47 protein-coding genes, 1 tRNA gene and 1 riboswitch (2 of these 49 only partly in view) are annotated in these 57,671 nt (G+C 46.2%); of the genes, 37 read left to right on the top strand and 11 right to left on the bottom strand.

What is annotated here, in order from left to right; genetic code table 11:
• Positions 1-796: the 3' portion of a glycosyltransferase family 4 protein gene (locus tag F0220_RS10455; protein WP_091017490.1), read on the top strand. Its footprint begins 335 nt before the window's first position; only the last 796 of its 1,131 coding nucleotides appear in the window; its start codon lies off the left edge, out of view; its stop codon occupies positions 794-796.
• A 129-nt stretch (positions 797-925) separates the two neighbouring features.
• On the opposite strand, the gene F0220_RS10460 is transcribed toward F0220_RS10455, so the two are convergent.
• Positions 926-1,981 (bottom strand): YkvI family membrane protein, encoded by a 1,056-nt coding sequence (locus F0220_RS10460; protein ID WP_091017489.1) that lies wholly within the window; start codon positions 1,979-1,981, stop codon positions 926-928.
• A gap of 204 nt (positions 1,982-2,185) precedes the next feature.
• Between F0220_RS10460 and F0220_RS10465 the strand changes: the two genes are divergently transcribed.
• The 4 genes from F0220_RS10465 (at position 2,186) to F0220_RS10480 (ending at position 4,005) form a co-directional block, all read left to right on the top strand.
• Positions 2,186-2,767 (top strand): xanthine phosphoribosyltransferase, encoded by a 582-nt coding sequence (locus tag F0220_RS10465; RefSeq protein ID WP_036609617.1) that lies wholly within the window; start codon positions 2,186-2,188, stop codon positions 2,765-2,767.
• A gap of 97 nt (positions 2,768-2,864) precedes the next feature.
• Positions 2,865-3,194, top strand: a complete 330-nt coding sequence (locus F0220_RS10470; RefSeq protein ID WP_105598130.1) for a hypothetical protein — start codon at positions 2,865-2,867, stop codon at positions 3,192-3,194.
• Positions 3,195-3,313: 119 nt separating this feature from the next.
• Positions 3,314-3,532 carry a hypothetical protein gene (locus tag F0220_RS10475; protein ID WP_091017488.1) on the top strand — a complete coding sequence of 73 codons (219 nt, stop codon included), beginning with the start codon at positions 3,314-3,316 and terminating at the stop codon, positions 3,530-3,532.
• Between the two features lie 143 nt (positions 3,533-3,675).
• The gene (locus tag F0220_RS10480; protein WP_091017487.1) at positions 3,676-4,005 is read left to right on the top strand and encodes a carboxymuconolactone decarboxylase family protein; all 330 of its coding nucleotides are present in this window, start codon (positions 3,676-3,678) and stop codon (positions 4,003-4,005) included.
• Positions 4,006-4,080: 75 nt separating this feature from the next.
• Here the strand turns inward: F0220_RS10480 and F0220_RS10485 are convergent, their stop codons facing one another.
• The gene (locus F0220_RS10485) at positions 4,081-4,545 is read right to left on the bottom strand and encodes a C40 family peptidase (protein WP_105598131.1); all 465 of its coding nucleotides are present in this window, start codon (positions 4,543-4,545) and stop codon (positions 4,081-4,083) included.
• 5 nt (positions 4,546-4,550) lie between these two features.
• Positions 4,551-4,682, bottom strand: a riboswitch (cyclic di-AMP (ydaO/yuaA leader).
• A 419-nt stretch (positions 4,683-5,101) separates the two neighbouring features.
• Here F0220_RS10485 and pelA point away from each other — a divergent pair.
• Together pelA and F0220_RS10495 are read left to right on the top strand one after the other, a co-directional pair.
• A complete protein-coding gene (gene pelA, locus F0220_RS10490; protein ID WP_036609609.1) occupies positions 5,102-6,064 on the top strand; it encodes a pectate lyase in 963 nt (320 codons plus the stop codon).
• 173 nt (positions 6,065-6,237) lie between these two features.
• A tRNA-Leu gene (locus F0220_RS10495) sits at positions 6,238-6,321 on the top strand.
• 138 nt (positions 6,322-6,459) lie between these two features.
• On the opposite strand, the gene F0220_RS10500 is transcribed toward F0220_RS10495, so the two are convergent.
• Positions 6,460-8,154 carry a glucuronoarabinoxylan endo-1,4-beta-xylanase XynC gene (locus F0220_RS10500; protein WP_374954373.1) on the bottom strand — a complete coding sequence of 565 codons (1,695 nt, stop codon included), beginning with the start codon at positions 8,152-8,154 and terminating at the stop codon, positions 6,460-6,462.
• Between the two features lie 454 nt (positions 8,155-8,608).
• On the opposite strand from F0220_RS10500, the gene F0220_RS10505 reads away from it, so the two are divergent.
• Positions 8,609-9,403 (top strand): divergent polysaccharide deacetylase family protein, encoded by a 795-nt coding sequence (locus tag F0220_RS10505; RefSeq protein ID WP_374954386.1) that lies wholly within the window; start codon positions 8,609-8,611, stop codon positions 9,401-9,403.
• Here F0220_RS10505 and F0220_RS10510 read toward each other — a convergent pair.
• Positions 9,378-10,121, bottom strand: a complete 744-nt coding sequence (locus F0220_RS10510; RefSeq protein WP_105598134.1) for an N-acetylmuramoyl-L-alanine amidase family protein — start codon at positions 10,119-10,121, stop codon at positions 9,378-9,380. The genes F0220_RS10505 and F0220_RS10510 overlap by 26 nt on opposite strands.
• Positions 10,122-10,315: 194 nt before the next feature.
• Between F0220_RS10510 and F0220_RS10515 the strand changes: the two genes are divergently transcribed.
• Positions 10,316-10,534: a YqzE family protein gene (locus F0220_RS10515; RefSeq protein WP_105598135.1), complete on the top strand. Its 219-nt coding sequence runs from the start codon at positions 10,316-10,318 to the stop codon at positions 10,532-10,534.
• 134 nt (positions 10,535-10,668) lie between these two features.
• Here F0220_RS10515 and F0220_RS10520 read toward each other — a convergent pair whose 3' ends face one another.
• The 3 genes from F0220_RS10520 to F0220_RS10530 all read right to left on the bottom strand — a co-directional run bounded on the left by F0220_RS10520 (position 10,669) and on the right by F0220_RS10530 (position 14,801).
• A complete protein-coding gene (locus tag F0220_RS10520; protein WP_149846495.1) occupies positions 10,669-11,619 on the bottom strand; it encodes a hypothetical protein in 951 nt (316 codons plus the stop codon).
• 221 nt (positions 11,620-11,840) lie between these two features.
• Positions 11,841-13,034: a YqhG family protein gene (locus F0220_RS10525; protein ID WP_223199909.1), complete on the bottom strand. Its 1,194-nt coding sequence runs from the start codon at positions 13,032-13,034 to the stop codon at positions 11,841-11,843.
• Between the two features lie 3 nt (positions 13,035-13,037).
• Positions 13,038-14,801, bottom strand: coding sequence for a DEAD/DEAH box helicase (locus F0220_RS10530; RefSeq protein WP_149846496.1), 1,764 nt, complete (start codon positions 14,799-14,801; stop codon positions 13,038-13,040).
• A 525-nt stretch (positions 14,802-15,326) separates the two neighbouring features.
• On the opposite strand from F0220_RS10530, the gene F0220_RS10535 reads away from it, so the two are divergent.
• Positions 15,327-17,975: an adenosylcobalamin-dependent ribonucleoside-diphosphate reductase gene (locus F0220_RS10535; protein ID WP_149846497.1), complete on the top strand. Its 2,649-nt coding sequence runs from the start codon at positions 15,327-15,329 to the stop codon at positions 17,973-17,975.
• Between the two features lie 80 nt (positions 17,976-18,055).
• On the opposite strand, the gene catA is transcribed toward F0220_RS10535, so the two are convergent.
• Positions 18,056-18,703, bottom strand: coding sequence for a type A chloramphenicol O-acetyltransferase (gene catA, locus F0220_RS10540; protein ID WP_149846498.1), 648 nt, complete (start codon positions 18,701-18,703; stop codon positions 18,056-18,058).
• Between the two features lie 231 nt (positions 18,704-18,934).
• On the opposite strand from catA, the gene F0220_RS10545 reads away from it, so the two are divergent.
• The 9 genes from F0220_RS10545 to F0220_RS32465 all read left to right on the top strand — a co-directional run bounded on the left by F0220_RS10545 (position 18,935) and on the right by F0220_RS32465 (position 32,047).
• Positions 18,935-19,495: a flavin reductase family protein gene (locus tag F0220_RS10545; RefSeq protein WP_149846499.1), complete on the top strand. Its 561-nt coding sequence runs from the start codon at positions 18,935-18,937 to the stop codon at positions 19,493-19,495.
• 574 nt (positions 19,496-20,069) lie between these two features.
• Positions 20,070-22,163, top strand: a complete 2,094-nt coding sequence (locus tag F0220_RS10550; protein WP_149846500.1) for an acyltransferase family protein — start codon at positions 20,070-20,072, stop codon at positions 22,161-22,163.
• Between the two features lie 257 nt (positions 22,164-22,420).
• On the top strand, positions 22,421-23,734 hold the full coding sequence (locus F0220_RS10555; protein WP_091017469.1) for an extracellular solute-binding protein: 1,314 nt from the start codon (positions 22,421-22,423) through the stop codon (positions 23,732-23,734).
• Between the two features lie 101 nt (positions 23,735-23,835).
• Complete coding sequence (locus F0220_RS10560) at positions 23,836-24,717, top strand: carbohydrate ABC transporter permease (protein ID WP_091017467.1); 882 nt, start codon at positions 23,836-23,838, stop codon at positions 24,715-24,717.
• A 36-nt stretch (positions 24,718-24,753) separates the two neighbouring features.
• Positions 24,754-25,608: a carbohydrate ABC transporter permease gene (locus F0220_RS10565; protein ID WP_165790059.1), complete on the top strand. Its 855-nt coding sequence runs from the start codon at positions 24,754-24,756 to the stop codon at positions 25,606-25,608.
• 30 nt (positions 25,609-25,638) lie between these two features.
• Positions 25,639-27,420, top strand: a complete 1,782-nt coding sequence (locus F0220_RS10570) for a cache domain-containing sensor histidine kinase (protein ID WP_149846501.1) — start codon at positions 25,639-25,641, stop codon at positions 27,418-27,420.
• Entirely contained in the window at positions 27,417-29,003 is a 1,587-nt protein-coding gene (locus F0220_RS10575; protein WP_149846502.1) for a helix-turn-helix domain-containing protein, read from the top strand. Before F0220_RS10570 ends, F0220_RS10575 begins: the two co-directional genes overlap by 4 nt.
• Before the next feature lie 91 nt (positions 29,004-29,094).
• Positions 29,095-31,671, top strand: coding sequence for a beta-mannosidase (locus tag F0220_RS10580; RefSeq protein WP_149846503.1), 2,577 nt, complete (start codon positions 29,095-29,097; stop codon positions 31,669-31,671).
• A gap of 208 nt (positions 31,672-31,879) precedes the next feature.
• On the top strand, positions 31,880-32,047 hold the full coding sequence (locus F0220_RS32465) for a hypothetical protein (protein ID WP_181155339.1): 168 nt from the start codon (positions 31,880-31,882) through the stop codon (positions 32,045-32,047).
• A gap of 96 nt (positions 32,048-32,143) precedes the next feature.
• Here the strand turns inward: F0220_RS32465 and F0220_RS10585 are convergent, their stop codons facing one another.
• Positions 32,144-33,259 carry an FAD-dependent monooxygenase gene (locus F0220_RS10585; protein ID WP_149846504.1) on the bottom strand — a complete coding sequence of 372 codons (1,116 nt, stop codon included), beginning with the start codon at positions 33,257-33,259 and terminating at the stop codon, positions 32,144-32,146.
• A 271-nt stretch (positions 33,260-33,530) separates the two neighbouring features.
• Here F0220_RS10585 and F0220_RS10590 point away from each other — a divergent pair, with 271 nt between their 5' ends.
• On the top strand, positions 33,531-34,013 hold the full coding sequence (locus F0220_RS10590) for a MarR family winged helix-turn-helix transcriptional regulator (protein WP_036609579.1): 483 nt from the start codon (positions 33,531-33,533) through the stop codon (positions 34,011-34,013).
• A 96-nt stretch (positions 34,014-34,109) separates the two neighbouring features.
• On the opposite strand, the gene F0220_RS10595 is transcribed toward F0220_RS10590, so the two are convergent.
• A complete protein-coding gene (locus F0220_RS10595) occupies positions 34,110-34,409 on the bottom strand; it encodes a hypothetical protein (protein WP_091017455.1) in 300 nt (99 codons plus the stop codon).
• 213 nt (positions 34,410-34,622) lie between these two features.
• Between F0220_RS10595 and F0220_RS10600 the strand changes: the two genes are divergently transcribed.
• From F0220_RS10600 to F0220_RS10620, 5 genes are all read left to right on the top strand, one after another.
• Positions 34,623-36,647 (top strand): Na+/H+ antiporter, encoded by a 2,025-nt coding sequence (locus F0220_RS10600; protein ID WP_149846505.1) that lies wholly within the window; start codon positions 34,623-34,625, stop codon positions 36,645-36,647.
• A gap of 108 nt (positions 36,648-36,755) precedes the next feature.
• Positions 36,756-37,694, top strand: a complete 939-nt coding sequence (locus F0220_RS10605; RefSeq protein ID WP_149846506.1) for an aldo/keto reductase — start codon at positions 36,756-36,758, stop codon at positions 37,692-37,694.
• 66 nt (positions 37,695-37,760) lie between these two features.
• Positions 37,761-38,549: a polysaccharide deacetylase family protein gene (locus F0220_RS10610; protein ID WP_105598146.1), complete on the top strand. Its 789-nt coding sequence runs from the start codon at positions 37,761-37,763 to the stop codon at positions 38,547-38,549.
• A 214-nt stretch (positions 38,550-38,763) separates the two neighbouring features.
• Positions 38,764-38,970 carry a YwbE family protein gene (locus F0220_RS10615; protein ID WP_026081155.1) on the top strand — a complete coding sequence of 69 codons (207 nt, stop codon included), beginning with the start codon at positions 38,764-38,766 and terminating at the stop codon, positions 38,968-38,970.
• Between the two features lie 20 nt (positions 38,971-38,990).
• Complete coding sequence (locus F0220_RS10620; protein WP_188310538.1) at positions 38,991-39,572, top strand: DUF4269 domain-containing protein; 582 nt, start codon at positions 38,991-38,993, stop codon at positions 39,570-39,572.
• A 21-nt stretch (positions 39,573-39,593) separates the two neighbouring features.
• Here F0220_RS10620 and F0220_RS10625 read toward each other — a convergent pair whose 3' ends face one another.
• Positions 39,594-41,036 (bottom strand): hypothetical protein, encoded by a 1,443-nt coding sequence (locus tag F0220_RS10625; RefSeq protein WP_149846508.1) that lies wholly within the window; start codon positions 41,034-41,036, stop codon positions 39,594-39,596.
• 342 nt (positions 41,037-41,378) lie between these two features.
• Here F0220_RS10625 and F0220_RS10630 point away from each other — a divergent pair, with 342 nt between their 5' ends.
• From F0220_RS10630 to F0220_RS10685, 12 genes are all read left to right on the top strand, one after another.
• Positions 41,379-43,178 (top strand): sensor histidine kinase, encoded by a 1,800-nt coding sequence (locus F0220_RS10630; RefSeq protein ID WP_105598148.1) that lies wholly within the window; start codon positions 41,379-41,381, stop codon positions 43,176-43,178.
• Positions 43,153-44,766, top strand: coding sequence for a response regulator transcription factor (locus F0220_RS10635; protein ID WP_188310540.1), 1,614 nt, complete (start codon positions 43,153-43,155; stop codon positions 44,764-44,766). The genes F0220_RS10630 and F0220_RS10635 overlap by 26 nt, the downstream gene beginning before the upstream one ends.
• 184 nt (positions 44,767-44,950) lie before the next feature.
• Complete coding sequence (locus F0220_RS10640) at positions 44,951-45,937, top strand: ABC transporter permease (protein WP_076208980.1); 987 nt, start codon at positions 44,951-44,953, stop codon at positions 45,935-45,937.
• A gap of 17 nt (positions 45,938-45,954) precedes the next feature.
• Complete coding sequence (locus tag F0220_RS10645; protein ID WP_017689303.1) at positions 45,955-46,863, top strand: carbohydrate ABC transporter permease; 909 nt, start codon at positions 45,955-45,957, stop codon at positions 46,861-46,863.
• A gap of 133 nt (positions 46,864-46,996) precedes the next feature.
• Positions 46,997-48,529, top strand: a complete 1,533-nt coding sequence (locus tag F0220_RS10650; RefSeq protein WP_149846510.1) for an ABC transporter substrate-binding protein — start codon at positions 46,997-46,999, stop codon at positions 48,527-48,529.
• A gap of 181 nt (positions 48,530-48,710) precedes the next feature.
• Positions 48,711-49,409: a hypothetical protein gene (locus tag F0220_RS10655; RefSeq protein WP_149846511.1), complete on the top strand. Its 699-nt coding sequence runs from the start codon at positions 48,711-48,713 to the stop codon at positions 49,407-49,409.
• A gap of 298 nt (positions 49,410-49,707) precedes the next feature.
• The gene (locus tag F0220_RS10660) at positions 49,708-51,462 is read left to right on the top strand and encodes a sensor histidine kinase (protein ID WP_091017437.1); all 1,755 of its coding nucleotides are present in this window, start codon (positions 49,708-49,710) and stop codon (positions 51,460-51,462) included.
• A gap of 73 nt (positions 51,463-51,535) precedes the next feature.
• Complete coding sequence (locus F0220_RS10665; protein ID WP_091017435.1) at positions 51,536-53,164, top strand: response regulator; 1,629 nt, start codon at positions 51,536-51,538, stop codon at positions 53,162-53,164.
• Between the two features lie 123 nt (positions 53,165-53,287).
• Positions 53,288-54,973 (top strand): type 2 periplasmic-binding domain-containing protein, encoded by a 1,686-nt coding sequence (locus F0220_RS10670; protein WP_091017433.1) that lies wholly within the window; start codon positions 53,288-53,290, stop codon positions 54,971-54,973.
• A gap of 189 nt (positions 54,974-55,162) precedes the next feature.
• Positions 55,163-56,053 carry an ABC transporter permease gene (locus tag F0220_RS10675; RefSeq protein WP_074094500.1) on the top strand — a complete coding sequence of 297 codons (891 nt, stop codon included), beginning with the start codon at positions 55,163-55,165 and terminating at the stop codon, positions 56,051-56,053.
• Positions 56,054-56,082: 29 nt separating this feature from the next.
• On the top strand, positions 56,083-56,961 hold the full coding sequence (locus F0220_RS10680; protein WP_091017431.1) for a carbohydrate ABC transporter permease: 879 nt from the start codon (positions 56,083-56,085) through the stop codon (positions 56,959-56,961).
• A gap of 32 nt (positions 56,962-56,993) precedes the next feature.
• A protein-coding gene (locus F0220_RS10685) for a glycoside hydrolase family 53 protein (protein ID WP_105598153.1) crosses the window boundary here: on the top strand, positions 56,994-57,671 show its 5' portion. Its footprint extends 408 nt past the window's final position; the window shows 678 of its 1,086 coding nt (coding positions 1-678); the start codon lies at positions 56,994-56,996; its stop codon lies off the right edge, out of view.

Below are 57,671 nucleotides of genomic sequence, written 5' to 3' on the forward strand. Positions count from 1 at the left end.
CCTCATTCAGACGATTCACTCCAGTTATGAACGAGAATTAATACTTAATGGACGCATTGAAACGGATGGACCGGAGCATCGATTCCTGCTTGCGATATATGGTGAGCTGGAACACCAGGCAGAGCGTCTCTTAACGGTGTCGGATTCGTTCCGTCGTTATCTGGCGCCCTACGTGAAGGAACCTGATGTCATCGGTGTGATTCCCAATGGATTTGATGAGAAGCGGTTTAAGCCGATTCCTCATGATAATGCGATACCACAACTGGTCACGGTATGTCGGCTTGTTCCGGCGAAAGGGTTGGATATTCTTTTCAAAGCCTGTGCGGAACTGAAGGGCCGAGGTCATGATTATGTGTTACATATTATTGGAGATGGACCGATTCGTCCTGATCTGGAAGAATTGGCACAGCGATTGGGGATCTATAATGAGACCATCTTTTATGGTTACACACTGCACCCTGAGGAATTCATGCCATTCTTTGATATTTTTGTACTTCCTTCACGGGCAGAAGCATTTGGTTCCGTCTTCGCTGAAGCGGCGCTGAGTTGTCTTGCCCTTGTGGGTACGGATGTAGGTGGTATACCGGAACAGATCGAGAACGGTAGCAATGGGTTGCTTGTACCGGCAGAAGATCCTTCTGCATTGGCTGAAGCGCTTGAAAAGGTGATGCTGGACCCGGCTTATCGTTATGAACTTGCCCGTTCAGCGTGTGAAAAAGCCAAAACACATTACTCGCTCGGCAGATCGGTCAATGAGTTGAAGAAGATGTATTTACAGTTTCCCAGCAAGGCCTAAAAGAGAGAGCAAAAAGTGCGAGCCGCTGTGCTAAACAGCGGCTTTTTTTTCATGCAAAAGGAAGGCGCATGAGTGATGAATTATGGTATGAAGCAAACGGATGCTCATATTCATGAAGTACATCACCATTTATATATTTTTGCGTCCACGGAAGGCACCCCAGCGGTTTAATACCAATTTGGCTGCCCAGAACAGTGCCAAACTTCCGAAGATAGGATAAAGGATGGATAGTAGAGAACTGAATCCAAACTGACTGAGTGAGTAACACAGCAGCATAATGGTTAATGTAATGAAACGGGGATGAATGCGTATATGTTGTCTGAGTTGCAAGGTCATGCCGTAGATATCGGCAACAAATGTACTGAATATTTCCATGAAAATAAGGGATACATATACAGATTGTACTGCCCATCCAAGTTGAAAGGCAATGCTGCCCATCGGAATTTCGAATTGGATGATGCCGGGCATCTGTGCTGACATGGCAAAATGAGCTGCCATCAGCATGAAACCTACGCCAATTCCACCCAATACTCCGCCCCACTTCAGCACATTCCGACTGCGAATCTGGTTGCCAACGGGCACAAGAACAGCTTGAGCTAACGCCAGATTGAACGAACTATACAACAATGGAGACAGCCATACTTGAATAGGGTTTGAGTCTGTCGTCAATGTGATGAATCGGGAAGCTCCTGGATGATGGATGGTACTAGTGATCATGAGCAGAGATAACAGCAGCATCATGGGCACGACGATGCTATTCATTTGAAGGATAGCCTGGATGCCCCGACCGAGAAGCAGATATGTCCCTACAAGTGTGACGATCAGACCGGTCTGATAATGCAAACCTAGATGTTCGACAAAGACGGAACCTGCTCCGGCAAGCATGACGCTGTTCACGCCAATGAGAATGAGAAGGGTCACCCAGGTGATCCATTTGCCCGCCTTGGGCCCGAATAAATGTTTGTTCAGGTCCTCATAAGAGCGGGACCCGGTATCGTGAGCGATCAGCATCATTTTGGTACCTAACCAGACAAAGAGCATGGTGGATAAGCCTATGGTGACGGTGGCCCATTTGCCATACTGGGTAAAAAACTGCAAAATTTCCTGCCCTGTAGCGAAGCCGGCTCCGACAACCGTTCCGATGTATGTAAATGCGATCTGCAGCACCCGAAATGCCTGTTTCATGTGTTTCCCCTCTCAGGCCCCTGTATAGTTTGGACATGCGGGTACCATGGTACAAGGTATGCTTGACCCACGAAAGTCATGACAATCGATAATGTGCTTTGGCTTGAATTGTGTCTCAATGACAGCCCCCAGGCAATTTCGCTTGAACTTATAGATAGATATATGATACTTTTACCTCATAGGATAGGCTTGGGAGGTCAAATCATGGAATTATTGAAACAACGAATTTTACAAGAGGGTGTTGTTATCTCGGATCAAGTATTAAAGCTGGATGGTTTGTTGAACCACCAGATTGATCCTGCATTAACGATGGAGATGGGACGTGAGTTTGCTGCCCGTTTTCGTGAAAGTGGAGTAACTCGGGTAATCACGGTAGAATCCTCAGGGATTCCGGTTGCGTTTGCCGCAGCCTATGAACTTGGGGTGCCCCTTGTATTCGCCCGTCGTAAAAAAACACTTCTAGCTGATCCTGATGCTTACTGTGAACGTGTACCGTCCTTTACCAAAGGAATTGTAACTGACATTATGGTATCCCGCGAGTTCATTCATGAGAATGACCGCATTTTGTTCATTGATGATATTATTGCCAATGGAGATGCGGCTCGTGGCGTCATCAAAATTATTGAGCGTTCTGGCGCGGAACTCGTCGGATTCGGCGTTGTGGTCGAGAAAAGTTTCCAGGCAGGGGCACGCACGATTCGTGAACAGGGTATTCCGGTGGAAGCCTTGGTACGCATTCGTTCCCTGAACGATGGAACAGTACAATTTGACGATAACGAAATGTGACATTTTAAAGGAATAGGGCCTATTTTTTGAACTATGCCTTTGCATGACCGCCGATTTCATTTATAATGGGGTTATGTTAGGGAGAGGAGGCAACACCATGGGGAACCAACCGGCAACAGAACAATTTTTTAATGATAAGCTGGCGGAATCGAAAGTTCATTTTGAACGTGCCCTAGATTGTAAACATACGGAATTCGATGACCTTTATCCCTATATGATTGAACATCCTCAATTTTTCTGGTACAAACGCTATGTTGCCTGGTCAGAATTACTGACGATTGTAGGCTTGTGCGAAGAGTTGTCCTTCTCTTGGAAAGAACAATTTACATCGCATCAAGTGGAGTACCTTGAAGAACGTGTGATGTCCGCCAAAGTGCTTGATTTTTGGTTCGAGAAGAACGACAGCAAAGAGCACGCACAGCGGTAACTTTCAGTCGGGACATAATTTCGAATGACATGACAGTCTAATACAGTCACGTGAGACCTAAATGACATTTCATTTAGGTCTCTTTTTGTAAATAAATTTGGAAAATAGGAGCCATGCGAATGATTAGTGATACAGAATTGGACGCCCTGCGTCTGTCAGGTGAGAAAGTTAGAGTAGTACGGGACGAGCTGGAATCGAACGATGTAACCGGGATTGTTGTTGCCTGGGATGGCGAGCAGGTACTTATCCGACGTCAGAATCGACGTGTAGTTAAGCTGGATCGCAGTTACAAATATCAGCTGTTCAGCGAGCCGCGCCAGAGTCCACTTAGTGAGTAATAGCTTATGATTATGGCAGAGCCATGAGCGTTTAAATGTTTGGAATTACCATGATATCTTGGCATAATTGGCTCACTCGGGAGAGAAGATAGGTACAGTGAGGAAGATCTGTAACTATAAGCCGAGAGGGTGTGCTACAAGCCATGACATTGATGAATGATAAAGTTCATGCCTACAAGGATCAGATTGGAGCATTAAGCGATGTACTGCCAGGTGTGGTGAAGTCGTATCATGAGTTTACCGGAGAATGTTTCCAACCTGGCGTGATTGATGCCAAGACAAAACAGCTAATTGCGCTTGGGATTGGATTATTCGCCAACAATGAGGTATGTACCTTCTACCATGTAGAAGAAGCCCGTGCCAAGGGAGCAACAGATCAGGAGATTATGGAGACCGTTGCGGTGGCCGGAGCTGTTGGAGGAGGACATGCCCTCTCTCAGGGTGCGATGCGAGTGCAGAAGGCGCTGAATTAGTAAGCGATGCAACATACATTTTTCTAAGTACAAAAAAGGCATCCGGTTAATAACCGATGCCTTTTTGTATGTGAATTACATTTTACCTAACATTTTATCATACATAAACTGTCCAGTTACCCGACGTGCTGTTACGTAACGATCATTGAAGTATGGATTCGATAACTTCGTGACGCTTACACCTTTACTGCTGGAGGCATGAGCGAATTGTCCGCCGCCGATATATACACCTGTATGTGAAATACCTTTGCCTGTTGTATTAAAGAACACCAGATCACCTGTCCGAACATTGCTCTTGGATACTGGCGTACCTGCTTTGGCTTGTTGCTGAGAAGTACGTGGCAATTCAATGCTGTATTTGTTGAAAAGATATCTCATAAAACCAGAACAGTCGAAGCCGGCTACAGTCGTGCCACCCCATTTGTAAGGAATACCTGTCATGTTGTTCACTACGGAGTTGATACTGCTTGCCTCTGTGCTTGTTGCCCCGGATGTAAATAATACAGCTGCTCCAAAAATGGAGATAATCAGTTTTTTCAAAATCAATGTTCTCCCTTCGATGCCTACGGAGTTAGCTAAGGGTTCGGTAGAAGGTTCCCTATATTTCCTATGTATAAGAATAATTCACCCAAATTGGTTCCCCCGTTTTCAAACATGAAACTCGGCAATGAATAATTAAGTTTTTGTAACTATTTGAAACTATATTGCATAAATGCGTAATTGTCAAACCTATTTAAAACCCTTCGTAATACCTCAATGTTAGCGGAATTAAGGTTTTTATATGAAAGAAGGGATCAAGTTTGGGTACCATTCATGACAAAAACGTCATTATTGGTTCGTTTAAGACGAATTTGGATAAATAAATAGGTTTGTCATGAGTTAAAAGAACTATCCCGTTATGTAGAATTAGAGAGATTATATTCATTAAGTTGCATATATTGACAAAAATCGATTTTTTGCATATTATCTGATTATCCAATCCACATATTGGATTAAAATTGATTTTATTATGCGATAATTACAAATAAAGGAGGTTTAAGGACGCGTTTCATAAGTAAAGTAGAAGTGGAAGATTTATAAAAACGAACATAGGAGAGTGTTACATTTGAAAGCGAAGAAAATAATTACTTTTGTCCTGGCATGTACGATGGTGTTCTCAGCAGTTGGAATGGCAGTTCTCCCTGTAGGGACGGTATCTGCTGCGGATGCTTCAGGTACTACAGCGAGTATTTCTGATATTTTGAAGAACCAGCTGCCGGATGGAGGTTGGAGAAAAGATTATAAACAGACAAGTGGAGAGTGGGCGAAGTCCACGATAGACAACAAGGCTACATACTCAGAAATTAGAAGATTGGCGAAGGAATTTAAAAAGACGAATGATCCCCGATACTCCACAGCTGCAATCAAAGGGATTAACTTTTTGATCAACATGCAGTATTCAAACGGCGGATGGCCACAAGTTTACCAAAGCTCCGGATATCACAAGCATATCACTTACAATGATGATGCCATGATTAACGTAATGATCATGCTGGATGAAGTAGCAGCACGCAAAGGTGATTTCTCGTTTATAGACAGCACACTTGCTAACCGTAGTAAAAATTCAGTTGCCAAAGGTGTGGAGGCGATTTTGAATACACAGGTCGTTTCAGGTGGTAAGCTGACAGCTTGGGGACAACAACATGATTCCAGTTCCCTTAAACCAGCGAGCGCAAGAATCTACGAAGTGCCATCGCTGACAGCTGGAGAGAGTGTAACGATTGTTAAATTTCTGAAAACCAGACCTGCTAACGCTAAAATTACCGCATCCATTAAAGGAGCGGAGGCTTGGTTTAACAAGGTGAAAATTACGGGGTACAAATATGAAAGAGCTAATGGAGATAGTAAAATTATCGCTGATTCCAAAGCAGCACCAATTTGGGCACGCTTCTATGAGATAGGAACAGATAAACCAATCTTTATTGGTCGTGACGGGGTAGTTAAATACAAATTAAGTGATATTGATAAAGAAAGAAGAGGCGGGTATGCATGGTATGGCAACTGGCCTTCCAAGCTGTAATTTGTAGTATGCTTCCGTTTTAATGAACCAAACTCTTAGTAGTTAAAGGTAAAGCCTGAATCGACATGGACGTCTGGTTCGGGCTTTATTGTTATTATTTTCAGTGTTGACATGATAGATTCCACATGATATATTATTTCTTGTCGCCGATATTGATCACGGAGATACAATATGCGGTCGTGGCGGAATTGGCAGACGCGCACGGTTCAGGTCCGTGTGGGCTAACCCCCGTGGAGGTTCGAGTCCTCTCGACCGCATCTAATAAAAAGACTCCTTAAGCGTTAGCTTAAGGAGTCTTTTTTTGCATTTTTTGATATAACACTAGATTTAGTATCCAACAGGTTAGTGTTTAGCTGCACGTACAGCAAATGTCTTCCATCAGCCATACGGAACGTTTATTGTGCTGCGGTAACATTAACGCTGTCAATATTTGGTCCTTCCGATCCAGTGGTAACCACTTTCAATGTATTGGTCCCCATGTTCATGGGGACCTGTATTGTTTTTTCAACCCAAGTGGACCAGCTTCCCGTTGCCGGAAAGGGGTCGTTGCTAATGACTTTGGTTCCGTTCACAAAAATGTCGAGGTTACGGGTTCCGCTTTCCAGCGCATAACGAAACTTTACGTTTTTAGTACCTGTAATTGTGTTATTAATACCGTTCCATTGAATGGCTGAACCAGTCATCGCATTGAAGTTAACATACCCGGAGCCAGTGTAACCAGGGTAGATCGTTTCAATGGTAGCATCCGTAAGAGTTGTTCCGGTCTCGGCTTCATAAGTAGTGCCACTACCTGTATTTCCGCCGTTATTCCCGCCAGTAATGTTGGCAACAAACGTTGTTACGCTCTGAGCCGGGAGCTGTGCCGTGAAGGCCCCATTGGATACGTTAAGCGAGGCCCCGCTTGCCAGGTTGCGACTGCTGTCCGTAATCCATGAGGACACCGTGGAGGCATTACCATTTTGCAGAACGAATTTTTGGCTTGTGGCCGAAGTTCCACGGTTAATTGCTACGACAACGACCTTGTTATCCCCTTTGTAGGCAGAAACAAATGTGTTCGTATCCGGGTTTTTGGTTGCATCCACTCTGAGATAGCCAGGACGTACAAATTTGGAGAAATGGGCCATATTATATCCGCGTTTGCTTATGGTACCGTCCTCTTTCATCGGACCATACTGTCTGCGGATGTACCACCACACATAGGCCTGGAAATCACCTTCTACCATGGCATTGTGCATGTGATAGGAAACGTCTAATGCTTCAGGCCAGCGGTCTGCTGAGTTGTTGTCACTGTTCGGAACATACACCTCAGTCATCCACAGTTCTTTGCCGGCTCCTTTTTGCTTAAAAAGAGGGTAGGCAAAATTCGAAATCTGGGTTCCATACGTATGTGCTCCCAGAATGTCCATGTTGGCAAGTGCCTGCGGATCATTCAGGATGGGGTCGGATATATTCTTTAAGTACTGGAAGGATTCAGGCGCCATGACTTTGGTACCTTGGATGGACCCGGCATTTTCTTTCATGAATCGAAGGATCTCTTGTGGAGTCCACCAGGTCCAGTCATGAGCATAATCCGGTTCGTTTTGTACCGAAATGGCATACAGATCTACGCCGTTATTTTTCATGTAGGTTACAAAGTCGTTCAGATGTTGCGCATATGCAGTATATTTGTCGTATTTCAGACGTTTGGCATTGGTGTCCCCATTGCGGTTGAACGTTTCAACCATGCTGCTTGGAGGATTCCACGGGGATGCGAATACGATAGCTCCTTTTTCAATAGCCCGTTTGGCAGTGGCAACTTCACGATACCAGTTATTGGAATCTGGATCAACGTAGATCCTGAGAATTGAGAAGCCTAACTGATTCTGGTCATTACCAAAAGCAGTTTCACGTTGAGCGGGAGTCAGATCACCAATCCAGGCAGGAAGGTTAATGCCCCCAAAGCCCTTGATCAGCTGTTTTTCCGAGGACAAATTAATGTTGGCATCGCTGGCTGCTGACACATTTGTCGGGGTTAACATCAAAGGCAGGGCTGTTAAACAGGCCAAAAGAACATTAATCGTCTTTTTTAGTTTGAATTTCACTACTTTCATCCTCCTTGATAGTGGGAAATGGTTACATAGAGAAACCGTGACCAAAAAAACAAACAAGAATAGCGGATTGTCTGGCATTTATTTTATGTAAACCCTTTCAAAACCTCCTTCCATAAATCATAGGAAAGAAATGCAGCACATAAGCTCTTTCATTTGTTGATTCTACTAAATAATTCCTAAACTGAAAACCTGACAAATTACAGTATTTTTTCTAATTAATCTCTATTTTCTAACTGTTCAATGACAGTTCTTGTCTGAATGCTAAGGAGGAAACGGGAATGATGGAGATCTTCACTTGAGATAGAGGTCTTCAAGGGCGGGGATATTATCATTAAGGAAGGCTTTGGCTTACATATTCCTCCCTTCATTATCAAACAATGAGATCACAGAAGTTACAGGGGAGGGAATCATGATGAAGGTACAGAGAAAGAATTATCGATTCATTGCAGGTATCATGGCATTATTGATTGTGTTTTACGCAGGCTTATCGGCGGGAGGGCCTACAGCGGCAGCTTCAGAGTCCCCATCGAATCATAAACGGTTAGCAATTATCATCGATGACGTCGGAAATGACATGAAGGGAACGGCAGAGATTCTTGCGATGCCAGTTAAACTAACGGTAGCGGTTATGCCCTTTTTGCCAACAACAAAGAAAGATGCGATAGCTGCACATGAAAAGGGGATGGATGTGATTGTGCACATGCCCATGGAACCCAAGAAAGGAAGACCTGAATGGCTGGGCCCCGGTGCAATCACATCCAATCTAACAGATGAAGAAGTCCGCTCACGCGTGGAGAAAGCGATTGATGATGTGCCCCACGCCATTGGCATGAACAATCATATGGGTTCCAAAATTACTTCGGATAAACGCATCATGTCCATTGTGCTCGATGTATGCAAGGAGCGGGGCCTCTTCTTTGTAGACAGTCGTACGAACTTTCGCTCCGTGGTGGGGGAACTGGCCATATCCAAAAATATGCCACCTGTAGGTAATGACATTTTCCTGGATGATCAAAACTCCAAGCAACACATTCGCAAGCAACTGGACCTGGCTGCTCAGCGTGCGATCGACAAGAATATCTGTGTTGTCATTGGTCATGTCGGTCATTCAGGGATGAACACATCCGCAGTAATTCGTGAATCCGTCTCCCGTCTGCAAAATCAGGTTCAATTTGTTGGAATCGGTGATCTGGTTCGAGATGTGTGGCAATGGCAATCTGCTCCTACACTACCGACAGATAATAAATAATACCATTGGCAATGGATTGGGCGATTCGTTTTTGCTCAGCGGGGTCACTCATTCTGGCTCGATCTGCCGCATTGCTCAAAAATCCGGTTTCAACGATGACGGCAGGTTGCTTCACGTAATTCAATATATAAAAGGGCTTGCCCCATACGACCCCGTGCTCCGTTCCGTACAACTTGTTCATGGCATCCTGAATGGATTGGGCCAGCAAATAACTCCTGCCTTCTTTCTGGTGCAGTACCACCGGGCCGTGTGCTGTCGATCGGGGACTCCAGTTCGCATGAATGCTGACCACGATATCTGTACTTACTTCTTCGCTAAGGCTTTTACGTTGGGCAAGATCTCTGGTATGACGGGAGCGGCTGTTCAGCCAGCGGTTCTCATCACTAAGTGCATAATCACCCAGTCGATTGATGATAACGGCATAACCTTTGCTGCGAAGCAGGAGATAGACCTTTTGGCTAATAGCCAGATTGATATCTTTTTCCAGCACACCTTGGGCTGACGTACCACCGTCAATACCGCCATGGCCTACATCAAGCAGGATAACGGGTGCTGCAAAGGCATGATGACTTGAGCGATAAGCATCTCCATCGGTCACTGGCAACATGGATGGACTGTTCTGGGACGGGGCTGCTTTTCCATAAGCGACATGGGGCAGCATGGGAAGGCAATGGAAGCTGATTAACAAGGCTACCGAAGCGGTCAGCAGCTTATGCATGGGAATACACACTCCTTCATGAAATAGGTATCGAATGCAGATTAACGACTCGATGGATACCTTTGGCATTAGACTGTGCATTCTGAGGGTTTTCATACTTCTTTCAATAAAAAAAATGTTTAACCAGTACACATCCTGCACATAATAGAACTATCGTAAGCTCCGCGAATGTGCAGGAGCGAAGGAGGCAGATCATGGCCAAAAGTGATGAATTGGTAAAATACATTACGCAGCGGGTTGTTCATTATATCGATACGCCGAAGGATGAGCGGAAAGGCCGCACCAAAAAGAAAGAGCCGTGGGCGATGAAATGGTTTGGTATGATCCCTTTCGCTGTTTCCCTGTGGGTGGGGAAAAAGGAAAAAGAATTCGATACACAGTCTCATAAACGAAGTTCTTCGGGTAAAGGGTGACTATCGCTTACCTATTTCACTAATGTAAAGCAAAAAGACGCAATCCCTTAATAAATATGGGAAGGCGTCTTATTTGTTGTCGATGTTTATAGTTTTACACGTTATCTGACTGTATGTTAAGAATTTGCTGATGATCAAGGATTTAAGAGGTAAAAATGGCCATCTTGCTGCAATGTACTCAAAGGGATAAAGCGTTGAATGGATGATTTTCCACCTAGCGCTACATATAGAATGGACTCTGCTTCCTGATCTGTATGCCACAGCTGATAACCGCTAACGGGTAAAGGACCGCCGTATACGATATTACGATCACCCGCTGAGAAAACAATCCCTTGATTCTCCCCGTGTTGTATTACATCTTTTGCCCGGTCGGCAGCAACAGGCTTGGCGGTAATCCACAACAGATTGTCAGCCGGATTAAAGACGGGTCTGAGATAAAATGGATCGACTGATAAAGATGGCGTTGTGGACAAATCAGTTATGCTGGCAGAGATCTGTTTGGAATCAGCCTCCAGCAGGTTCAGGAACTCTGACGGTAGTACATCTCCGTTCGTAGCATCAATATAAAGTGCAGGTTGACTAGGTTGTTCCACTTTCCAATATGCCAGCAGGGGAAGAGCATAACCAAGATGAAGCTCTCCTCCGGCAGCAAGTAATGCCTCAAGGTTCACATGTTGTCGATCTAAGGCTTGTCCAAGAAGTTCATTGTTGTATGGTGACTGTTCTCCTTGACCATATTCACTAAGCATCATCTGTCCCTGTTCTGTGGCGGTAATAATCATGTATCCGATAGGTTTACCCTCAAATGCAGCTTGCACCAGCCAGCTATGTGTACCCGGCCCCAGAGGATAGAAGTCCAGGTCGGCGTTCTTCCAATTTGCTTCGGCGTTAGCCGTACCGAGTGTAACTGCTTGTTGCTCTGCAAATCGTTGCACAGCAGCGGGAGCTAGCTTGTCATTCTGGAATGCATGATGTTCGGGACTATATTCTGTGGATGATTCGGGGGACAGCGAAGACGCTTTTTGTTCCTCTGCATTGGCTATCGACCAAAAAGAGAATAGGGCAAGACAACTGAGCAAGCCCAAGGTTATACAGGTTGTTTTCCGAGCGTTGTTCCAACATGTATGAAAGAATCGTTTCAAATTTACACCTACTTTTCATTTATCCGTTACCTGAGCGGGTTCTAGTTTCATTCTAGGGGACAGGCTATGCAAAGGATGCTGCAACCTGTCGGGCAGCTGATCATGAATAAACACTACTTTTGCCAGCATTTGCAGGAAAAGTAGTGTCTTCGTCTATCTTTCGTTTATCTTAAGTGAAACATACCGCTGCTAATGGCAGTCACTTTCACTTTGGGTTCATATTGCCAGATCATCTCGGTCCGGCGTGTCTCATACTGCAGTTTCATAGCCTCACGATCGATTACCGCCTGTTTTGCTTTCTCTTCTTCGGCATCTGTCTCGGAGTCGATCGGTACTGCGGCCTCTGCCGCCAGCTCTACATCTGCTCCAATGGGTTTAGCGTTAGGTATATCCAGAACTTTTCTCAGGGGTACAGGTGGCGTGCGGTCAGAAGTGACTTTCTCCATGTCTGAGGTTATGTTACCTAGTAATTCTACCTCAGGCGTATCTTCCCGGAGTACCGCCTCATAGTAGGTGTCCAACACGTCCAGCTCCAGATCAAGCCGCTCTTGGGCTTTCTCAGCCCAGCTATAATCGAGTTCCAACAAGCGGTTCGTCAAATGAGATTCCAGAGCAGCTCCGGCATCGGATAACGAAACTTTAGCTGTCTGCACATGCATGTTCTCTGCGAGCCTTGGACTGAGATCACGTCGATTAAGCTTAGTGCCGAATTTTTCTATAATCTCACCCGAGCGAAGGGAGATGCCGAGAAAATGCAATTCCTCCCGTTTCAAATCACAGGCGAATTCTACCTTGAAACAGACACCAAGCCAAGGTTCATATACGGCTGGCGCTGTAGCGCGTAATTGCCGTTTGGGAGCCTGTTCGAACAGGTTCACGAAGGCACCGCCTTCACGGGCTGCGCCGAAAATCTGTTGGAGCCTGCGACTGCCATACACCACTTCTTCACGCAATATTCGACCTGGCCCCAGCTGTGGCAGCGATGGCGTAATACCGAAGTAACGACCCAGAATGGTATCTTTCGGTGGCTCACCTGGGGTATTCCCATTGGTTACGCCATTCGTACCCGCAGGGTCAGTTACAACCGGAGGTGATGTTTGCGCTGCTTTGGCTTCTGCTGCTTCAATGGCCTGCTGATAACTGTCAGGATCGAATATAAATGTGAAAGACATGGTCTCAGCGGGTGCTCCGGTTCGTTCCACGAACCCCCAATAATAGGGGCGATTGGTCAACGCTTTGTCCGCCTCAGGCGAGAGTTTGACTGTAACATGGGCAGGGGAACGCTCCATAATCTGACAATCCAGTGCTTCCAGATAGGTGAGAACATAAGCCTGCACTTCATGGGGGGACATGGTCATGAGTTAGCTACCTCCTTTGCGAAGATCTAACAACCCGGATACGGCAGGCCCTTCATCGGAAACCTCACGTTGAATAGAGTTCAGCGATTGTCCAAGTGAATCCATTTTGCGGCGAATATCCTCATCAGTTTGTGATTCCAGCATGATTTTGTACAAACTTTTCTCAATAGACTCCTTCTTCTCCAGCCGTTCCAGAATGACATCCAGCCCGCCGATCACCATCTCAAACATATTGATCTTCTCATGCAGCAGATTCAGAATATGTTCCTCTATGGTTCCGGTCGTGGATAAATTGAAGATGTTCACGTCATTTTGCTGTCCCAGCCGGTGTACCCGACCGATCCGCTGCTCTACCCGCATAGGGTTCCAAGGCAGATCAAAGTTGACCATATGATGGCAAAATTGCAGATTAATGCCTTCGCCACCCGCTTCGGTTGCAATCATGGCCTGCACACGCCCGCGGAAGAGATCCATCATCCAGTCTTTTTTGCCTCGATTCATGCCACCCCGGTAGGGTACAGCCGTAAGCCCATTGTTGCGGAAATAGTTTAGCAGATACTCCTGCGTGGCCCGGTATTCGGTGAAGATAATTACTTTTTCATTCATGTTCCGAACCAGCTCCATCGTTTTCTCCGCTTTGGTATTCTCCTTGATCGCTTTAATATGGGCAACGAGTTCCCAAATCTTGTCCCGAAGGGGCGAGTCCAGCGGAAGTTTCTTCGACAGATTCACCAGCGTCACGAATACAGCATCTCGACTGCTGCACACTTCACGCTGCAATGTAACAAGGGAGAGCATGCTGCTCAGATTGCCGCCAGCTTCCTGGTACTGGTCTTTAACAAAGGAAGTCACGCCATCATAAAGCGCTTGTTCTTCAGACGATAGTTGCAGATTCACGTTGGAGACGTTCCGTTTGGTAAATTGAACGGGGCCTTCGCCGCGGCGGTTACGAATCATGACTTTGGATAACTCGTTCTTAAGCTGTTCCTGATTTTTCGGAACCCGTTTGTCTACAACAAAGTTGGCCGCAAAGTCACCCTGACGGCCCAGCTGACCGGGCTTCAGCAGGTTGATCAGATTGAACAACTCGCTCATATCGTTCTGCACAGGTGTAGCTGTGAGCAGCAGACAATACTTTTTGCGCAATTTCAGCATGAACTGATAGTTGGTTGTTTTCTTGTTTTTGAGCTTATGGGCCTCGTCAATAATGATCATGTCGTAATCGGTATTCAGCAGCATATCTTTATGCGGGTCACGTTTGGCTGTATCCATGGAAGCAACAACCACTTCATTCTGCCAGGAATAGGCCTTTTTCTGGGCAATGGCAGGGATGCCAAATTTCGAATTCAACTCCCGTACCCATTGCAGCACAAGAGACGCTGGCACGAGAATGAGTACCTTGGATACGAGACCCCGAACCATATATTCTTTCAGAATGAGACCAGCTTCAATGGTTTTGCCAAGACCCACCTCATCGGCGAGAATGGCCCGGCCTGACATTTCAAATAATACTCTGCGTGCAGTGTCCATCTGGTGAGGGAGTGGAGTGAGGCCTTGCAGATGCTTGAGACATTGGATCTCGTCAAAATTGGGAATCAGATTGGTTTCTTCGGCTTGAATGCCCAGTTGGAAGAGTCGATAATCCCCCCAAGGACCTCCTTTATCCAGTCGTGATTCCAATTGATTAATCCAGCTTCGATCAAATTCCAACGGAACGGGCAGCTCGGCTACAGGTTGATTGGTGTGGTGCGGGTTTTTCCGGTTCATGGTGCTTCCTCCCCTGCCATACGTGATGACGTTTTATTCGTAGGTAATAGTATGGACGAATGAGAGGTAGTTCATAACTATACAAGTTGAACTACAGTTTATTTGCACGAACACTACGATGACAGAACAACCTTCCAATCGCTGTTATCCCCAGATTTCTTTGATTCCCTTTTCTGGAGGGGAAATCCGGTGATAAAGGCGAACGCTTCGCTTTTTCAGGTTTTTTCTGTCCTCTCCGTTGATGTGCAAATGATTAGTTTAACTTATATTGAACCCAGAAATTTAGTAAAGGCACATGTTTTTTTGTCCCAAAAAATTCACAGGTTTTGTATGCGTGAGTCTAAGGGTGTGTGAAGAAGCTTGTCCGAGCAGGAGAGTCTAAAAAATAAGGTCTGTGATAAAAGTCATATAGAAAATCAATATATGGTGTAATATACTGGTTTTATATCACTATATGTGGTGTTTCATCATAATTTGCTTTTATAGTGAAAATGGAGCTTTATACCGGGGAGGTTGAATGTAGCGATGAAATCGAACCAACGATCGTACCAATTAGAAGGACTCAGCGAAAAAATATTTCTGGACCGATACGCCTGGAAGGATGCTGACTCGAATCATGCCAAGGTCGGAGATGTGGTACTGGTATTAACAAAGGATGATCCCAAGTTCCCAACCAAGGAAGTGGGCGAAATTATAGAACGTCAGGGTCAGCTCGTACAAGTAAGGACTCGAAGCGGAGAGATCATCGAGACCAGCGTGGAGAAACTGACACTCAACATTGAAAAAACACCGGAAGAGATGTGGAGCCGGCTTGCCAAAGCCATGGCCTCTGTTGAATCCACAGCAGATCAGCGGGCAACGTGGGAGTCCAAGTTCCGTTCCGTTTTGGAGGATTGGAAGTTAGTACCCGGAGGGCGTATTGCTGCGGGAGCGGGGGCAAGCGATGAGCTGACACTCTTTAATTGTTATGTCATACCGTCTCCGCAGGACAGTCGGGGTGGCATCATGAAGACCTTGACCGAGATGACGGAGATTATGGCACGTGGGGGAGGCGTGGGTATTAATCTGTCCTCGTTGCGTCCTCGCCGAGCGGTGGTGAAAGGTGTTAACGGATCATCCAGTGGTTCCGTATCGTGGGGCGGATTGTTCAGTTATACGACAGGACTGATTGAACAGGGCGGAAGCCGGCGGGGTGCGCTCATGCTGATGATGAATGACTGGCATCCGGATGTGCTTGATTTTATTACCGTGAAACAAACGATGGGGCAGGTGACCAATGCCAATCTGTCTGTATGTGTGAGCAACGCCTTTATGGAGGCTGTCAAGCAGGACGGAGATTGGGATTTGGTTTTCCCCGATACGAACGATCCTGACTATGACACTGTATGGAACGGGGATATGCAGCAATGGAAAGCCGCAGGTCATTCGGTGGTGCACTATCGTACGCTTAAGGCGCGCGAAATCTGGCATACCATTATTGAATCAGCCTGGAAATCGGCAGAGCCTGGTGTGGTATTCATGGAGTACTATAACCAGATGTCCAACAGCTGGTACTTTAATCCGATCATTTGTACTAATCCTTGCGGTGAACAAGGCCTGCCTGGCTGGGGTGTATGTAATCTGTCAGCGATCAATCTGTCCAAATTCTATGATGAAACAAATCATGATGTGGCATGGGATGAACTGGCGGAAACCACTCGCATCTCGGCTAGATTTTTGGACAATGTCATTGATGCAACACCATATCATTTTGAGGAAAACAGACTGAATCAGCAGCGTGAACGCCGGGTGGGGCTTGGCACGATGGGACTGGCAGAGCTGATGATTAAGCTGCGTATAAGGTACGGCAGTCCTGAATCCCTTGAATTTCTCGATAAACTGTATGGGTTCATGGCGAAGGAGGCCTATCTGGCATCGGCAGAGATTGCAGCAGAGAAGGGAGCTTTCCCGGCTTTCGAAGCTGAACCGTACTTACAGAGTGGATTCATGAAAAACATGGTTGCGAGATACCCTGAAGTAGGAGAGGCCATTCGGAAACAGGGCATTCGAAATGTCACACTGATCACACAGGCGCCAACGGGAAGTACAGGTACGATGGTGGGCACATCAACAGGGATTGAACCGTATTTCGCCTTCAAGTATTTCCGTCAAAGCCGTCTAGGTTATGATGAACAGTTCGTACCGATTGCGCAAGAGTGGCTGGATGAACATCCGGGTGAAGCTTTACCAGACTATTATGTGACTGCGATGGATCTGTCGGCTGAGAATCACATCCGGGTGCAGGCTGCGATCCAGCAATGGGTGGATAGCTCTATCTCGAAGACGGCCAACTGTCCGGCTGATTTTACGGTGGAGGATACAGCTGAGCTGTACGAACTGGCCTTCGACCTTGGCTGTAAGGGAGTAACGATATATCGCGACGGCAGCAGGGATGTGCAGGTGTTGTCCACGTCGAAGAAGGAAGAGAACAAGACCGAAGATGTAGATTGGACATTAAATACTAACTTAAAGACACTTCATGATGTGTCAGTTAGTGAATTGACGAATAATGCTGAAGGGCAGGCAAGTGATGGAGCTTCCAATAGCGAGGTTGATGTTGAAACCCATACTTCAGTTGAAGTCCCTTCTTCTGCTACAGTGTTGGATAAACAATACAGAAGCCGTCCTCAAGTACTGCGCGGTGCGACATACAAAATCAATACGCCATTCGGGATGGCTTACATTACGATCAACGATCTGGAGGGAACGCCGGGTGAGATCTTCCTGAACGTGGGCAAAGCGGGATCGGACGTGTTTGCCATGGCTGAGGCACTCGGTCGAGTATGCTCTCTGTTCCTGCGATACGGAGATCATGGGCACAAGGTTGAACTGTTGATCAAACATCTCAAGGGAATTGGTGGTTCGGGAGCGATTGGCTTCGGAGCCAACCGGGTGGAATCGATTGCTGATGCCGTCGCCAAAGCATTGGAAAGTCATGTACAGAGCGATGTGCAGGAGAACGAAACTAGAGCATTACAAGAACAGAATCAAGTGGAGAGCACGTATCCAAAAGTGGAAGATCAGAAAACCTTTGCCGAATCGAGAGATTTATGCCCTTCATGTGGCTCCGCATCCCTGATGAATGTGGAAGGTTGCAAAACATGCAGCAACTGTGGGTACAGTAAGTGCAATTAAATACCTTCGAAAAAAGAGAAAAAGAAAGGCACTCCTGACTCCATTACGAAGTCAGGAATGCCTTTTCGTCATTTAGCTAACTAACACCAATCCTGGCATCGATCTGCAAGTGATTGCAGTTCATTAAATAAAACGCCAGCATGGTAGCCGTCGCACACGGCGTGATGTAACTGAACGGATAAGGGAAGATATACTTGATCGTTTTGTTGAACATATTTCCCCATCGTGAAAATAGGCAACAAGTAGGTTCCCTCATTGTAAATATTCAGATTAAATCCAGTAAAGTTCACCCAGGGAATGCTGGAAACGGGAAATGTATTTGGCGGTTCATTGGGTTTGGCAACAAATTGTTTGTGATCTTTGTAATTCTTCATATCTTCCAGATAACGAATGTGGAATGTCTCGAAATCTTCATGGAATGTCGTCCAGATCGTTGAGAAACTCTTGTCGTCCTCATGAAAAATCGTATAACTCGGAGACATTTCCTCCCAGTAGCCCAATCTCCCCCCGGCATCAAAACAGGTTCGGAATTCCCTGTGTGCATTGACGACCGTAGAGATCATATGAATAAGAGCGGGATAGAACTTCAATCCTTTAAGCTTCAGTTCGTTGATCAATAGAGTGATATCCAGATTAGCAGTTATGCTGTAAGTACATCTGACCTGATTCAAGTAGTGGTCAAAGTATGGCTTTCGATCCCACTGATCTAACACGATTGAATTAAACATAAGTTATAACCTCCTAAATTTGAATATTGCCTTCATTTAGGAGGTATATTTGACTGATTTGACCATATCCTATCACATTCCCAGTATCGTATTTTTAGAAATTGACCATCTCAGTATAACATGATACTGAATGTGTCGCTTATAGCGAAATCCTCTGCAAAACGCTTTTTCAACCAGATTTTTTACTTTATAATTAAAGTTGTGTTTATAACGAAGAAGAGAGGGGATTAGATGCATCAGCCGATAGAAGAACCCATATTTTATTCTTATCCTGGAATGGTAGCGGTGGTGACTTCACGTCATGAGGGAGTTCAGAATGTGATGGCGTCCGGATGGCATACATACATCGGATCATCACCAGGCGTATATGGCATCTCCCTTCGTAAGGAAACATACTCCTATGAACTCATTGAGAAGAGCGGCGTATTCGGTGTTCATTTCCTGCCAGGTCATCGATCGGAGTGGATTCAAGCTGCAGGAACGTTCAGTGGGAGAGATACGGACAAATTCACAAGATTCGGCATTCCGTATGAGGAAGGAATCAAGGTAAGTGTACCCATTTTGACAGATGCTTATTTTGCTTATGAATGCAAGGTTATGGAGATTACGACATATGGTGACCATGAATGGATTACAGGCGAAGTATTGCAGCGATATCAGGATCAGAAGTACTTTCTGGAGAATGGAATGGTTGATCTGGAGAAGTTGCAAATCCCAATGTACACAGGGCGTTCAGCATACCGGATCATGGATGCGAGGACAGAAGAAAAGATTCACCCGTTCCACCTCTAGGGTCCTAGGCAAGAAGAAGCAATTATGAGCAAAACTTTCAATCCGGTCTGACATAGGTTTATAATGGATATTGGCTGCTGAGCAAGTCGGCAGCCTTTTGTTATGGATTCAATTGTTTCAATCGATGTGTGCGTGGGTATGCTGGTTTGCGCAAGCGGGACAGGTAATTTTAGCCACTCGATGAAAAGTACTATATTTAACGACAAAATTAGAGTATGATTTTACAGCTATATGAGCTGGCAGGAAAGGTTACATCGGTTTAAACGTTTGTAACTATTCCTGTAAAGTATGAGGCTTATTTCGGGCGTATAATGCTAAACGTGAACTCACGAATGAATATAAAGAATACTTTAATAATTAAACTTAATGGACAGGCAACTCGTCTTCTTTAAGATTATAGAATTCACACAGAATGTCGCATCATCGGATCGTGCTTCAAACAGAAGCTTTTCTTATGTTGTAAATGAAAGATGGAAGGTGCAATACGTATGTTAATGACAACCAGAACGATCAGGAGTTCCTTTATGCCCCCAACACCGATGTTGTTGACTCACAGTAACAAGGAGGGGCATGCATGTCACAATCGTTAAATCGTAAGAGACATATGAACGGACTTGACGGCTTGCGAGCCATCGCTGTACTTGCGGTAATCGCGTATCATCTGAATTTGGACTTTATTCCGGGCGGACTGCTCGGTGTAGGTATATTCTTTGTTCTCTCGGGATATTTGATTACAGATATTCTCGTGTCACAGTGGCAGGAACATGGACGCATTTCACTCGGTGATTTCTGGGTAAGACGGGTAAGGCGTTTGCTTCCAGGCATGCTGACCATGACAGCTGTGGTGATGATCTGGTTGGCTTGTACAGACCCGTCCCGGCTTGCTGCGCTTCGTGGTGATATCGTTTCGGGTGTATTATACATAAGCAATTGGTGGTATATCTTTCACAACGTTTCCTATTTCGAAAGTTTTGGCCCTCCATCACCGTTTGGACATTTCTGGTCACTGGCTGTGGAAGAGCAATTTTATCTTATATGGCCTCTTCTACTGATCGCAGCAATCGTAGTGTTCAAAAGAAAGGGATGGCTGGTCGTCTTCATTGTCGTCGCAGCTGAATTGTCTGCTGGCGCAATGGCCATCATGTATAATCCGGATCTGGACCCGAGCCGTGTATATTATGGAACAGACACGCGGGCATTCGCACTACTTGCCGGTGCTGCTCTTGCCGTGGTGTGGCCTAGTCGCAAGCTGTCGAACTCTCTGTCTGGCATGAACCGGCTTGTGCTCGATGTGTCGGGACTTGCTGCGCTTGCTTTGTTAATCTACATGATGCTGAACAGCAGTGAATATGATGCGTTTCTGTATCAAGGGGGCATGGTGCTTCAGGCTATCGCAACAACGTTGCTGGTAGCGGTGTTGGCTCACCCATCGTCTTTCCTGGCACGTATCATTGGCGCGAAGCCATTACGCTGGATCGGAGAGCGATCCTACGGATTATATCTGTGGCATTATCCTGTCATTCTGTTAACCAATCCCGCGGTGGATACGGGAGGAGCACATCCTGTACGAATCATTTTACAGGTTGCTGCAACCGTTGTACTGGCCTCATTGTCCCTTAAATATATTGAAAATCCGATTCGGTACAACGGATTCCGTGATTCTTGGTCCCGATTATGGGGAAGAGGGCGGTCAACGATCGGTATACGTAACGTATGGTGGAAGCGGGCAGGCCTGTTGATGACGATTCTGTTATTGTCCTATACGGTATCTCAGATGATGGTCTCACATGCAGCGAACTCTGACTCCCATTCGGTATCGATGTCCAACACATTGAATGGAGAGAATTCCGTGGTGGAGGAACAGGGACAGGATGTGTTGCCAGCTATTACAGCGACGTCAGGCTCTGGTCAAAAGAACGATGCTCATACCCATAAACCGGAAGCAGGGACGAAAGATGATCCGGGGAAAAACGAGAAGCCAACAGGAGAGTCTGCTCCAGACTCAAAACCTGACGACCAAGACAATGCAGTGAATGCTGGCAAGGACGGTCAGTCTGAAGATAAGCCGGCTGATGACTCCGTGACTAACGAGAATGATACACCAGATGACGCTGGAGCGAATCAATCCGATAATACGGATCATACAGATGATGCACCTGATACATCTCAGGACAATGAAGAAACGGCTCCTCCTGCCCAGGATGGCAAGGTTCATTATACCGTCATTGGAGATTCGGTGATTTTGGATGCAAAACCGTTTCTGGAGCAAAGTATATCGGGAGTGTATGTGGACGGACATGTCGGTCGTCAGATGTGGCAGGCAGGTGATGTATTGGAAGGTCTGAAGCAAAACAACCAAATGGGCAGCAAAGTGGTGCTGGAGCTCGGGACGAATGGTTCCTTTAACTCCAAAAACTTGAATGCTGTGCTTGATTATCTGAAGGATGAGGATCACGTATATCTGGTTACTGTGCGTGTACCTCGTCCGTGGGAACGAACGGTGAACAGGGCTTTGAATGAGGCAGCATCCAAATACAGCAATGTCTCGTTGATTGACTGGAACAGTGCAAGTGAGGGACATGACGAATATTTTGAAAAAGACGGCGTACATCTCACTACGCAAGGGTCCGAAGCTTTTGCAGATCTGGTGAAAAACAGTATCCAATAATACGCAATCCATATTTAATACGATTTAGCACTTATTCATTATATATAGCCTGGGTTGAAGCTACCGACGGCTGCAACAAGAAAGAGCTCTCATTGTGAGGGCTCTTTTTAGTTGTTATGAACAATAAGTCAGCAAAGTAAGTTCCAAACAGGGGAACCGATATTTTTCACCCCTGCATCCGTGGATCGTCACCTTACGGTATGATAGCGTTAACATTTACAATAAGTGTATTCAAATCGCCGAGGGGGATTATAGAGATGTTGAAAAAATGGCTTTCGGGTTTCCTGGCAATAACGTTGTTCTCCATTATTCTGGCTGGCTGTGCGGGCGGGGACACTTCAGAAGGAGGCAGTGGCAATGACAAAGTAACCGTCACTCTCTGGCACAACTGGACCGGACAGGATGCAAAGGCGGTTGCGATGCGCAAAATAATTGAAGATTTTCGTGCGGCGCATCCAGATATTGAAGTTGTGGATGAAGGCCTGCCAACAGATGGTCTCAAAACCCGGCTTCGTACGGTGGCAGCTGCCAACGAGATGCCAGACCTGTTCGTGATGTGGCCGGATGCCATGACAAAGGAATTTGTGAAAGGGGATCTGTTACAGCCCATTAATGCAGAGCTGGACGCAAAGCCGGAGTGGAAAGACAACTTCATCCCGAATGCATTGGACGGATACACCGTAGACGGGAATATCTACTCCGTGCCGATGAATCTGGCGCCAAGTTCCTTCATTTATTACAATGAAGCTTTGTTCAAACAGTACAACGTAAAAGTGCCTGAGACATGGGCGGAACTGGAACAAGCGATTGCTACTTTTAATCAAAATAAAGTCATTCCCATGGCACTTGGCAACAAGGCCAACTGGGTAGCTCAATCAACGATATTCAGTACACTGGCTGATCGGATTACCGGCACAGACTGGTTCCTGAAAGCGACAGCACAAGAGGGTGCAAGCTTTACCGATCCGCAATTTATTGAAGCCTTGAACAAGATGCAGGAGCTTGGCAACACCAAGGCATTCCAGGATGGATTCAACAGTATCGATGAGACACAGATGATGCAGCTTTATTTCCAAGGTAAGGCAGCGATGGTCATGAACGGCGGATGGGCCTTGGCAAATCTGGTGAACAATGCACCTGAAGAGGTGTTGAACAACACACATATTACGATTCTTCCTCCAGTGGACGGAGGTCAGGGTGAACCAAGAACAACATCCGGTGTAGTAGGAACCGGGTTGGGTGTAAGTAAAAAGCTGAGCGGTGCACAAAAAGAGGCAGCGATGGAGCTGTTCTACGCGCTGGCAGGACCAGATGGTCAGAAGGCCACATTGGATAGCAGCACATTGGTGAGTTACAAGATTGATCTGGACAAAACCAAAGCACATCCATTGTTCGTAGAATTATATGATTTGATGCAGGAAGTGAAGATCACGCCAGTATACGATTCCAAGCTGGGATCAGCAACGGTTGAGGTTATTAATAATGCATTGCAAGAGTTGCTTATGGGTGGCAAGGCTGAAGACATTGCGGCCAAAATTCAGGCGGCTCAAGCCAATGCAGTTAGTCAGTAACCATTCGTTAAAACCCCTTCCCGGCAGGGGAGGGGTTTTAAGTATGAATGGGATAGTCAGTTGCAAGTCGGTAAAGGCATTTATGGAAGGGAAGTGAACAGATGAACGCACTGCGCAGTCGGCGTTTTATTATGCTGGGGCTGGCCCCGGCAGTCATCATTTATGCATTGTTTGTATTTGTACCGGTCGTGTGGTCGGCATACTACGGTTTCTTCAACTGGTCCGGCATTGGCGCATCCAAATATATTGGTGTGGATAATTACATTGAGATCTGGCATGATCCTGTGTTCTGGCGGGCACTGAAAAATAACGTTATTTTTGTGTTGGCATCGGTATTTGGACAAATTCCGTTAGCGCTGATGCTGGCGGTCATATTACACAAAAGCAATCCGTTACAGCGGTTCCTGCGTTCAGCCGTATTTCTACCGATGGTGTTATCCACTGTCGTTATCGGTATGATCTGGCAGTATATCTATCATCCGCAGATCGGGATATTGAACTTTCTGCTGGACGCACTGGGGCTTGAAAGTTGGAAGCTGCAATGGCTGTCCGATGACAAGATTGCAATTTTCTCATTGGTACCGCCGCTGCTCTGGAGCTTTGTCGGGTTGTATCTAATTATCTTCATCTCGGCGCTACAGAATATTCCCGGCGAGATTCATGATGCTGCCAAAATAGACGGGGCTTCAGGAATCCGGAAGCTGGTATCCGTCTCTTTGCCCATGATCTGGGGTACGGTTCAGGTAGCGATCATTCTATGTATTTCGGGTAGTCTGAAATCCTTCGATCTGGTCTACATCATGACCAAGGGTGGTCCGGCACATGCGACAGAACTGCTTGCAACGTATATGTACAATTCAACCTTTACAACATACCGATATGGTTTTGGTAGTGCAATCTCAACAACCATCGTACTGATCTCCCTGCTGCTGATCGGAACAAGCCAGTGGCTAACCAGTCGCAAACGAAAAGAGAATCAATAGAGAGGAGGAGTTATCATGCAAGTGACACCTGTATCCATGCCATCACCACGAAGCAGCTCGGGCCATCCGATTCGCCGCCTACGTAGCGGAATTGTTTGGACGCTGCTAACGGTCTATGGTATTTTAACATTGTATCCGTTCTACTGGCTCGTGATTAGTGCATTCAAAACAAATGAAGATTTCTATAGCAGGCCCTTTGGACTGCCGGAAAACTGGAATGTTGCCAATTTCAGCAATGCATGGGAAAGCTCCAGGCTGGGGACCGCTTTTGGCAATTCACTAATTGTATCGGTTGGATCACTTATTCTGACGCTGTTTATTGCAGCGCTGGCTTCATTCATCCTGGCCCGTTTCCAGTTTCGCTGGAAAGGGTTAATCATGACCTTCTTTGTTGTTGGCATGCTCATTCCGATCCATAGTACACTTGTCCCCTTATTTATTTTAATGAAACAGATGTCCCTGCTAAATACGTACTGGGCCTTAATATTACCTTATACGGCTTTTGCATTGCCTACGGCAATTTTTGTGCTTACTGCTTATCTGACAAGTGTTCCACGTGATATTGAAGAAGCAGCTTTTATTGATGGAACAGGACTTTGGGGGCTGTTTACCCGGATCATGTTACCCATGTCCGTACCTGCGTTGTCAACGGTTACGATCCTGAGTTTCTTGCATGCGTGGAATGACTTTTCATTTGCGCTTGTATTCATCAACAAAACCGGATTGAAAACGTTACCGCTGGCCATTGCGAACTTTGCGGATGGGTATCAAACCGATTACGGATTAACGCTTGCTGCCATGACCCTGTCGGTCATTCCAACCATTATCTTGTATCTCGTATTCCAGGAACAGGTTATGAAAGGTATGACAGCCGGAGCTGTCAAGGGGTAAGCGAAAGCGCATCCAGAGGAGGAGAAACGTTTGGCACGCTGGCTCACATCTTCGTTACAAAGGAAGCTATCCGTCGTTGTGACGGCTTCAATGATTGTGCCTTTGCTGGCCTTGGGCCTGTTTGCCTTTCTAATCTCTTCCCGCATCACAGAGCAAAAAACAAAGCTGTCCGGCATGGATACGCTGAAACAGGTAGAGGCCAATCTTCGTTATATGTTGCAGGATGCCGAGAATCTCTCCATTTTCCTGATTGGAGAACGGGACATCCAGCAGTACCTTAGCCATAATGAAGATCATGAGCTGGACCGGGTGGATATTTTGGGCAGGATGACCAATCTGGCAGCTTCCAAGAAATATATTGCGAACATCGCCATATATCCAAGCCGATTCAATGCCACATTGTCTACGGCTACCTGGTATGAATCCAATAATTCAAGCTTATCTTATCCACCAGTGCCGAGCGGAGAAGCAGTGAAAAAATGGACGGGGGTATATCCGGTCCAGAATTATGCGGGTATACAAAATGTGATCACATTGGTTCGGCCGATTCGCAGTATCCATGATTATCGACCCATTGGCTGGTTAGCCATTAGTCTGGATGAGAAGGCCATATCCAAGGGATGGGCCGCTCTGGGATTAGGCAGAGGGCAAGGCAGACTGGAGCTCATCGGCAGTTCTGGAGAAATTCTGTCTTCGATGGACAAATCCCGGCTTGGACTTAAGCTGGAAGGTGTCGAACCAGGGATTTCGACGTTAATTCAGGATGGCGGTAGCGGAACCACCACGTATGGAAGTGGTGACGATAAACGGACGTTGCTCTATTATCCGGAAGAATTGACGGGGTGGACGTTGGTTGGAACGGTTCCTTATGACCAGTACAAGTCGGAGAATCGGTACATTCTTATTCTAACCGGCTGCGCCGTTGCGATGTCTGCTGCGATCAGTGCTGCCTTGGTCTGGTTTACGGTGCGGCGTGTGACGAGGCCGCTTCGTGTGCTTACCCGGCATCTGTCCCGAATTGATCCGGAACGTCCGCTTCCTTTGTTTCGATCTGAAAGTGATGACGAGATTGGCAGGCTTGGGGAGAGTTACAATCTGCTCGGTGCACATATTCAGTTATTGAAGGAAGAGATTATTCGAGGTGAAGCTCGCAAAAAAGAAGCGGATCTTCGTGTGCTTCAGGCGCAGATTAACCCGCACTTTCTGTATAACACGCTCTCTTCAATTCATTGGATTGCCTTGATGTCTGAAGAGAAGCGGATTGCAGATATGGTTGAGGGCCTGAGTGATTTTCTGCGTATCAGCTTGAACAATGGTCAGGATTACTGCCCTGTGGAACAGGAGATCGCTCATATTCGCCATTATGTGCGTGTGCAGTCGATTCGTTTCCCTGATCAATTTGTGTTGCATTATATCGTAGATCCAGCGCTTGAGAAACGAATGATGCTGAAGCTATTGCTGCAACCGCTTGTTGAGAACGCCATGATTCATGGCATTCAGCCCAAAGCAGGCGTGGGCACCATCACCATAATGATTCGCAAGGACCCGGATAATGAACAGATGAATGTGCTGGTGCTGGATAATGGTGTTGGCATGGAGCCGGACAGACTGGAGCAATTAAGAATAAGCATTAGGGAATGGAAGGGAAAACAGCCGGGAAAACAGCTAAACCAAGGCGGTTATGGGCTCTGCAATGTAAATGAGAGGCTGCTGCTCCATTATGGAGTGAATGCACAGCTTGAAGTAGACAGCAGGGTTGGGGGAGGTACCCGGATTTCGTTTTCCATTCCAATCTTGGAGGGTTCGCCATGAGACTATTAATTGTTGATGATGAAGTGATTATCCGTACAGGGCTTGCCAGCGTTATCGCTTGGCATGAACTCGGAATTGAACTTCTTCAACCTGCTGCCTCGGCAGAGGAGGCGTTAACACGCATGGCAGAGGAACGTCCGCATATCCTGATGACGGATATTCGGATGACAGGCAGATCGGGGCTGGAACTGGCAGAAGAGGGACTGCGATTGTTACCTGAGCTGGAGGTCATTATTCTGTCCGGATACGATGACTTTTCTTATGCGCAGCAGGCGATACGCCAAGGGGTTACAGATTATCTGCTCAAAACAAGCAAGCCGGAAGAGATCATCAAGACCGTATTACAGGCCAAACAACGGATCACGGAACGTTGGGCAGAGAAGTCCAGAGAGGGACAGCTTATGCGGGAGAATCGGGAGCGGTTATTTGCTGGTTGGATCATTGACGGTGACACCGCTTGGGGCCAATTTCCTTCGTTTTTGCGTTCTGATGCTGGAATAGAGGCAGCGAATGATGGTCTTGATGATGAACAGATTCGCAGACAAGTCATTGTACTTCGAGCAGAGGGTTGGGATCGATCCTCGGATGCACTATTACGATTTGCGGTGCAGAATACCCTGGAGGATATGCTACCGGGTGCCATTGCGCATATAGAGAAACAGCAAATTATATGTGTAGTTTCATGGCCGCCTGTGGAACAGGAATATCCGTTCAAGCTGGAGAGTGCATTACGTCGGGTGGAGCAATTACTGAAGTGTACTCTGCGTGCAGCAGTAGGTCTGCCTGTGCGTGGATATGCAGATCTGCACGAAAGCTACCGAACGGCTTCAACTGCTTTCCGATATCGAGGTTTGATGGATGATAAAGTATGGCATTATGAGCACGTTCAGGAGCGCAAAGGTGGTAAAACTGTACTTACGCATGAAGAAGAGACCACACTTGGTTCAATATTGCTGGATAATGATTCAGTGAGGTTAACGACATGGACGCGAGAACTGGTGGCTAATTTGATTACAGAACCGGAGGTCACGCCAGAATCGTTCAGTGCTTGTCTGCACTCTGCGGTCATTGCAGGTCATCGCTGGCTTACCCGCACAATGCGAGCGACAGGGCGTGAAGAAACCGCAAGGCTCGAACCCTGGTTGCCGGAACCGGATGCCGAAGCTGTAGATCTTGGGGATATGTTGTTCCACCATCTGTATGGTCTGATGCATGTCTATCATAGCCGAATGGGTCAGGGACAGGCTGCCCATGTGCAAAAGGCTATTGGTTATATTGAATCTTCATTGGCGCAGGATATTAATCTACAGCAGGTAGCTGGACATGTTCATTTGCATCCGGGTCATCTCAGTGAACTGTTTAAAAAAGAAATGGGTGTGACCTTTGGAGATTTTGTCACCGATATGCGTATCCGAAGAGCGATGGATATGCTCGCGGTGTCTCCAGCGAAGATCAGTGAAGTCGCTGCTATCAGCGGCTACGAAGACGTGAAATATTTTAGCAGGCTGTTCAAAAAACATACCGGCAAGACCCCGAGTGAATATCGAGAAGAGGCGCTGTCGTTCAAACCTTCGGGAAGTTAGAAATGAGCAGACCAGGCAGCATGTCTTGCATTTCTGCCAAACGTTTTCGATAGGGTATTACTCAGGGTTATTGGAGAGTGAGGGTGTATTAATGAAGATCCATAGTTCAAGTCAGGATTTATCGGGACAATGGAAAATACAGCATTTTGAAGTTGGAGAGAAACGGGCAATGGATGTGGCAGCTGCTGCGCTGGATGACCGTTTTTGGATCGGGGCTGAAGTGCCTGGGGATGTACATGCTGCACTTATTGAGCGCAGTATCATTGATCCGCCCTATTACGGACATAATGATGCCAAAAGTCGCTGGATTGAACAAAAGGAATGGTGGTACCGCACAACCTTCAATCTGATGAGAGATACAGAGAGCGAGGAGCACTTTGAATTGGTGTTCGAAGGATTGGATACGTTTGCAACGGTTTACGTGAACGGCCATGAGGTCGGGAAAACGGCCAATATGCTCATGTCACATACGTTTAATGTAACGTCACTGGTACGGAGCGGCTGGAATGCGATTGCGGTCAAGTTTGATCCGCTTCATCTGCATCACCGGGACAAAGAAACCTTCGACTGGTCCTCGTATACGAAGGAACGGCCATGGCTGCGCAAAGCAGCGATGAACTTTGGCTGGGACTGGGGTCCACGTATGGTTACAGTGGGGATCTGGGGAGCGGTAAGGCTGGATAAACGAACAATCGCCAAGCTGGAGAATGTTTATGCTCGTACGGAATCAGTCAGTACAGAGCTGGCTGTCTTACATGTCACGGCGGATGTGAAGTCGGTCTTGTCTTACCGTAGCAGACAGAAACGTGAGCAGGCTGTGGTTGCGACCTGTAATGTTCGTCTGTTGGATCGAAGCGGACACGAGGTGGCATGTGCCACTGAACTACCTCTAGAAGGTTATAAGGCAGATACCACATTAAACGTTACGTCACCTCAGTTATGGTGGACTCATGATCTGGGTGAGCCGTATCTGTATACACTGGAGGTTACATTATACGCAGATGGCGTTGAGGTGGATCGTTATAGCGAGCCCTATGGGTTACGAACGATTGAGCTGGCTCTTCACAATGAACGGGGTGAAGATACATTTACGTTTATTCTGAACGGAGTCAAAGTATATGCCAAGGGTGCCAACTGGATTCCGGCTGATCATCTGATTGGTGCCATCCCAAATTCCCGGTATCGTGAGCTTGTCGAGCTGTCGGTGGAAGGGCATATGAACATGTTGCGTGTCTGGGCTGGTGGTATATATGAGAAGGATGTCTTCTACGATGAGTGTGATCGGCAAGGAGTGTTGGTGTGGCAGGATTTTGCATTCGCGAACGCACTGTTCCCGGATTTCAATCGTGATTTCATGGACAATGTACGGCAAGAGGTAGAAAACAATGTCCTGCGCCTGCGTAACCGTGCCTCGCTTGCCCTCTGGTGTGGGAATAATGAAATAGATTGGCTCTATGATATGAAGTCTGCAAGTGGAGATATTACCAGTCCGTTCTACGGCGAACTTATCTATCATGAACTGATCCCTGAAGTGCTGGATCGCTTGGATCTGTCCCGTCCGTACTGGCCTTCTTCGCCGTTCGGGGATAGTAATGGTCAGGACGAGAATGATCCCGATGTCGGGGATCGTCACAACTGGCAGGTATGGCATGGCTCGGTCTATCCAAGGAAGCATGGAGAGCCGCCGTTGCTGGACTATAGTATTGAAGGTGTGACGTTCAAAAATTACAAAAAGGATCATGCGCTTTTCAGCAGTGAATTTGGTATGCATGCCTCGGCCAATCGTTACACGCTGGAGAAAAATATGCCCGCAGGGCAGTTTTACTGGGGCAGTCCGGAGATGGCCTACCGTAACAAGGATACCAATCACCAGAAAGGTATTCTGCTGATGGAGGGTTATACAGGCATTCCGCAAAATATAGAAGAGTACATGAACTATTCCATGCTGACACAGGCAGAAGGTTTGCGTTACGGGATCGAACATTTCCGGCGCATCAATCACCGTAACAGCGGTGCGCTCGTGTGGCAACTGAATGATAGCTGGCCGGGTACAAGCTGGTCCATGATCGACTATGAACTGCTGCCGAAGGCATCCTTTTATTACGGGAAAATATTCTTTCATCCTGTCCTGTTGTCACTGGAGCATGAGCCGGGTGAACCGCTTGCGTTGTGGGTTGTGAACGATACACGTGACGTCTTAAAAGGGGAGCTTCGACTTAATGTCTATGCATTGAGTGGAGGGAAGATCTACTCCAGCTCACATGCTGTTGAAGTAACATCCCAATCCTCACTGTGTATTGCCGAATTAACTGAAGTAGAGGTGTTACAGGGCAGACGTGCGGAGGAAGTAATGGTTGAGTTGGTATCCGAAGGATTTGCAGCGCCGAGCAATCGGTACTTCTTGCGTGATCCTAAGGATGTGACATTGCCAGAGTCACAATTGAGTGTACATGTGAATGAAGAGGAACAGTCTGTAACGGTTACGGCCAGTGGTGCGATTGCACGATTGGTGAAGCTGGAGCTTCCCCTTGGGCGTGTCCGATTCAGTGACAATTATTTTGATCTGCTCCCCGGTGAGAGCCGAACAGTAAGACTTCGTCATCCAGAGCAAACATCTCTGCCACTGACAGAACTTCGGGTCAGTGCCATGAACGGCAGAGAAGGATAAAATAAATATACTTCGAATTATTCGAGGTTCAAGGTGGTAATCCTGAGCAGGGATGCCACCTTTTTTACTTTTGCAGCAGGGTGAGTTCCTGTCGTTGTGTCAGGTGACCTTGGCCTTATTCCACAAGCGAAACTTCCAATCGGGTTCACATCTTGAATCGTTAAGGTTAGAATGATATAGAGAAATCGTTTTCAAAGGAGGTGGATTCATGTCATTTGTCTTTTACCCGGAGATGGTTATATTCATTCTGATGTTGATCCTGCTGATTATTGGTATTGTATATATCCGAAGGACGTTGATACTGTACAAGAAGCACCCAGAGAAGACACGTTTGCTCCACGCAAACGAAAATGAAGAAGGACACGGAATTACATAAAAAAGATAAACCAACAAACCAAACAGCCGATTCTTCTCTAATGAGGAAGTGATCGGCTGTTTGGGCATATAGGCATTTTATCCGTATTAACTGGGTTTAGAGAAAGGATTCATAACGCTGTTGGAAAGAGGATTCCATCTCCACTTGTCGAGCAAGTTGCTGCTGTACCTTTGCACCGCGAATCGTCTGAAGTTCCTGAAGTTGTGTAGTGGAACTGAATTGATCTGCAGCCATTTGGACAAGTAATTCGGAGAGCACATCCGCATCTTCGAGCGCGGCATTAAGTCCAAACGCACCGGTTGGGGTCATGGTATGAGCGGCATCACCGATGAGTACAACATTGTCCTGTGCCCACGACTGGCAATAGCTGCTTTCGACAGATAACAGAACAAAATCACTCCAGCTCTGAATATTGGCAGCTACAGAATCAGACAGGCAAGGAAAAGCAGATACAAGTTTATCTACAAAAGGAGCAATCGGCTGCTCTCGCAGCTTGGAGTAAGCTCCCTCGGGAATGTTCCACCCAATCTGAACATAACCGCCGAACTGTGAGAACAGTGCGAGCTGTTGACCATCCATGCTGGCCATCCGAACAGCGGGTTCCCAACCTACGGGTGCCGGAATGCGTGCCCAGAGCAAATCATACCCGTGCTTGCGAATCTCCGGGGTCATACCGGAATGTTTGCGTACCGCAGAGTATCTGCCATCAGCGCCAACAATTACAGATGCTTCAATGGAGGCAGGAACGCCGTTCTGCCGAATGTTAATACCCACGACCTGGCCGTTCTTGTCTCGTAACAAACCGGTCATAATCGTATTGAATAGTACTTGTTTATATGAACTGTGCTGCTGAGCATGCGACACGATGGCTTCCAGGAGATGATCTTGGGGTACATGAATACCAACATGAGATTCTCCATTGCCCGGTGATACCGTATGAATAATCTGCCCATTTTCCCAATACTGAATCTGTTCCAAGAGCAGCGCTCCGCGTTCCTGAATGAGGGAATAGAGGCCGTGTTTATTCAAAATGGCTTCGCCATCCACATTGAGCAACTCCCCGCGAAAAGACTTGTGCAGGTGGGGCTGCCGCTCAATGAGCATCGTGGAGATTCCTTGTTGATTCAGTAAATAAGAAAGCAAAGCACCGCCAGGACCTGCGCCGACGATGCAAACATCTGTTTTGAGTTGAGATTGTATATTCTGATTCATGTGCATAAGTCCCTTGCATTATAATGGTGACGCTTTATTTACTTTATAACAACAGATTTATTAAAATCATTAAGTAACTAAAAGTAACTTTAAAGATATAGGTTATTATAAACAAACTCGTTGCCATAATGCAATAGGTGAAACCCGAAATAAAACAAGAGTGTGGCAGTCAACGATAGAGTGTCGGATACAAGCGCATTTTTCACAAACATCATAGTGTAAATATGTTACAATATAAGGTAGGTTATGATGAAAGGCAGGAGGAACGTTTATGAGCCCGGATACGGAGCGAAACTCTCAATTGGCAAATGTAGATCAATTGTTGGAGGCCTTCTTCAGATATAAAAACAAAGTATTGGATCAGCAGCAGAAGACCGAAACCAACTGTAAACTGAATCCGACAAAAAGTCATATATTGGGCATGATTTTACGTGAAAAACGCTGCATGGCGGTTGATGTGGCCAGACAACTCAGTTTGTCTTCCGGCGCAACCACCATTGTACTGAATCAACTGGAGACGGAAGGGTTGATCCAGCGGGTGCGCAGTGAAGAAGATCGGAGAATTGTGTGGCTGTCCTTAACGGATGAAGGCGCGCAGCTTGCCAAGACACTTAATGCGAATCGCGGCCGAATGACGTGGGAATTGTTGCAAGCACTTTCCGAAGAGGAGCAACAGCAGATGTTTGGCATGCTGAAGAAAATTGAGCTGAAACTGCTGGAGAACATGAAATCGTTTGAACAGATTCATCGGTAGTCCATATATGACTTGATCCTTGAAGACGTCAGTCCTCATGAGTTCGTCCCTAATTGCGGAGGGGTGAGCCTTGAAGACTGGCGTTTTTGAGTTTGTTCATAAATGAAAGCGAACCACATGATCCGTCATGCCTTCTTGGATCAAAATTTCTTTTTGCTTGCTGCCCATCAGGTCAAAGTGGGGAAAGGGCTGCCGCCGATGAATGTATCGCGGGTCCAGCCCATGATCGTTGCACCAACGCTCGAGACGTTCCAGATCTGCACAGCCAACTTTGGTGACACTGGTGATGTCGGGGAATCGGTTGTCAATCCAGAAATGAGTGAGGTACGCAATCTCACCACGAGCCACTTGTTCCTTCCACGCAGCAAGCTCTTGTCGTTTAATTCCAAATGCCATAGATGTAAGTTCCTTTCCGAAGGGTATTGTCCTGAGCATATTGTAACATCTTATATACAGAATCCATCAGAATTCTTTCATTCAGACTGGTCTGAGACGAGTTGAATGGGTATATGAATATGACAACATTTTTATAATAAAGGTTGGATTATGTTAAAATAAACCTATACAACAAAGGTTTCACCACTTCTATAGCGGAAAGGGATTGTCATCATGGAAATATTTATTGCCGTACTTGTGTTACTGGTCCTGATCGGTTTATCCAATATTTTAAACCGGTTTGTACCCTTTATTCCCATTCCGCTCATTCAAATCGTGCTTGGTGTAGCTATAGCTTTGCTTCCTGCAGGTGTTCACCTGCCGTTGAATCCGGAATTATTCTTTGTACTGTTCATCGCACCTTTGTTATACAACGATGGTAAGCGAACTCCAAGGAATGAATTATGGAATCTGCGTGCACCGATACTTCTGCTTGCACTAGGGCTTGTATTCGTGACAGTAGTCGTGGCGGGATATGCCATTCACTGGCTGATTCCTTCGATTCCGTTACCTGCTGCTTTTGCTCTTGCAGCCATATTGTCCCCGACAGATGCAGTGGCCGTTGGCGCCATGGCAGGGCGAGTACATTTGCCCAAAGGCATACATAGACTTCTTGAAGGTGAAGCATTAATGAATGATGCATCCGGCCTGGTCGCCTTCAAATTCGCAATTGCAGCCACAGTTACAGGTGTATTTTCCCTGGCGAATGCAACTTTTAGTTTTATTCTGATTGCGATTGGCGGGCTTCTTGTCGGGGCCTTGTTATCTTTTCTGTTAATCAGGCTAGGGGTATGGATCCGTAGACTGGGCATGGAAGATGTGACAATTCACATGCTGCTGCAAATCCTGACGCCATTTATCATCTATCTGGTGAGTGAAGAAATTGGGGTATCAGGTATTCTTGCGGTAGTGGCAGGCGGTATTATCCACGCCATTGAGCGTGACCGTGCTGAATCGGTTCAGTTGAAAATGCAGGTGGTATCTGCGAGCACATGGTCAGTCATTTTATTTATACTAAATGGTCTGGTGTTTGTTATTCTGGGTGTACAGGTCCCGGATGTGTTGAGTACCATATTTGAAAATGTTTCGTTTAATAATCTGCAGGTGTTGGGATATGTAGGCTTGATCTCGGTGCTACTGCTGGTTCTGCGCTTTCTCTGGATCTATCTGTTCTGGCAAGGGAATGAATGGTTGCGTACCCAATCCTCTATAGGCAGTCCCAGATTCAAGGATATTACGATCATTTCCCTCTCTGGGGTGCGGGGGGCTGTAACATTGGCGGGTGCGTTCTCCATTCCTTATGTGCTTCAGGATGGATCACCTTTCCCTGAACGGGATCTGATTATTTTCCTCGCGGCAGGAGTTATCCTCTTCTCCCTGATTGCGGCAAGCGTGTTTCTTCCGGTTCTGGCCAAGGACGATGGGAAATCCACAGAAGAAACACCGCAGAAGTCAGAACGAAAGGCACATGACATTATGCTGAATGCGGCAATACGAGCTGTCAAATCCGAAATGAACGATGAGAACAAAGCTGCCGCTCTCGCGGTTGTCTCCGACTTGTCCAAGTACATCAGACAGGCCGCAGGTCAGCTTACCGCCGATAAACGCAAAGATATTCAGAAACAAGAAACGGCTATTAACCTGATTGCCACCCGTGCGGAACGTAAAGAAGTTGAAGTAATGTTGGACGAAAATGCAATTGCTTCTGATGCGGCCTTCAAATGTGACAGCTGGTTGGATCGCAAGGAAATGATGCTGGCGAATCGCGCAAACACTCAGTTCATGACTTCGATCAGCGAGATCGGGCGTGTGTTAGGACATCTGTTCACCAACCGGTCCCAGAAGCCGAATCAACCATTCATGCTAGAAAATGCAGAACTGTTCCGTCAGGTGAAGTTACGTACCTCTGAATCGGCAATTAAGGCCATTCGTGCCCATATGAATGATGGGAATCGAGTCGTCGCACTGTCGGTCATTGCCAAGTATGAGCGTGTAATTGCCAAATTGCGCACCTGGAACCAGGGTAAAACGGAAGATCCGTTTAATCAGGAGAAATTGGAGTTGCAGATGGTGGCCATTCAGGAACAGCGTAATACGGTTCAACAGCTGTATGAAAACGGCGAAATCACCCGTGATGTGGCTGCGAAACTTCGTCGGTTTATTAACGACGTTGAAGCGACTGCGCTGAAAAACACCTAATCCGATAAATCCGATATTTTAAATATGCTAAACGGTTTGATATAATATGGACAAGAAAGACATCACAACTAAATTGTACTTATTCGATCAGTGAAGGAGAGATGAGACATGGCAGAACAACAAATTCGGTTGGGTAAAACGGATCTGGTCGTGAATCCCATTGGACTGGGTGCGAATGCAGTAGGCGGACATAATATCTATCCGGACATGCTGAATGATGAGACGGGTAAGGAAGTGGTTCGTACAGCTTTGAAACAAGGTATTAACTTTGTGGATACGGCATACATCTATGGACCTGAGCATTCCGAACGACTGATCGGCGAAGTATTGAAGGAAACCGGTCAGCGGCAGAATATCATCATTGCGACCAAGGCAGCTCATAAATTGGTGGATGGCAAGATTGTCATGGATAACTCACCTGCTTTTCTGAAAACAGCCGTGGATGAGGCGTTGAAACGTCTGCAAACCGATTACATTGATCTGTTCTACATCCACTTTCCGGATGAACATACGCCTAAGGATGAAGCGGTAGATGCGTTAAAACAATTAAAAGACGCTGGTAAAATCCGCGCCATTGGCGTATCTAATTTCTCCATTGATCAGTTGCGTGAAGCCAACAAGGACGGGCATGTAGACGTACTGCAATCTGAATATAATCTGTTCAAAAGAGATGCGGAGAAAGAGCTGTTGCCGTATACGGCTGAGCATAACATTTCTTTTGTGCCCTATTTCCCACTGGCTGCGGGACTGCTGGGCGGTAAATATAATCGCAATACAACCTTTCAGGATGGACGGGCGAAGAACCCGCTGTTTACAGGTGAAGCTTTCATTGAAAATTTGGATAAAGTTGAGCAATTGCGCAGCATGGCACAATCCAAGGATGTTGAGGTCGCTCATCTGGTTCTGGCCTGGTACCTGACACAGCCTTCCATTGATGCATTGATTCCGGGTGCCAAGCGACCGGAACAGGTCATTAACAATATGCAAACATTAAATGTGGAATTAACTGCTGAGGAAATTGCAGTCGTGGATCAGATCTTTCGTTAATGAGTTCGGGTGAATCGGGAAATGCTAACAGGGAGTTTACGTATGAAGACAAAGTGAGGACACCACATGAACCTGAAGGCAGCCCGAGTCATCGGAATGTTCACGCTAATTATTTTGCTGGGTAGCAGTTCTGCCTATGCGAAGCCTGTACAGAAGAACCGTCAGTATTATGAGGAACGAGGAGAGATAGTGTGGGAAGTTCCCACACAGGATAAACTCATCGCCCTTACCTTTGATGATGGACCAGATCCGATTCAGACTCCGCAGATTCTGGCTTTGCTTCAGCAGTATCATGCCAAAGGAACTTTTTTTGTACTTGGCAAATGGGCAGATAAATTTCCTGAACTGATTAAGCAGGAACAGCTCGAAGGGCATGAAATCGCCAACCATACGTATGCGCATACGTATGCAGTTCGATCAACACGTGCGGACAAGTACATGAATGATATGAACGAAGCGGAAAGTTCCATTATTAAAGCTGGTGCGGAGCGTCCCCTGTTGTTCAGGCCACCGGGCGGCTATTACAATGACATGGTCATCCAGGCTGCCAAACAAAAAGGGTATACCATTGTACTCTGGTCTTGGCATCAGGATACACGGGACTGGGCTTCTCCAGGTGTATCGGCTATCGTTAACAAAGTGTTGAAGAATGCACGTAATGGGGATATTGTACTCTTCCATGATAAGGTGGAAGGCAAGTCCCATACGGTAGCTGCACTCAAAACAATCCTGCCGAAGTTACAGCAGCAGGGGTACCAATTCGTTACGGTGTCTGAGCTGCTTGCTGTGAAGGCACGCGAAGCCGCGAAGGATGGAACTTCGCCTTCGTCTATTTTAAAGCATGTGCAGCCCTGAACATGGTAATCCAATTAGAAACCGAAGGTCTCAGTTGAAGAGACCTTCGGTTTCTTTATCTTGGTCTTCATATCAAACATGGAATCAGGCGTAGGAGGTTATTGCCGTGTCCCTTTTGTTTTGAAACCAAAACGTCTACAATAGATGGAGCTTTGTGTTTAAGGGTTATATAGTATACAAGATATGAATTACGACATAGAGGAGAGTGAACGTATTGAATGGACAACAACGTGTAAATATTAAGCCAGGTCTGGAAGTGGACATTGTGCTGAAGCAGGATCAAGCTACAGGTAAGCTGACACGTGGCATTGTGAAGGATCTGTTAACCAAGTCACCTACGCATCCACACGGAATCAAAGTACGACTGACGAGTGGTCAAGTGGGACGTGTGAAACAGGTCATTACAGGAGGCTCGAACTAACTGTGGCCCAAAATGGGGAGATGAGTACTACCGCAGAAGTAATGGCACATCTGGCTTCGGGCAATACACGTCAGCAGGACGCCTATTATGTGTTACAGAGTAGTGGATTGCTCGAAATATTAGCTGACTATCATCCGTATCCAGCAGGAACGGTACCAATTGATATTGATATTCCGGGCAGTGATCTGGATCTGCTGTGTTATGCAGAGGATCTGGATGTGTTTGAAGCCGAGATGTACAATCGAATCGGAGCCGTTGCTGAATTTCAATGTGTACGTGGTGGGGATCTTCCAGACCAACGTCCTTATGTGACTTGTCATTTGCAAGTGGGACATTGGCCTGTGGAGATTTTTGCCCAATCCGTGCCGGTTAATAGGCAGAATGCATACCTACATATGATTGTGGAGTGGAGATTGTTACAACTTTGGGGAGACGCGGGGCACCGTGAGATCCGCAGACTGAAACAGGCAGGGTGGAAGACGGAGCCTGCATTTGCTTCTGTACTTGGATTACAGGGAGATCCATATTTGGACATGTTGCATCTGGCAGAGATGAAACGTGAAGATCTCTGGAACTGGGCGCGTTCACGCACGTTTTTTTGAACGGTTTAGTATAATCTTTGGTCAGATTAGAAAGATGGCTACAATTGTTGTTACCGTAAGTCCCAGCAGTACAGGCTTCAGGTTGCGTCTTGCAAGTTCAAAAGGATTGACTCCGCAGATTGCAGCAGCAGGAATCAATGCCCATGGAATCAAGGTTCCGCCACCTACCCATATGGCTGCAACCTGACCGAGTGCTGTCAGCACAGGTGCGGAATCTGCCGATCCTGCAAACATGGACGCAATCGAGCCAACCAGGGATATCCCCGAGAACCCCGAACCATCCATACCAGTAACTGCTCCGGTCACCGTCATTGTAATTGCGCCCACCGTATCATTCAATGGCACTAGTCCAGCAAGTGCGACCCCAAGATCATTCACAATCCCGTGTGAACCTTCAGGAAGAGGGTTGATGAACAACTCCGTAATCGCAGCATCTCCCAGATAAAAAAATGCAGCTATGGGAATAACCGGTCCAAACACCTTGAAACCAAACTGAAATCCTTCAATTAAATAGTTAGTCGTTTCCTCCGGTCCCGCATGTCGATGTGCGGCAAGGGTAACGGCGATCAGTATAACTACAGCAGTTCCGCCAATCAGAGCTGTTGCATCGCCGCCCTGCAACTTCAATACAAACATCAGAATCACATCAACTGCGAATAACAGAGGGATAAGCATAGCGAACGCCTTTTGCAAACGGGGCGACATGACTTGACGTTGAACAGGCTGATTAGTGGGTAGGGAGGTGGACACAGGTTCTGATGAAAAAGAAGGTTCCGTGCTCACGGTACCTGATATAACGTTTGGGGAATGAACAGGTGAGCCTGATTTCATCTCTTTGCGCAGCAACCAGAAGGCTGTAAGGGTAGATACGGTGCCCATGACAATGACCAGAGGTATGCTGGCCGTCATGACGGAAGTAACGGGCAGACCGGCTGCATCGGCTGTAAGTTTGGGAGCCCCCTGAATAATGTAATCTCCCGACAGTGCAATCCCATGTCCAAACAGGTTCATGGCAATAGCAGCTCCAATCGGAGGAAGGCCTACACGCACGGCTACAGGAAGCAGTACAGCACCGACCAAAGCTACTGCTGGGGATGGCCAGAAAAATAGCGATACGACCATCATGATCAATCCGATACCCCAATACGCGACCTGAGGAGAACGGATAAACCGGGTGACGGGTGTCACCATGACCTCATTGATGCCTGTTCTGATCAAAACACGGCTCATCGCCACAATAATCGAGATGATGAAGATCGTACTTAACAATTCTTTTGTTGCATAGATAAAACTGCTGAAGATCCCAGCAACTGACCCGCTTAAGGTTTCGGTTGCCAGAAGTCCAATGGTCATAATACCCGCAACACAGATGATCGTGGTGTCCCTGCGCCGGATCATTACCGCAATAATCAAGATGATATATGCCAGATAGACATAGTGTAATGCCGTGAGTTGAATATTCATCGAACAGGCCTCCCTACATCCTGGTGACTATCCCGAGGAGTGATATATCGTATGCATGTCACGATCGGGCGTTCGTGGAGTTGAGGGCTTGCCGCAGCATTTATTTTTAGGGAGAAGCTTCTGAGCTATAAATGAAGGATTTATTTTACAACTGGAGAATTTATTACTACATGAAGCTTGTTACTCTTGAAATTGGAGCGGATGAAAGTCATCAGAATTGATATGTGAAGGTCACGGGACCCCATAGACAATGGCAAGCAGGGGTGATTACAATAAACATGCCATCATAAGGAAGAAAATAGAAAAACTATGTTGAACTAAAAGGGCGGGAATCCATAATCCATGAACTTGATCCGTTCACTTCGTTTTAAATTTATCGTGGGTCTTACATTGATCATGCTGCCATTATTCATGCTGCTTTATTACAACAACGTCTACGCCATGAAAGTTGTACGTGACAAAGTATCCCTCACCAATATGAATCATCTCGCCAAGAGTGTGGAGCAGAATGAACGTGTATTACAGGAGACGAATCGGTATTTATATAGTCTGGGTGAGCGGGACCCGGATATTATCTCTCTGTTTTTTCTAAAATACGGTAGCGGTGATTATATCATTGCAAAGCAACGGATTATGAACAAATTCATGACAGATATCGGTTTTTATAATCTAATCGATTCTTTTTTTCTATACGATGCCGTGAATGATGATCTGCTGCTCGCGACTTCAGGCAATTATGATGTCAAAAAGTCGGTTGTGCAGGAGAGTATGCCAGTCCAGATGCAGCAATTGGAAGGGGATATCCAGAAGCCGGAATGGAGCATCGTGCGTGGCGGGACGTGGAATGCGTTGGTGAAAACGGTGCGAATCAACCAGCAGTTCTATGCAGGTGCACTTGTTGATATGAATGCACTGAATCATACACAACAATTCACTGAATCCGGAGATCGGGGAGGCGCAGTCATTGTTGGAACAGACGGTGGGGCACTATCGGATTCCACATTAAATACTGCACAGATTCAGCTGGCTGCAGCGCATCTCTCCGGCCTGAAGAATCCGTATCAGGTTATCTCTGAAGTTGTGAACAAGGGCGAAGCGCGTCAATATTTGATGCTGGGTATTGCCTCGGCCATGTCCGAGATGAATTATATCGTGCTGCTGCCTGAGGAAGACATGATGCGTAACCTCCCGTTTTTCCAGCAGATCATTCGTCTGCTTCCCATTGGTGCGGCAGTTATTCTGGTTACTGCACTGATCTTTTTGCGGCATCTGTTATTCCGCCCGATGAATGCGTTAATCCGAGGCATGAGAAGGGTGAGCCGTGGAGATCTCGATGTGAAGCTGGACCCGCCATCTTCCTCGGAACTTGAATTTATGACCCGAAGTTTCAATCAAATGACCAGTGAGATCAGGCATCTGAAGATTGATGTGTATGAGGAACAGCTGCGGACGCGGGAGGCAGAGTTCAAACAACTGCAGATGCAGATCAATCCTCACTTTTACCTGAATTCACTCAATATTATTCATAGTCTGGCTTCCTTGCAAAAGCATGAGTTGGTGCAGCAGATGGCTGGTCATCTGGCCGATTATTTTCGATTCAGTCTGCGTGCAGGCAAACGTGTTATTCGTCTGGATGAAGAGCTCGAGCACATTCGTCATTACTTAGAAATTCAAAAGCTGAGGTTTCCAAGCAGATTCGATTTTGAACTGGATGTCGAACCGAATCTGGGACATTATGTGATTCCGCCATTAACCATTCAGCCTTTTGTAGAGAATGCCATTATTCATGGATTTCAGCGCCGGACACAAGCCTTTGTCATTCGGATCGTGGCGCGCCTCGGTGAGAAGTCGTCCGGTCAGATCGATGGGACGGTGCTTCAACTGATGATTGTGGACAATGGTGTCGGATTTGAAGAGGAGTTGTTGGGGCGTCTGCAACATGGTCAATACGCTGAAGACCCGAGTGGACAGCATATCGGTATATGGAACGTGGCTCATCGGCTTTTAGTAAAGTATGGTGATCAGGCCAGTTTGCAGTTTGGCAATGAGGTGGATCATGGCGCCAAAGTCATCATTGATTTACCCGCTCAGACCGAAGAGGAAGAAGGGGGAGCCTATGCGGAACCTGTTGATCGTGGATGATGAAGTGTATGCATTACAAGCAATGGTGGAAGGAGTCGATTGGCAAGCAGCAGGTATTGACCAAGTATACAGTGCTGGTGATGCCGAAGAGGCAAGAAAGATTTTAAGGGCAGATGCTATCGATATCATGATCTGTGATATCGAGATGCCCGGTGAAACAGGGCTTGACCTGCAAAGCTGGGTGTTGAAACATGATCCAGGCATACTGACCATTTTCCTGACAGGGCATGCTTTATTCGATTATGCTCAGACAGCCATTAAGCTAAACAGCTTTGATTATGTGTTGAAGCCGGCTCCAGCGGATCAATTGATTAAGGTAGTAACTCAGGCAGTGGAAAAGATCAAGGATGGAGAGCAGCGTACCCGTACCAACGAAGTTTATGAGACCGTATACAAACGCTGGAAAACCCATAAACCGCTGCTGACGGAACGCTTTTGGAAAGATGCCATCTCTCAGCGTATCACGTTAACCCAGCAACGGTTGCAAGAGCTCGCAGAATTGTATGGTGCCGAGATTGATCCGCAGGCTCGTGTGTTACCCATTGTGATCTCAGTAGAGGAATGGGTGCGTGATTTTGATTTGCGTGACGAAGAGGTATTGGAATATGCCCTTCGTAATGCAGCCAAAGAGATGTTGCTTGGCGACAAACCCGGTGAGGTGTTTCAGGATCAAAGTGGATTAAATATTGTGCTTGCTTATGAGCAAGATGGCATCATTCCGAGTGTGAGCGAAGTGGCACAACGTTGTCAGGGGTATATTCAGGAATGTGGTACGTATTTCTACTGCCGTTTGTCCTGTTATGTTGGTGCCCCGGTTGCTGTAACTGAGCTGCAAGGCATGTTAAATGAACTGATGGATATGGAGCGGCGCAATATTAAGGAGCTTGAAGAAGTTTTTGTCTATGATGAGCGGGGAAGAGATCAGGAAGATCGCTTTTTGCCTATTCCATGGTTTTCGGAATTATCCATTCTTTTTGAGACGGGTAAAGTAGGGGATTTGCGAGAACGTGTGGATGAGATTTTTGAGTTGCTTGCTGCCCAGGAGGGATTGTCTCCTGAAATGCTGCATCTCTACTATCATGCCATGCTGCATGTGGTCTATCCGCTGCTTCATCAGAAAAATGTATCAATACGCAGTCTTTATCCGGGTGAACGGGAGCCGGAAGAGGGTATGGTGACAAGGTCGTTGCCGCAGTTGAAACAGTGGACGTCTGATCTGATTGATCGTGTTATCCCGGTATTGTACCCGGACGATCATAGCCCCATGACCATTGTGGATCAGTTGTGCGTTTATATTGAAACTCATATTGGTGAAGAACTTATGCGAGAGGAGCTTGCAGCTTTTGCCGGATTCAATCCCGCTTATCTATCGCGTCTGTTTCGGAAAGAGAAGGGGATGTCCCTATCTGAGTTTATCCTGCAGGGCAGAGTAGCCAAAGCGAAGACATTGTTGTCCCAGTCCACCGTCAAAGTGACGGATATCGCTGGCAAGGTGGGGTACTATAATTACTCGCATTTCACCAAAATGTTCAAAAAGTGCACGGGTATAACGCCACAGGAGTTTCGAAAACAGTCACGTACCGTATAGTTCAGGGCGCAGCATGCTGCGCCTTTGTTTTGTTTATTTTGGCACTAAAGTCATAATTTGATAAGTCAACAGGTCACCACAGCAGATAGAGGTCTTACTCGCCCCGCCGTATACTTGAACCACAGGAGCCGCAACGGAGCTTCATCCTGAGGAAGAATTCAAGAGGAGTGAGGGAGAACAAGTTATGAAGACACAACCCCAGGCGGGTAAGGGAGTACGGATATCGGAAATACCGGGAGAAACAGTCCGAAAGCGCAAGTCTGTGTGGCACAATCTTGGCAAATTCAAGGTGCTGTATCTCATGTTCTTGCCAGGTGTCCTGTTTCTGCTGGTGAACAACTATATGCCGATGTTCGGCGTTCTGATCGCATTCAAAAATGTAAACTATGCTGATGGTATTTGGGGTAGCCCATGGAGTGGATGGGACAATTTTAAATATTTGTTCTCCACCAGTGATGCATGGGAAATTACCCGAAATACACTCGCGTATAACACGGTGTTCATTGCACTGAATCTCTTTGTAGGTGTCGGGCTTGCTATTCTGCTCAATGAAGTGAAGAACAAGGCAATGTCCAAGTTATATCAATCACTTATGCTATTACCGTATTTCCTGTCCATGATTGTGGTCAGTTATCTGGTACTGGCTTTCCTGGGCAAGGATTCAGGCTTCATGAACTCAACGATTCTGCAGATGTTCGGTGGTCAGCCGATCGACTGGTATTCAGAGCCGAAGTATTGGCCGTATATTTTGCCACTGGTGAACACATGGAAGAATATTGGATATTATGCCGTCATTTATCTGGCAGCTGTCGTGGGTATCGATGAAGAATATTATGAAGCAGCTGTGCTTGATGGTGCAACCAAATGGCATCAGATACGCTTCATTACCATTCCGTTTCTCGTCCCATTAATCGTCATTATGACGTTATTGCAAATTGGCCGTATATTCTATGCAGACTTCAGTCTGTTCTACCAGGTTCCACTGGAATCAGGAGCGCTGTTCCCTGTAACGAATGTACTGGATACCTACGTATATCGTACGTTCCTTATCGGTGGAGATATCGGGATGTCATCAGCAGCCGGTCTATACCAAGCAATCGTTGGATTTGTGCTGGTTCTTGTATCCAATACCATCGTAAGGCGAATAGATAAAGATAATGCATTATTTTGAGAGGAGGCAAGTCAGCTGTGAAATCACGTGATCCACTAGCCGTATCGAAGCGTTCCGCATCCGTTATTCATGCGATGTTTCTATTCTATGCCATTGCCTGTATCGTGCCGATCCTGCTTGTCTTCGCCATCTCATTTTCGGACGAGACAACTGTAATTGCCAATGGATATAAGCTTATTCCAGAGAAATTCAGCCTGACGGCTTATGAGTTTCTGTTCAGAGATATGGATCAGATCATTCACTCGTATGGTATATCCTTTATCGTTACCGTTGTAGGTACCATTACGAGTGTTGCGCTGACCGCATTGTATGCGTATCCGCTCTCACGGAGAGATCTGCCTTACCGGGGCTGGTTCGCCTTTTTCATCTTCTTCACAATGTTGTTCAATGGGGGTCTGGTACCTTGGTACCTGGTCTATGTCAACGTATTGGATCTGAAAAACTCCCTACTGGCACTCATTATGCCGCTACTGCTATCCCCATTCTTTGTACTGGTCATGCGTACATTCTTTGCGAACTCCATTCCGGTGTCTATTCTGGAATCGGCTCGGATTGATGGTGCGGGAGAATTGAGAACGTTTGCACGTATCGTGCTTCCGCTCTCTCTTCCCGTAATGGCAACCGTCGCGTTGTTCAGTACATTGAATTACTGGAATGACTGGTACCTTAGCATGATTTTTATATCAGATAACCGGACGATCAGCCTTCAGTACCTTATGTACCGGACGCTGCTCGATATTCAATATTTAACAACCAACTCCAACGTCTCTTCACAGATTTCGTCGCAGGGTGGATTGCTCAATCTGCCTAACAAAACTCTGCAAATGGCGATGGCTGTGGTCGGTATTGGTCCAATTGTACTGGCATATCCGTTCTTCCAGCGTTATTTCATCAAAGGTCTTACGGTTGGCGCTGTGAAGGGATAACTCTGAACCGGTTAGCGGAGTGGGCAAGGTAAATGAAGATGGACTGAAAGGGCATATACAGAAGTAGTTATCGGTTTAATTGTGAATTGGGGAATTCGGTTGTATGGTTCAACACATGACAGGAGGGGTTCAATTGGTTAGATCATTAAAGGTATGGTCACGCATGATGGCAACGGTTATGGCGCTGAGCCTGGTGCTGGCTGCTTGCTCATCAGACAAGGGTGGAACAACAACACCTGGCGCAGAAGGCGGAGGAGCAAGTGAAGGTGGGGGCAAACCCTATGAAGTGACACTGTTCTACCCAGGGACACCACAGAAGGATGTCGCTCTGGTGGAAGCCGAGATTAACAAAAAGATGGAACCGAAGATCGGAGCCACGCTTAAGATCAATGCGATTGACTGGGGGCAATGGGATAACAAGCTGAATCTCATGATTTCTTCAGGTGAAAAATCAGACATTATCTTCACAGCAGCTTGGCAGAACTACACGGTGAATGTAGCTAAAGGCGCATTCTTGCCCTTGAATGAACTGCTTGATGCACATGGTCAGGATATTAAGAAAAACCTGGACCCTGCCTTTCTGGAAGGTTCCCAGGTAGACGGCGTGAATTACGGCGTTCCTACGAATAAGGAACTTGCTGCCACACGTGGTGTGTTGGTACGTAAAGATCTGGCTGACAAGTATAAGCTGGACCTGACAGCTGTAAAGACATGGGCTGATCTGGAGCCACTTCTCAAAACAATCAAGGAAAACGAGCCAGCTATCACACCATTCTATATGTCCAACACCAATGGTAACGGGCTGTTGGAGAATCTGGATTGGGATTATCTCGGTGATGCTTCCGTACCTGGAGTCATCTCCAAAACAGCAGGCGGAACAACGGTGCTGAATGAAGTGGAGACCCCTGAATTCAAAGAAGCGGCCGAACTCGCCCGCAAGTGGTATCAAGCAGGATATATCAATAGTGATGCTGCTACGTCCAATGTGTTCCCGAAAGACCAGGCGAAGGCTGGAAAAGCGTTTCTCTGGACCGATGGCATGAAGCCAGGCAAGGATAAAGAAGAAGAAGGGTATGTGGGTTTCCCACTGACTCAGATTGAGATGACACAGCCGACAATCACGACGGGTGATGCATCTGGAGCAATGCTTGCAATCTCCCGTTCTTCCGAGCAACCGGAGAAAGCGATGCAGGTCATTAACCTGCTGCATTCCGACAAGGAAATTAACAACTTGCTGAACTTCGGAATTGAAGGTACTCATTATGTGAAAAAAGACGGACAGGATAATATCATTGCTCTCCCTGATGGCGTAGATGCCAACAGTCGCACCTATAACCCTGGTGCCCAATGGCAGCTTGGTAACCAGTTCCTGAACTTCCTCTGGGATAATGAAGATCCACAGAAATGGGAGAAGTTCAAAGAGTTTAACGCCAAAGGTGTGAAGTCGCCAGCACTGGGCTTTACGTTCAACAGCCAATCTGTCAAAAATGAAATTGCGGCGGTCAACAACGTGAACAAACAGTTCAAGCCGGGTATGACATCGGGCGCCGTTGATCCAAATGAGATGATTCCGAAATATCTGGAGAAATTGAAAGCAGCGGGAATTGATAAAATTATTGCAGCCAAACAGGAACAACTTGATGCATTCCTTGCCAAAACTAAATAAAATGATCATCTATTATGATAAGAGACTTGTATTCTAGAAGCTCTTGTCGGTGGCAAATCAAAAGGACGTTTTCGGTGAACAACCGAAGACGTTCTTTTGATTGTTGTTTTTTTGATTTGGATTGTTAATCATAAATAGGAAAAATATGATATAATAAGGTGGTTGATTAGGGGGTGTTCGTGTGTCGAGAACCAGACTTGTGTTCTCAGGGGCTTTATTGCTATTTGCTATTATCTTTACATTTAACCATCATCTTGGTTTTTCTGTTGGGGATACCATGCTGTCAGCAATAGGTATATCACCGTATACTACGTCTTATTTAAGTGGTGTACATATCACACTTTTCCTGGGGATGGGAATCTTTGCTTGCGGCTTTTACCTTACACGCAAAGAAATCGGGAAATCATTCCCCGGTCTTGCAAAAGGGTTATGGATCGTAGTTATTGCTATCGTTCTCAGTTATTCGTACATGACGGATAAATTCATGTATGTAGCCAAGTGGGGAGCTTCAGGCATTAATGCGGTATCCTATGTACAGAATGCAAGTTCTTGTACCTTTAACGTGCTGAAAACGGGTGAAACCCGAGCAACCTGTGACCTGACACTCAAAAATTACGGCAGAGATTCCGTATCCGCCGTGTTATTGCCTGATCTCGCACGCAGTTATAAGTTTAAGGACGATCCACTATTGGAAGCCTTGCAGTCTGTCCAATTAAGGCCCGTACAAGTTGAGATTGAACGCCATGGAACGTTTACAGGCAGGTTGGAGTTTTACGGGAAAGCGGAATCCCCTCTGTTCGTCAATGGGAAACTTATGGATATTGTGCTGGATGTAGGCGTGGATGGAGCAAATACGGTATTTGATTATGATATTCCATAGTTGATATTTTCATAGAAAAAAAGAATAATTACATAAACAGAAGTGGATAAGATTTGAGTCGAATAGAAAGATTAAAGATATATACTGAAATTAGATAGAGAGCTGGCTAATCGCTGGCTCTTTTTGTGCGTGGAAGTTGCATTTAGTGCAGAAATATTGGTTTTATCTCCTTCCCCCTTGAATTGGTAACGCTTACGCTAGATAATGAATTGGTTTGTCTCAAAAAAATAGTTTGTCTTTAGCGCTTACATCATTACAATTAATGTCACGACAAATTAAGACAAGGTGAGATGAAAAGATGTCATATCGGACAAACCTGTTTTCCAAAATGGTCATTCTTATTCTGATTATGCTGATTCCTGTAGTGCTTTTGTACTGGTACTCCAATCACAAAACAACAGCTGTTCTCAGAGATGAGTTAAATCGATCGAATAGTAACCAGCTTGAATTTTTCCAAAATCAAGTGAATACACACATCGAACTGTTATCCTCATGGCCGAATCTGCTCATACATGATCCTGATATTGCCAGCTTCAAGCGAATCTATGCGGACAGTAACTACTTTGATCTGGATGCGATCAACCTGGTCAAACGTATTCAGAATAAGCTGAGTATTCAGGAAAGCTCATCCAATTGGGCCACGAAATTATATCTGTATTCTCCTTCGCTTGGCAGGGTGGTTTCCGAAAGGGACGCACGTTCTTACGATAAAGAAGCGCTAAGGGAAAATATCAGTTCCGGCTGGGATGTACGCAAAATTCAGGATGGGGAAGATGATCGGTTCATGTTTAGCTGGATTACGGTATCTCCATACGGTATTAAAGACCCGGCTAATAATGCGGAAACGATTATTAAACTGGAGTTTGACAGTGATAACATTCGGGATATGCTGGATAAATTCAAGGACGATGGCAGGCATGATCCCTTCTATTTCCGTGAAGAATCGGGTGTTATCTATAACCGGACGTCAGATCGTTCATTAACGAATCAGTTGATGGAAGAACTCTCCATCCATAAACTTCAGGACGTTGATAATCGTACAGTGGTGATCGGGAACGAGCCTTACATGGTCAACACGGTGAAATCCAGTACAACAGGCTGGTATTTGGTGGACTATATGCCGCTATCAGATATTCTGAAGCCCATTCATCAATCCAATATGCTGTTCTATTCTTCCATGATTTGTTTGTTGTTAATGAGTTTTGGTGTGGCGTATTTGTTCTATGTTCAGGTGCAGGTACCAGTGAAACAACTCATTCGCGGGTTCCAGCGGTTGAAGCAGGAAGATTATTCCGTGAGGATTAAGCCAAAGGGCCGCAATGAATTCAGTTTCCTGTCCGAACGTTTCAACTTGATGGTGGAGCAGATCCAGCAGTTATTTGAACACGTTTACTTGGAACAGATTCATGTGCGTGAAGCCCGGTTGAAGCAGCTGCAATCGCAGATTAACCCGCACTTTTTCTATAATTGTTTCTCCTTCATTACGAGTATGGCGAAGCTGAAGCGTATGGACGCTGTTGTAGCGATGTCGCATAACCTATCGCGATATTATCGGTATACGACAAGACAGGAGCGTGACGTGGTACCGTTGACAGAAGAGATTGAATTTGTCAGCTGTTATCTGGAGATCCAACGGATGCGTATGGACCGGATTCATTACAAGATTGATCTGTCTGATGAGATGTTAAGACAGGAGGTACCGCCACTCATCGTGCAACCATTGGTGGAGAATGCAGTGATTCACGGCATCGAAGCGGACGCGGAAGCAGGAGAAATAAGAGTATCCGGGGAAAAACAGGGCGGTGTCATGGTTCTTGTGGTAGAGGATGATGGGCAAGGCATGACGCAGGAGGCACGTGAGGCGCTTCTGAGTAAGCTCAGGGGAACGATGGATCAGGAGATGGGCTGTGGCCTGTGGAATGTGAATCAGCGACTCCAGCTTCGATATGGGGAGCAGGCTGGGCTTGATATAACGGAATCGGAACTTGGCGGGTTACGCGTTACACTGTCATGGCCTGCCGAGCAGGAGTTTCTTCTGGAGAATGAAGGATAAGCACTTGGAATGTGTAGCGCATGATGCACGATGGAATCCATTTGCAGAATGAACGAAATAGGGAGTGAATCACTTGATTGATATATTGCTGGTAGATGATGAGACATACGTAACAGAAAGTCTGGAACTTACGATCCCCTGGGGAGAGCTTGGAGTAACGACCGTGCTGCGTGCCGCATCCGGTAAGGAAGCGTTGGAGATTATGGAGGAAAATGCAGTAGATATCGTAGTTACCGATATTCGCATGCCTGGCATGTCAGGACTGGATCTCATTGCAGAGGTAAGCAAGCGTTGGTCTCATATCCGCTGTATTTTACTAACGGGTCACAGTGATTTTGATTATGCTAAAAAAGCCATTCAATTGCAGGCAGCGGATTATATCCTGAAACCCGTAAACGATGATGAGTTTATGGGATCGGTGTCGGCAGCCATCACGTCTCTTCGCGATGAGTGGGATGAATTTGATAAATATCACCGGCTTTTATACAGTCGGAAGTCTGACTATAAGATTTTACGAGAAAATCTTATGCATGATCTGCTGCTGGGACGTGAGATCACGGCGCGGGCGCTTCGGGAACAACTGCAACAATATGAGATTCATATTGATCCGGAACAATCGGCTGTGATGATGCTGATTCGCCTTACAGGACGCTTCTCATCAATGGACCAGCAGTCTCTGGATCTGATGGATTTTGCGGTAGGTAATATTGCAGAGGAAGTACTCGGAGAGCAATTTAACGTGTGGTTTGGTCGCGGACCCCATGAGTGTCTGGTTATGTTCTTGCAGAATCAAGATCAGATCGTAGCTCCGCAGATGGACTTGGAGACGTTGAGAATCTCAGCTGAAACTTTCCGTGAGCATGTCATTCGATATTTACAGGGAGATCTGTCCATGGTAGTTACACCGTCATTTCCCTTTAATGAGTTGACAGCAGCTTATCGAAAAAGTCTGGGTTCGCTTGTCCTTTCAGGACCGGAAGAACACAAGATTATATATATGGACATGGATCAGGCACTCAGCAAAAGACCGGAGAATGATGCGACGCAGGCTCTCGAAGAGCTGTACAAACCGCCTGTACTTCCTCAATTGCTTGAGACCAAGCAATGGGAAGCGGCAGCGCGTAAGCTGAACGCGGTCTTTGACGCGGCAGAACAGGTTCGATTGTCCAGAGAACATGTGTATGAGATGTATCTGTCGGTAACCAATGCATTTATGTATATCGCCCATAAACAGGGGCATCTGGTGCATGAGATTGATCATGCGGGATTCGATCTGCTCCTTGCTCATCAGTTGATTCAATCCCCCGAGAAGCTGCGGCGCTGGGCAACCGAGATGCTGGCGAAGCTTCAGGAAGAGTTGTCCGATCAGGAAGGTGTGCAGAGCCGCAGACATGTGATCAAGCAGGTTCAGGAGTTGGTTACAAGAGATACAGGACAGGATCTGTCAGTGAAGATGATTGCGGACAAGGTATATTTACACCCCGTATATCTATCGAAAATTTACAAGGCAGAGACAGGGGAAGGTCTTGGGGACTACATGATTCGTATGCGCATGGAACGTGCTCTGTATCTGCTTAAGAATAGCAATAAAAAAATATACGAGATTACGAGTGAACTTGGCTATCAAAATCCGCAATATTTCAGCAAAATGTTCAAAAAACATTATGGTATGACACCCAATGAATTTCGGGATCAGGCATAATTACAACAACATTCCAGAATATAGGTTGGCAAAGGTGCAGAAATCTTGATTTCGTATCATAGGCTCAAAGGCCTGGTCAGCCTATAATGAAAGGGTAACCAAAACGATTTAAGGGGGAACAACATGAGAGCGCAATCAACGAAAAAGAGATTCTTGACGCTTCTCGCTACAACGCTGAGTCTAACTGTCGTTCTTGCAGGATGTTCAGGAGGCAGTGGGGGCGGAGATAGTGCAACACCAAGTACATCTGGAACCCAAAACGAATACAAAGAAAAGTATGATCCGGAAGTAACCATTACAACAGCATGGGGAATTGACCCTGAGCTGAAGTTTAAAAATGGCGAATCCATGGAAAATAACGTGGCTACCAAGTGGGCCAAAGATCAATTCGGGATTAATATTAGCTCGCTCTGGTCTGTAACGGATACGAATGGCGCATTTGCAACCAAACTTCGCCTGGCGATGTCTTCTGGTCAAGATATGCCTGAAATTGTAACGGTGGGTGACAACTTGCTTGCTCAGGATCTGATTGATTCCGGCATGTATCAGGAAGTTGGTCCACTGTTCGACAAATATGCTTCAGACACATGGAAAAAAGCGATGGAGCAAGATCCTAACGTATGGAACCAATATAGCCGTGATGGTAAAAGAATGGGTATCCCTGTTCTGGACTATGCATACAACAATGATTACTTGCTCTGGATTCGTCAGGACTGGCTGGATAAGCTGAAGCTGGAAGCTCCAAAAACAATCGATGAGCTGGAAACCGTTATGGAAGCTTTCAAAAACAATAACCCGGACGGTTTGGCTCCTGAAAAAGTCACTCCGCTCAGCATTGGTTTCAAAACATCCATGAATACATGGATGGGAGACCCATCCTGGATTTTCGGAGCATATGGAACATTACCGTTCCAATGGAATCTGGCTGCGGATGGCAAGCTGGAGTATGGTTCCATCAATCCCGGTATGAAGCAAGGTTTGGTCAAATTGAGCGAATGGCTTAAAAAGGGGTATATCCCACAGGAAGCAGCGCTATGGGATGAGAACAAAACAGCAGAGCCCGCAGTTGCAGGAACCGCCGGCATTATCCCAGGTCCTTACTGGATGAGTGGATGGCCGTTGACTGACACAGTGAAGAATTCGCCTGGTGCCGTTTGGAAACCGATTGAAATTCCAACGGGTCCTGAAGGTAAAGCAATGCGTCATGGAACACAATTCGTAAACGGTGTTACGTTGATCAAAGCAGATATGGAACACCCTGAGGCGTTCTTCACGTATCAGAACTACCTGTTTGACAATTATGCTGATCCTGCACCGGGTAGCCCGTATGATAACGGTCTATTCGACGGATATGACTACCAGCTGGACGCGAACGGAAAACAGAAAAAGCCAGACGAAATTGATGGCGGATATGTCAATGTCGTACGTTACCTGTTAGTTCGTGATGGTGCACGTATTCCAGATGCACAGATGAAAGCGTTGCTTAATTTGGCTGATGGCAAAGAGCCTGAAAGCAAGCTGGAAAAAGACGTGGCCGTAAACTATGGACCAGAAACTCCTGCAGCAGCGAAAGTGTTGCTGAGCCAAGAAGAAATTTCCTTCAAAAACATGTTCACAGGTCCAACAACACAGACGATGAAATCCAAGTTGGACTATTTGAATAAAATCGAGAATCAAGCATTTAACGAAATTATCTATGGCAAAAATCCGGCGGATGCGTTTGATACCTTTGTACAAACGTGGAAATCGGGTGGTGGTGACCAAATCACGCAAGAGGTTAACGAATGGTATGACAGTGTGAAAAAATAGTTACAAGCAGCGCTCAGACGACTAACGTCTGGGCGCTTTTTTTGTTTATTCAAGTTAAGGCAAAGTGGTTGAATTTGTGCCATTTATATTGCTTTTATGTGCTGTTTGGGCCCCATAAAAGGTTGATATAATCGCATTATAAGCCACTCAGGGAGTACTTGAGTAGGAAGAAATACAGGGGGAGCAATCATGAGAACTTTGAAACGCACTTGGCCATTCCACGTTATGCTGTTGCCAGCCATTATCTTTCTGATTATCTTCAGTTATGTGCCTATGGGCGGGATCATTATGGCATTCCAGAACTACAAGCCATGGCTTGGGATTAGCGGTTCTGAATGGGTTGGGCTGGACAATTTTAGATATCTGTTTGAACGTGAAGACAGCTTACAGGTCATCTGGAACACATTGATTATTGCTGTACTTAAACTGATTTTTAATTTATTTGTTCCATTTGTTTTTGCCATTCTTTTGAATGAGGTTCGCAAGATGGCTATACAGCGAACGATCCAAACACTTGTCTATTTACCTCACTTCTTGTCCTGGGTCATTCTGGGCGGGATTTTGATAGATCTGTTGTCAACAGGCGGCTTGGTTAACCGGGTTCTGGGAACCTTTGGACTCGGGCCATATTTCTTCCTTGGAGACAACAGTTGGTTCCGATCTACGGTCATTCTGACAGATGTGTGGAAAGAATTTGGCTATAACATGATTGTCTTTCTGGCTGCCCTTGCCGGAATTAATCCAGCATTGTACGAAGCAGCGGAAATTGACGGAGCAGGACGCTGGAAACAGACACTGCACATTACAATTCCTTCACTTGTGCCCATGCTGATGGTTGTAGGAACATTGGCACTTGGTAACGTACTGAATGCCGGATTTGACCAGATTTTCAACTTGTATAACCCGCTCGTATATCAAACGGGTGACATCATTGATACATTCGTATATCGTTCCGCAATGCAAAATGGTGAGATGGGCTTTGCAACGGCGATCGGATTATTCAAATCGGTTATTAGCATGATCTTGATTCTTGTATCATACAGCTTAGCCAAAAAATACGCTGGATACCGCATATTCTAAACGAATGAACAGAGAAAGAAGGGACCACGATGTATCATAAATCATTGCCATATCGCGTGTTTAATATAGTCAATACCTGCTTTCTGATTCTAATTGCCATCATGTGTATCATACCGATGGTTCATGTACTGGCGGTATCCTTTAGTACAAAGGCTGCTGCCGATGCAAATTTGGTCAATCTCTGGCCTGTAGGTTTCTCCCTTGAGGCATACAAAAAGACAATGAACAATCCAATTTTCTTGAACTCGCTCTGGATCTCACTGTTACGTACAGTGATTGGTACAGCTATCACCTTGCTGATTACGTTCCTGGCGGCGTATCCGTTGTCCAAAGAGAATAGTGAGTTCAAAGGCAGAACGATTTACTCCTGGATTTTTGTGTTTAGCATGATTTTCAATGGAGGGCTGGTTCCATTCTATATGGTTATCCAGAAGATTGGGTTGATGGATTCCTTCTGGGTACTTGTACTCCCGGGGGCGGTTAATACATTCCTTGTCATCCTGATGCTGAACTTCTTCCGTGGTATTCCAAAAGAGCTGGAGGAAGCAGCGCTGATGGATGGAGCTAACCATTTCAGAACATTGTTCAGTATCTTCCTTCCCATTTCGATGCCGTCCATTGCAACAATTGCATTGTTCAGTATGGTGTTCCACTGGAATTCCTGGTTTGATGGCCTGCTCTATATGAATAACGCCAAGGATTACCCACTTGCTACATTTATGCAAACAGTCATTATTGGACGTGACATGAGTAGCATGAGCATGAATCCCAAAGAGATGGAATCTCTCTCTCAAACTACGGTAAGGGCAGCTCAGATCTTCATCGGAAGTGCACCGATCTTGATTGTGTATCCTTTCCTGCAACGTTTCTTTGTCAAAGGTATGACGTTGGGCTCAGTTAAAGGCTGAGCCAGTACCCCAAATTAATGGAGGTTGATACAGTGAGCAATTTGACGGAAAAGACATTCATTCTGGGAATGGATGTGTCCTTTATGGATGAAATCGAACAGCATGGCGGGAGTTATAGTGATGTGGATGGCAAGGAACAAGACTTGCTGTCCATCCTGAAGATTAATGACGCTAACGCGATACGACTTCGAATCTGGAATGATCCTGTTGGTGGATTCTGCAATCTGGAGCGGACGGTGGAGGTAGCCAAACGAATCAAGGAACAGGGATTGAAATTTTTGCTGGATTTCCATTACTCTGATCGCTGGGCTGATCCAGCCAATCAATGGAAGCCGAAAGCATGGGAGAATCTGTCCTATGAAGAGCTTCAACGTGCGGTATGCATGTATACGGCTGACGTTCTGAGAACGTTGAAGGAACACGATGCGCTTCCAGACATGGTGCAGGTGGGCAACGAGATTACCCCAGGCATGTTATGGAATGAGGGACGTGTTGGTGGAGAAGAGCATGATACGGATGAACAGTGGGAGCGTTTTGCCGGCCTTGTGAAGTACGGAATTGCTGCGGTCAAATCCGTTGACGCGGATATTCAGATTATGATACATATTGATCGTGGTGGAGATAACGCCGAGAGCCGCAAGTTTTACGATCGCTTTGAAGCACTGGGTGTGGAGTTTGATATCATTGGTCTCTCGTATTATCCTTGGTGG

The sequence above is a fragment of the Paenibacillus sp. 37 genome (assembly GCF_008386395.1).
In the GTDB taxonomy this organism is placed as follows: Bacteria; Bacillota; Bacilli; order Paenibacillales; family Paenibacillaceae; genus Paenibacillus; species Paenibacillus amylolyticus_B.

Excerpts from the sequence above, each read along its gene's own strand:
- F0220_RS10460 (WP_091017489.1), bottom strand. The coding sequence starts at position 1,981 with ATGAAACAGGCATTTCGGGTGCTGCAGATCGCATTTACATACATCGGA.
- F0220_RS10465 (WP_036609617.1), top strand. The coding sequence starts at position 2,186 with ATGGAATTATTGAAACAACGAATTTTACAAGAGGGTGTTGTTATCTCG.
- F0220_RS10470 (WP_105598130.1), top strand. The coding sequence starts at position 2,865 with ATGGGGAACCAACCGGCAACAGAACAATTTTTTAATGATAAGCTGGCG.
- F0220_RS10475 (WP_091017488.1), top strand. The coding sequence starts at position 3,314 with ATGATTAGTGATACAGAATTGGACGCCCTGCGTCTGTCAGGTGAGAAA.
- F0220_RS10480 (WP_091017487.1), top strand. The coding sequence starts at position 3,676 with ATGACATTGATGAATGATAAAGTTCATGCCTACAAGGATCAGATTGGA.
- F0220_RS10500 (WP_374954373.1), bottom strand. The coding sequence starts at position 8,154 with ATGAAAGTAGTGAAATTCAAACTAAAAAAGACGATTAATGTTCTTTTG.
- F0220_RS10505 (WP_374954386.1), top strand. The coding sequence starts at position 8,609 with ATGGCATTATTGATTGTGTTTTACGCAGGCTTATCGGCGGGAGGGCCT.
- F0220_RS10510 (WP_105598134.1), bottom strand. The coding sequence starts at position 10,121 with ATGCATAAGCTGCTGACCGCTTCGGTAGCCTTGTTAATCAGCTTCCAT.
- F0220_RS10515 (WP_105598135.1), top strand. The coding sequence starts at position 10,316 with ATGGCCAAAAGTGATGAATTGGTAAAATACATTACGCAGCGGGTTGTT.
- F0220_RS10525 (WP_223199909.1), bottom strand. The coding sequence starts at position 13,034 with ATGACCATGTCCCCCCATGAAGTGCAGGCTTATGTTCTCACCTATCTG.
- F0220_RS10530 (WP_149846496.1), bottom strand. The coding sequence starts at position 14,801 with ATGAACCGGAAAAACCCGCACCACACCAATCAACCTGTAGCCGAGCTG.
- F0220_RS10535 (WP_149846497.1), top strand. The coding sequence starts at position 15,327 with ATGAAATCGAACCAACGATCGTACCAATTAGAAGGACTCAGCGAAAAA.
- catA (WP_149846498.1), bottom strand. The coding sequence starts at position 18,703 with ATGTTTAATTCAATCGTGTTAGATCAGTGGGATCGAAAGCCATACTTT.
- F0220_RS10545 (WP_149846499.1), top strand. The coding sequence starts at position 18,935 with ATGCATCAGCCGATAGAAGAACCCATATTTTATTCTTATCCTGGAATG.
- F0220_RS10550 (WP_149846500.1), top strand. The coding sequence starts at position 20,070 with ATGTCACAATCGTTAAATCGTAAGAGACATATGAACGGACTTGACGGC.
- F0220_RS10555 (WP_091017469.1), top strand. The coding sequence starts at position 22,421 with ATGTTGAAAAAATGGCTTTCGGGTTTCCTGGCAATAACGTTGTTCTCC.
- F0220_RS10560 (WP_091017467.1), top strand. The coding sequence starts at position 23,836 with ATGAACGCACTGCGCAGTCGGCGTTTTATTATGCTGGGGCTGGCCCCG.
- F0220_RS10565 (WP_165790059.1), top strand. The coding sequence starts at position 24,754 with ATGCCATCACCACGAAGCAGCTCGGGCCATCCGATTCGCCGCCTACGT.
- F0220_RS10575 (WP_149846502.1), top strand. The coding sequence starts at position 27,417 with ATGAGACTATTAATTGTTGATGATGAAGTGATTATCCGTACAGGGCTT.
- F0220_RS10580 (WP_149846503.1), top strand. The coding sequence starts at position 29,095 with ATGAAGATCCATAGTTCAAGTCAGGATTTATCGGGACAATGGAAAATA.
- F0220_RS32465 (WP_181155339.1), top strand. The coding sequence starts at position 31,880 with ATGTCATTTGTCTTTTACCCGGAGATGGTTATATTCATTCTGATGTTG.
- F0220_RS10585 (WP_149846504.1), bottom strand. The coding sequence starts at position 33,259 with ATGAATCAGAATATACAATCTCAACTCAAAACAGATGTTTGCATCGTC.
- F0220_RS10590 (WP_036609579.1), top strand. The coding sequence starts at position 33,531 with ATGAGCCCGGATACGGAGCGAAACTCTCAATTGGCAAATGTAGATCAA.
- F0220_RS10595 (WP_091017455.1), bottom strand. The coding sequence starts at position 34,409 with ATGGCATTTGGAATTAAACGACAAGAGCTTGCTGCGTGGAAGGAACAA.
- F0220_RS10600 (WP_149846505.1), top strand. The coding sequence starts at position 34,623 with ATGGAAATATTTATTGCCGTACTTGTGTTACTGGTCCTGATCGGTTTA.
- F0220_RS10605 (WP_149846506.1), top strand. The coding sequence starts at position 36,756 with ATGGCAGAACAACAAATTCGGTTGGGTAAAACGGATCTGGTCGTGAAT.
- F0220_RS10610 (WP_105598146.1), top strand. The coding sequence starts at position 37,761 with ATGAACCTGAAGGCAGCCCGAGTCATCGGAATGTTCACGCTAATTATT.
- F0220_RS10620 (WP_188310538.1), top strand. The coding sequence starts at position 38,991 with ATGAGTACTACCGCAGAAGTAATGGCACATCTGGCTTCGGGCAATACA.
- F0220_RS10625 (WP_149846508.1), bottom strand. The coding sequence starts at position 41,036 with ATGAATATTCAACTCACGGCATTACACTATGTCTATCTGGCATATATC.
- F0220_RS10630 (WP_105598148.1), top strand. The coding sequence starts at position 41,379 with ATGAACTTGATCCGTTCACTTCGTTTTAAATTTATCGTGGGTCTTACA.
- F0220_RS10635 (WP_188310540.1), top strand. The coding sequence starts at position 43,153 with ATGCGGAACCTGTTGATCGTGGATGATGAAGTGTATGCATTACAAGCA.
- F0220_RS10640 (WP_076208980.1), top strand. The coding sequence starts at position 44,951 with ATGAAGACACAACCCCAGGCGGGTAAGGGAGTACGGATATCGGAAATA.
- F0220_RS10660 (WP_091017437.1), top strand. The coding sequence starts at position 49,708 with ATGTCATATCGGACAAACCTGTTTTCCAAAATGGTCATTCTTATTCTG.
- F0220_RS10670 (WP_091017433.1), top strand. The coding sequence starts at position 53,288 with ATGAGAGCGCAATCAACGAAAAAGAGATTCTTGACGCTTCTCGCTACA.
- F0220_RS10675 (WP_074094500.1), top strand. The coding sequence starts at position 55,163 with ATGAGAACTTTGAAACGCACTTGGCCATTCCACGTTATGCTGTTGCCA.
- F0220_RS10680 (WP_091017431.1), top strand. The coding sequence starts at position 56,083 with ATGTATCATAAATCATTGCCATATCGCGTGTTTAATATAGTCAATACC.